Raw genomic sequence first — 56,495 nt, forward strand, 5'->3', positions numbered from 1 at the left:
GCTCGTCCCTTGGCGTCGGGGAGTCGAGGTTCGCGCTGGACGGGGCGGTTTGGGCGCTTCAGCCTCTCCGCCCCCCCCCCGCCCCCCCCGCCCCCCCCCCCCGGCCCCGCGGTTCTGTCGCGTCACGGCACGGACGAAAAGCGCGCACGATCGCCCGCCCGGGCCCGGGCCGGGCGAAACGGCCCGGGCCCGGTCCGGGATCAGGGGGTCAGTGGCGGCCGTGGGCCCTCGTCGGAGCGGGAGTCGGGCCGCGGCACGTCCTCGTGGTGGTGGATGACCTCACCCTGCACGATCTTTCCGTCCGGCCGGTGAATGCGGGCCTGCTGAAAGGCGTCGGAGAAACTGCCGGGCGATGCGGTACGCATCCGGCGTTCCAGCGAACGCTCGGCGTACCGCCCGAGCAACGAACGGACCTGCGGCACCAGCAGCAGCAGTCCCGCCACGTCGGAGAGCGGCCCCGGGACCATCAGCAGCAGCCCGCCGAGCATCAGGAAGCCGTTGCCCCCGCCGCCCGAAGGGGTCGTCCGCCCGGTGGTGTCGGCGCCGGGCTGCCCCGGCGTCCGCTGAAGGGTCTCGGTGAGGCTGCGGAAGGCCCGTCGGCCGGCCCGCTTCACCACCGCCGCGCCGAGGACGATCCCCGCCGCCAGGAGCAGCAGCACGGTGAGCCCGCCGGCCACGTCGGCCACGACGGTGAGCAGCCAGATCTCCAGCACCGCCCAGGCCGCGACGGCGAGCGGGACGAAGGTGCGGGCGCGTGAACGCTTCGGGGCGGTCGGGGACGGTGTGCCAGTGCCGGTCGTCATGGTCCCCAGTGTGCCCGTACGCGCGTCCGAGCGGTGTACGGGGGTGAGAACGCCGACCGGACGCGAGCGGCGCGGTCCGCCGGATCCGGGTCCCGGCCGCCCCGGATCAGGTGGTCCTGCGGCCGAGGACCCGGTTCGTACGGGTGGCGACACCCCAGGAGGTGACCCGCCACAGCGCCTCGACGACGATGTCGCGGCTCATCTTCGAGTCGCCGATCTCTCGGTCCACGAACGTGATCGGGACCTCGACGACGTGGAATCCGGCCTCGACGGCGCGACGGGCCAGGTCGACCTGGAAGCAGTAGCCCTGGGAGGCGACCCGCTCGAGGCCGATGCCCTTCAGGGTCTCGGCACGGAAGGCCCGGTAGCCGCCCGTGACGTCCCTGGTCCGCAGTCCGAGGACGATCCGGGAGTAGGTGCTGCCGCCGCGCGAGATCATCTCGCGGGACTTCGGCCAGTTGACCACCCGGCCGCCCGGCACCCAGCGGGAGCCGAGCACCAGGTCGGCGCCCTTGAGCGCGGTGAGCAGCCGGGGCAGTTCCTCGGGCTGGTGGGAACCGTCGGCGTCCATCTCCACGAGCACGCCGTACCCGCGTTCCAGGCCCCACTGGAAGCCGGCGCGATAGGCGGCCCCCAGCCCTTCCTTGCCCTCGCGGTGCAGGACCCGGACCTGTTCGTCCTCGGCGGCGATCTCGTCGGCGACCTTGCCGGTGCCGTCGGGGCTGTTGTCGTCGGCGACCAGGACGTCGGCCTCCGGCACGGCGGCGCGCACCCGGCTGACGATCGGCTTGATGTTCCCGGCCTCGTTGTAGGTCGGAATGATCACCAAGGTTCTGCCGAGCGGGCCGTATCGCCTCTGACCGCCGTCGTTCACTTACTGCCCCTTCAGTCCGTACGCAGATGCACACCATATCCAGCGTCCGGGGGCCGCACGCCGACGTGGTCGGGCACCCGCGAGCACCGCCGCGGACGGACGGAGGGAAGTACCGGACAGAAAAGTACGGACGGGACCAAAACATGGGCGGGACCGCGGACGGTGCCTACGGATGGGGGCCCGGCGCCCTTCGGGCCGACCTGGGACCCGCTGGCTGCGGGTCGACCGAGAGCCGTTGTCTACTGAACGTCCGGGCCCCACCCGGGTCGCACCCCCGCCCGGCGATGCCTTCCCTCGCCACCGAGGCGCGGGCGCTGAACCTGGCTGTCAGTGGTGGCGCGCCGGTACGGCACACCACCCCGTGACCCAGCGGCGTTCGACGACTGCATGGAGGTTCGACCGGTCGGGCGTCCTGTGGTGGACCCGGCCGAACCTACCGGCCGGTGGGCGCTTTCTGTCAATACCCCCCTGACCAGCGACGTTCATGGAACTTGCCTGGTCAGTCGCGGAGATCCGCAGGTCGTGAAGGAACGCCGGAACCCTCGGTCGACGGTGCGGAATGTCCGCACGTCACTCGTTCGGCCGTACGTAGACCGTTTGTCCGAAGACCACCGTCCGCAGGCAGACCGGGAGTTCGGCGCCCGGGGTGAGATCCGGCAGTCCGGGGGTGCCCGACCTCGGGTCGGTCGACCAGCGGGCGACCCGGTCGTCCGGCGCCTGGACCACGAGGCCGCCGGTGCGCCAGACCGCGTAGTCGGCCGGGGCGCCGGGCACGAGCGTTCCCGCGTCGTCGCGGCCGACGGCCCGCCAGCCGCCCCTGGTGTGGGCGGTGAAGCCCGCGCGCACGGAGATCCGGTGCTCGGGCGTGCGGTGGAAGGCAGCGGCCCGGACGGTCCCCCAGGGGTCCAGCGGGGTCACCGGGCTGTCCGAGCCGAACGCCAGCGGCACACCGGCCCGCAGGAGCGCCGCGTACGGGTTGAGGGTCCTGGCCCGCTCCGCGCCGAGCCGCCGCGCGTACATGCCGTCCTTCCCGCCCCAGGCGGCGTCGAAGGCGGGCTGCACCGAGGCGGTCAGGCCCAGTTCCGCGAAGGCGGCGACGGTCTCGGGGGTGAGCATCTCAGCATGCTCGACACGGTGCCGGGCGGCCCGGATCCGGGCGAGACCGAGCTTCTGGGCGGCGGCCCGGACGCCCTCCACCACGGCGGAGACCGCCGCGTCGCCGATGGCGTGGAAACCGGCCTGCAGTCCGGCCTCGGTGCAGGCGGTGACGTGGGCGGCGATCCGCGCCGCGTCGAGATGGGCGGTGCCCGTGTGCCCGGACGCGCCGTCGGCGTACGGCTCGTGCAGGCAGGCGGTGTGCGAGCCGAGCGAGCCGTCGACGAACAGGTCCCCGGCCGCGCCGACCGCGCCGAGTTCCCTGACGCGGCGGGCGTCCTTCTCGTCGGCGATCTCCTCGGCCCAGTAGCCGAAGACCCGCGGGCCGCTCTCCTCGGCGGCCAGTCTCAGCAGTCCGGCGAAGTCCTCCTCGTCGGAGATGTGGGGGCCGCCGCACTCGTGGACGGTGCCGATGCCGAGGGAGGCGGCGCGGCGCAGGGCGGCCCGCTGGGCGTCGGCGCGCTGGCGCGGGGAGACGGCTCCGTGGGCCGCGGCGCGCACCGCGTGGTGGGCTGCGTCCGTCAGCGGGGCGTCGGGGTGGTGGCCGGGCAACGAGGTGATGCCGGGGACCAGATCCAGCAGGGCGGTGGTGACGACCGCGGAGTGCACGTCGACACGGGGCAGATAGACCGGCCGCCCGCCCGCGGCGGCGTCGAGTTCGGCGCGCGACGGCGGGCGCTGCTCCGGCCAGCGCGTGGCGTCCCAGCCGTGACCGAGGACCACCCGGTCGGCGGGGTGCGCGGCCACGTACGCGCGCAGCAGGCCGAGCGCCTCGTCGAGGGTCCGGGCGGCGGAGAGGTCGAGCCCGGTGAGCGCCAGGCCGGTCGCCGTGGTGTGCACATGGGCGTCGGTGAACGCGGGCGTGACCAGGGCGCCGTCGAGGTCGATCACCTCGTCGACGCCGCTCGCGAAGGCGTCGGCGGCCCCTTCCGAGCCCACCCAGGCGACATGGCCGCGTTCGACGACCATGGCGGTGGCGAAGGGGTCGGCGGGGCTGTGGACGTCTCCACCGCGCAGCAGCACGGTGCGGTGTTCGCTCTGGGGGGCGGTGCTCTCGGTCATGGGACCAGTCTCGCGCCTGGCCGGAGCCGCTCCGCCCGCGACCCCCTCGGAGCCTGGCGGGAGACCTTCGACCGGGCGGCCACTCCCTGGCACGCACGCCTCCGGCGTTGCCGAAAACGCCCCGAACGCTCAACTCCGTTCGAGCAGGGGAAACCCATCCGAGGACATCCCGGCGCCTTGGAATCGCACGCGCCATGCCGCGTCCGCTTGCCGGTGGAAGGCCACCCGGCGGTCCCTCAGATCTTCGGGGGCCGGGCCTCGTACGGCGTGGACAGGACGACGGTGGTCCGGGTGGAGACGCCGGCCAGCGAGCGGATCCGGGTGAGCAGGTGCTCCAGCTCCAGGGGGGCCGCGACCCGCACCTTGAGGATGTAGTTCTCGTCCCCCGCGACGCTGTGGCACGCCTCCAGCTCGGGGACGTCGGCGAGCCGCTCGGCGATGTCGTCCGGAGCGCTCGGGTCGAAGGGTTTCACCGAGATGAACGCGGTGAGCGGCAGGCCCACCGCCTCGGGGTCGACGACCGCGGCGTAGCCCCGGATCACTCCGCGCTGCTCCAGCCTGCGGACGCGCTGATGAACGGCCGAAGTGGACAGGCCCGTGGCCTTGCCCAGGTCGGTGTAGCTCATCCGCCCGTCCTTGACGAGCAACTCAACGATCTGTCGGTCCAGCTCCTCCATGCGGTCAACCTATTGCCCGGGCGTCTCCAGGAACAGCGGTGAGGGCCCCGGAGCGGCACCTGCGGCAGGCATGTGACGAACGCCACAGGATTACGGCTGGGTAGCGCGCCACCTCGCGGTTACGGCCGACGCGCGACGGGAAGTGCTTGCTGTGGTCCAGGCCATGGCGCCTGAACGGGCCCACCCGAGGGGGGAAAATTCCCATGCAGAGCCTGAAGCTCACTGAACGTTTTGAACCGGATTCCGTCGGTCCGGACGAGGACGCGGCAGCCGACCCGTACGACATGTTCGAGATGTACCGGGTGATCTGCCCGGACTGCGCGCAGCCGATCGCGCTGCTGGCGGACGAGGACGTGCTGCCGGAGCACGCGCTGTGCCCGACTCCGTGGAACCCGTTCGTCCTGAAGGTCTGCTCGGGGACGGGCCGCGCGGTGTCCCGGACGCGGCCCGCGGACGAGTCGTCCGATCTCCAGGAGCAGGAGACCGGAGTGCTGTTGACGCTCCCTCAGGGACTCGACTGGAGGATGCAGCCGTTCTCGCACGCCGGTGGTCCCGGCTCGCGCCCGATGCGGGCGCCGCGGATGCAGCGCGAGGCCGCCTGAGACGGCCCCCGCCCCTCGCGGTACGGCCCGGCGGGCGTCCGGGCCCGCCCGCCAGGGGTCACGCGTCCGGACCGCAGGCCGGGGACCCCGCCGCGGCACGGTCCGGCGCCGCCCGGGCGCCGCCCGGGCGCCGCCCGGCGAAGGAGCCGCCCGCGGGGAGAACCACACGGGGAAGGAGCCCGCCCTCCGGGGGAGAGCCACCCGTGGAAGGGGCGAACGGGCTCTCGAATCGGTCGGACAGTGACCCGGGCCCGCTCCTCGACGTTGGCCGGGTATGCCCCGCCGCACACGACGGCCGGTACCGGTCGTCGTCTCGCCGCTCCTCACCGAAGAATCGGTTCCGCAGCCCGGTGCGCGGACGCCGCCGCACTCCGCCGACCCGCCCGTCTTCCGGGCGCTGCTGCGTCATCGGGAGCGCACCGGGCGGACCCTGCCGGGTCGGCGGGACCAGGAGTGGAACCGGATCACGGCGACGCCCGTGTGGTCGCAGCGCCCGCTGCCGTTCAGCGGGTCTCGGGGCCCGCGAGATGGCGGGCGATGACCATCCGCTGGATCTGGTTGGTGCCCTCGACGATCTGCAGCACCTTGGCCTCGCGCATCAGCCGCTCCACGGGGAAGTCGGCGGTGTAGCCGTAGCCGCCGAGGACCTGGACGGCGTCGGTGGTGACCTGCATCGCCGCGTCCGTGCAGAACAGCTTGGCCATGGCCGCCTGGCGCGAGAACGGCTTGCACTCGTCGCGCAGCCGGGCCGCCTCCAGGTACAGCGCCCGGCCCGCCTCGATACGGGTGGCCATGTCGGCGAGCATGAACCGCAGGCCCTGGAAGTCGGCGATGGGGCGGCCGAACTGCTGTCGCCCGGTGGCGTAGGCGACGGCCTCGCTCAGGGCCGCCTGGGCGACGCCGATCGCGCAGGCGGCGATGCCCAGGCGTCCGGAGTCCAGCGCGGACAGGGCGATCGTGAAGCCCTGGCCCTCGTCGCCGATGCGCCGCGCGTCGGGGACCCGCACGCCGTCGAAGTTCAACTGGGCGGTGGGCGAGCCCTTCATGCCCATCTTCTTCTCGGGGGCGGCCGCGTTCAGCCCTTCGGCGTCGCCGGGAACGAGGAAGGCGGTGATGCCGCGGGCCCCCTCGCCGCCGGTGCGCGCGAGGACCGTGTAGAAGTCGGCGATCCCGCCGTGGGTGATCCACGCCTTGGTGCCGGTGACGACCCAGTCGTCGCCGTCCCGGACGGCCTTGGTGCGCAGCGAGGCGGCATCGGACCCGGAGGCGGGCTCGGAGAGGCAGTAGGCGCCCAGCAGGCCCCCTCCCAGCATCGCCGGGAGGTGCGCGTCCCGCTGCTCCTCGGTGCCGTATCCGGCGAGCGCGTGACAGGCGAGGGAGTGGACGCTGACGCCGAGGCCGACAGTGAGCCGGGCGGCCGCGAGCTCCTCGAGAACCTGGAGGTAGACCTCGTACGGCTGGTCGCCCCCGCCGTGGCCGGAGTCGTAGGGAAGTCCGAGCAGTCCGGACTCGGAGAGGAGCGTGAAGACCTCCCGCGGGAACCGGCCCGCTTCCTCCTCCTCGGCCGCCCGCGGCGCGATCTCCCGCTGGGCGATGTCACGGACGAGGGCGAGCAGTTGCCCGGCCTCCTCGGTCGGCAGACGGCGTTCCACCGGGTGCGGGGCACGGTCGGACATGGTGCGCTCTCCTCCCTGTCGGGCATTGCGACGGTCGCGCGCGAGGGGTGTGGGCCGCGCCGCCGGGGGCTTTCGGACAGCGCCCGAGGGGGCACTGCCACCCAACCGATGCCGGTCCCCCGGATTACGAGAGCTGCTGGCCAGCGGCTGTGGCGGCTTGAGTATGCCCGATCGGACGATATCCGTCACGGGGTCGGCGGGCGACTCGGAGACGGGCGGAGCGACCACCGGATGTGGTCCGAACCATTCACCCAACTGGACTAGTCCACCTACGGTTTCACCCGGACCGGCATTTTCGCGTTCATGCCAAGCTCCCGGAAGGGTCGGACTCCCACCGCTTTCCCTCCCCCACGAGGAGACGAGCCCCGACAGGCTCCGGGAGACGTCCGCCACTCGGAGGGCCGGACACGAGCCGCGCGCCCGGGCCACCCCGTCCCCCGGCCGCGAGGTGCGCCCCGGCCGATTCGCCAGCACTGGACCACCGTGGCGGCCCACCTGCGCCAACGGGCATGATGGGCACGCCGGTTCCACACGCCCCGGCATGCCGGGCGTCCCCGTCCCACGGGCACCGGAGTCCGGGAGGTAAGGGCGTGTCACGCCAGGTGCTCACCGTTCGCAGCCGACGGGACGGGCGACTGCGTCGCCCTCGCACAGGCCCGTACCGGAGCGGTCGTCAGCATCGCACACGGGCCGTACGAGGAGAGTGTGACCGTGGCGGCCTCAGGGTCCGGAGCGCCGCGACGGCCCCGGGGAAGTGAGCGGTGGGACCGGTGAAGGGCGCCGTGGCCTCCCACAGTCGATCGCCCACCAGGCGACGGTAGTTGAGGTCACCCTTCAGGATGGTGAGCGTGGCGCTCGCGAACTCGCCACGAAGGCCCTCGGGCATCTCCCCGTACGGCAGCGGCGCAGAAGAACGGGTGGGTGCGGACCTCCAGGCTTCCCGCTGCCATGGCCTTCCACTGTCGGCCGCCGATCCGGCCGGCTTCGCCGGGCGCCTCGGCGAGGCGGCGGAGACAGTCGACGCCGACCACGGCGGCACGTCCACCGGCCGCGAACTGTGTCGGCCACACGGTGTTCGAGCCGCTGGCAGACCAGGAGAACACCCCATGCGCCGGATCTTCGTCGACTGCGGCGCCAACCTCGGAAACCGCAACTGGACCACCCTGACGAGCGGCGTGCCCATCCACGACGTGTCCCGCCGACTCGGACATCGCTCGATCAAGGTCAGGGTGGACCAGTACGGCCACCTCGCGCAGGACGGCCAGGAACGCTGCCGTCAGGCCGTCGAGACGGCCGTGGGGACGCACATGTTCACAGCAGGCCCAGCGACCGCAGCGCGCGGTGCTGGCTCGGTGCCGGCTCAGCGGGCCAGTAGATGTAGCAGACGCCGCCCGTACCGCTTCTGACCTTGCCGTTCGCGTCGTAGCGCTTGGTGCGCAGCCAGATGTTCTCCAAATGGGAGGGCGCCGCTTACCACGCGGCGCCCTCCCGCACAAACATGCAGGTCAGAGAAACGGACTACGTGAGGCAAATCGAGCGAAGACGCGCTGGTGCTGACCTGGTGCTGACTTCCGCTGGCGTCCGTTCCGGTCCGTTCGGGTGCGTCGTGCTGGATCGGTGCTGACTCCGGGGCCCTCGTCGCGACGCAGACGTCCACCCGCTTGGTGCGACCGCCTTTCCTCACTACCGTCCTCGCGAGCACCTGAAGCAAGCGTAGAGGAACTGTTTGTGAGTGAGCCGATGTGGGACGTCAAGGCGCTTGCCGTCTATCTCGGGAAGCCGGCTTCTTGGGTGTACGACAACCATCTCAAGGAAGAAGTGCCAAGCTTCCGCGTAGGCCAGCAGCTCCGATTCTCTCCGGCGGAGATTCGTCAATGGCTGGAAGAGCGATGCCGAATGATTGCATGAACGTCATCGCATAAGGAGACGGCTCGCGGCGAACACCCTCGAGCGCTGACGCCATAGGTCCTGAACAGCGCGACGCAAGACCGGCATCGCCCGACACCTGAAGCGGCCCTCCGCGCGCAGCGCATGCAGCACAATGACGTTCAGCCGGGAAGGCGCGAAAGCACATCCGCGGCAAGTAGGTAGGCACGACGGAGCGGGGCGGGTACGGCATGCGGATAGTACGAGTCGTCGGTGTGCACGGAATCGGGCAGTCGAAGACTTCCCGGCGACAGCTGATCCTTGACTGGAGCCGGGCGATCCGGCGCGGCATCGACTCGCTGCCCGACGCAGACGCCTGCGCGACGTCCCTTGAAGTGCCGCACTGGACGGCGCTCCTGGCGAAGGGGACGGACCACCTGGGTCCTGAGGACAACCTCCTCGGTGAGTCCGCGCCGATAGAGCCGGCGGAAGAGGAGTTCCTCGCCGAGGTCTTCGCCGATCTTGTGCGGCCCGAGGACGTAGCCTTTGCCGAGAGCCAGCCCGTGGCCACCCTGGGACCGCCCAAGATGTGGTCGCCGCGCCTGACCCGGCTGGCGATGGCCTACGATCGCCGTTTCCCGGGCGGTGGCGCTCAGTTCCTCGTCGAGCGCATGCGGGAGGTGCGCTACTACCTCACGAAGCCGGACCTGGCCGCCAAGGTCCGGGCGTTCGTCCGTGACGAGTTCAACCTGGACACCACCGTGGTCATAGGTCACTCACTCGGCAGCGTCATTGCCTACGACCTGCTCCTCCACCGGGAGGTCAGTGCCACGGGCACGCCCGGCCCCGCCGTACACACACTGGTGACCTGCGGTTCGCCTCTGGGCATCCCCGCCGTGCGGCGGCTCATGGGAATCACCGACGGCACGCCGCTGCAGCTCGACTCGCACATCAGGTGGGTCAATGTCTTCGACCCCGACGACTTCATCACCGGGGGCGCGGGACTGTCCGCCGTTGCGTCGGGACTCACCGAAGCCCAGGTGGACAACGGCATTGGCGACCCACACGCCGCCCTGCGCTATCTCCGCACTACGCCGGTGGCCCGCGCCGTGGTGGGCGGCCGACAGTGACCCGCGCGCCAGCCCAAGACACCTCCGCCCGCCGCCTCGTCGTCATCGCGGTCTCGGAGTACGACGACGGCACCGCGGCCGATCAGGAGACGTTCGGCAAGGCGATCACCGCACAGGTGACGGCGGTGAAGGACTGGTGGGCACACCCCGGTCTCGACGACGCCCGCCGTTTTGAGCCCTCCGAAGCCAAGCAGCTACACGATCTGCGTGACCTGCGCACCTTCCTCCTGGACGAGGACCTCGGAAGCGCGGAGGACGACGCCCTCGTCGTCTACATCACGGGGCACGGCTTGGCCCCAGAGAACTCCCCCCAGCACTTCCTGCAACTGCCTGATACGTACGAGAGCAGGCCGTACGCCACTGCGTTCCCGACTGCCGAGATCATCACCACGTTGCTGGACTCCCATGCCTCGCACGTCCTGGTGATGGTGGATTCCTGCTTCTCAGGCCGACTGGAGGCCGAACTCAAGACCACGCTGAAAGGCCTGCGGCAGGAGCGCCGCGCCCTCGCCTCGCTGGTCGTACTTGTCGCCGGGAACGACCAGAGCAGGCCTCGCCTGAACGCCTTCGCCAACGTTCTGCGGGCTGTGCGCGCACACTGCCAGGACCAGAGCAACGGCTTCGCCGAGCCGCATCTCAGCTGGCAGGACTGGAAGAGCATCGTCAGCGAGGTGTTCGACCAGAGCACCATGGCCGACTAGAGTACATTCCACCGCCCCGCGCCCGATCTGTCGCATTCGCTCCAATCGTGGGATCCTCCTCCAGGAGCACGTCCCCCGCAGAGCCGCTCTCGATGCTGCTGCCAATCGCAGTCAGCGCCGCTACTCCCAGCAGGGATTCGCTGCTCTCAGTGCCCTCGCGGCTACCCAATGCGGCGAAGCGCTTGACGTGCATGCTCTCAGGCAAGCAACCTGAATCGCTGATGAGGTGTGGCCCCCCCGTTACCGTCTTCGCGGCTCCGCAATGGGGCCTCCGGCCTTCGGGCCCGGCATGACTTACGTTCGGCTCTGTTCCGTAGTCGGTGGTGACGGCAGGTAACTGGCGTCGTTGACGTTGTATGCGAGATGCCAACTCCCTTGTGGCAACTGTGTTTTCAGGGCTATCAGCACTGGTCATCGATGATGTGGCGGACGACGGCGAGGTGATCCGGGTCTTGGCCCGGACCAGGGATGTTCCCTTTCCCTGCCCTATGTGCGGGGTGCCGACGGGGAAGGTGCACGGATACCACGTCCGGACGGTTGCGGATGTGCCAGTCGATGGCCGCCAGGTCGTGGTCAACGTCCGGGTACGACGTCTGGTCTGCCCGGTCCTGGGCTGCCGACGGCAGACCTTCCGCGAGCAGGTCCCTGGGCTGATCGAGCGCCTTCAGCGCCGCACCACGCTTCTGACCAGCCAGGTCTCGGGGGTGGTCAAGGAGTTGTGCGGCCGGGCTGCCGCCCGGCTCACCCGGACACTGGCCGTGCCCGTCTCGTTCGCCACTGCCCTGCGGGTGCTGCGGGGAATCCCCCCGCCGGCGGTTCGGATCCCGCGGTGATCGGGGTCGATGACTTCGCCCTGCGCCGCCGTCACCGCTACGCCACGATCATCATCGACGCCGAAACAGGCAAGCGCATCGATGTCCTGCCCGACCGCGAAGCCGCCACATTGGAGGCATGGCTGCGAGGGAAGAAAGGGATCGAAGTCGTGTGCCGGGACGGCTCGGCCACCTACGCCGAGGCGATCCGCCGAGCCCTGCCTGACGCGGTGCAGGTCAGCAACCGCTGGCATCTGTGGCGGAACCCGTGCGACAAAGCCCTGGCCGAGGTCCGCGCCCACGCTCCCAGCTGGGCCGCCGTCAACCCGCCCCGGCCCGGCGGCGTCCGCGAGCAGACCACCCGCGAGCGCCGACACAAAGTCCACGCCCTCCTCGACTCCGGCGTCGGCCTGCTCGACTGCTCCCGCAGACTGAACCTCACCCTGAACACCGACAAGCGCTACGCCCGCATCCCCGAACCGCCCGCGCTACCGGCCCACCCTGGTCGCCCCCTAGCGCGACCACCTGCGCCGACGCCGGTCCGACAACCCGGCTGTTCCCGTCACGCACCTCCTGCACGAGATCAGGGAACTGGGCTGTACCGGCAGCGCCAACCTGCTGGTCCGCTACCTCAATCAGGGTCGCGCCGAAGGCGACCGCCCTGTGACGACCCCCCGCCGCCTCGCCCAGCTCCTACTCACCCACCCCGAACACCGGTGGACTAGAGACACCGACTTGCTCGGCCTCCTCACCGCAGCGTGCCCGGAGATGACTGCACTCGCCCGGCTCACCAGCGAGTTCGCCGCGCTCCTGGCCCCGGCCCAGGCCAACGACGACAAGCTCACCCAGTGGATCGCCACGGTCCGCACCGCAGGCCTGCCCCACCTGCACAGCTTCTGCAACGGCCTCGAACTCGACCGCGCCGCCGTGAACGCCGGCCTCACCCTGCCCCACCACAACGGCCGGACAGAAGGCGTCAATACCCGAACCAAGAAGATCACGCGGCAGATGCACGGCCGAGCAGGATTCGACCTCCTCCGTCACCGCATCCTCCTGCAATAAGGAGAACGCACCGTCACCACCGACTACGGAACAGAGCCGCTCGTTTGACAGACCCGCCCTCCGCGCTCCCGCCGAAACCGGAAACCGGCCCGACGACGGCAACGAACCGCCGCTCTGCGCAACCCCCGTCCGCTGACGTTGCCGTCAACTACTGCCGTCACGCCGCACTGAAGCCCTGCCAGGCAGTGCCTGGCAGGGCTTCAGATTTGCGTGCGCACGTGAGCTACTGGCTCCCGATGGACTCGCGGAACCGCCGCACCTGAGAGATGGTCGTCGACCACTCAGAAATTTGGTTCCCGTCCTCGTCAACCAAACTCCGAGCCTCCACATGTCGCCAAGGCTCTTGCGGATTGAACTGTTCTTCGAGGCCATCCAGGAAGATGATCGAGTTTTGCACGTAGACATCTTCCCCTTCTCGGTAAATAGGCCAGCAGAAGACGAAGTTAGCGGTCTCCGGGTCCGCGATTGAAGAGATGAGGCACGAGGTCGAATCCTTGCTCGCCTCAAGCTCCCTCAGGGCTCTCTCCCAACTTCGAGAGTAGTCACCCACCGTCCAGAAGCTCAGGTCCATCGGGAATGATTCCGAGAAATCCCCGACTGTGACCCGGCCAGTGGCCTCGGAAGGCGACGAGACGCCATCTTCCAAGAAGGGATCGCCGATCACTTCGATCGCGAATCGATTATTCCTTGAGATAGTTGAGGTCTGGGTCATAAGTACCGATCCGTTGCCCCTTGCGGTTGAACATCTTCCAGCCGTCCGACACATTATGCCCGTCAACGTCGGGCGTGATGTAGTTCTTCCCGTTCGAGAAGACCACCTGACCATGTGAATCGAATGGAGCCTTTTGCGCAGGAATTCTCGTTCTGTACCCAAGGGCTCCCGCCCTGTCCCTTAGAAGTCATCTCATTTGGGCGACTCGGTATTCTGTGAGTCATGGTGGGGATCGTTGAGCGGCTGGTGCCGGACGAGTTGTGGGAGTTGTTCCAGCAGGTGGTGCCGGAGGCGCCGTCGCGGCCGCAGGGCGGTGGTCGGCGTCGGCACGGTGACCGGGAGGTGCTGGCCGCGATCGTGTTCGTGGCCACGTCGGGTTGTACCTGGCAGCAGCTGTCTTCGGCGTCGTTCGGCCCGTCCGGAGCGACCGCCCACCGGCGGTTCTCGGAGTGGTCGAAGGCCAGGGTGTGGGCCAGGCTCCACCGCCTGGTCCTCGACGAACTCGGTGCCCGCGGCGAGCTGGACTGGTCGAGGTGCGCGATCGACTCGGTGAACATGCGGGCCTTGAAAAGGGGGACCTGACAGGTCCGAATCCTGTCGACCGGGGCAAGTACGGGTCGAAGATCCACCTGATCACCGAGCGGACCGGTCTGCCCATATCCGTCGCAATCTCCGGTGCCAACCTCCACGACAGCCAGGCCCTGGCCCCTCTCGTGAAGGGCATACCGCCCATTCGCTCCCGCCGAGGCCCCCGCCGACGCAGGCCCGGCAAGCTCCACGCCGACAAGGGCTACGACTACCGCCACCTGCGACAATGGCTGTCACGACGCGGAATTCGGCACCGCATCGCCCGCAAGGGCATCGAGTCCTCGCAGCGGCTCGGACGGCACCGCTGGACCATCGAGCGCACCATGTCCTGGCTCGCCGGCTGCCGCCGACTCCATCGCCGCTACGAACGCAAGGCCGACCACTTTCTGGCCTTCACCAGCATCGCCTGCACCCTCATCTGCTATCGCAGACTCGCCAAATGAGATGACTTCTAAAAGTATTCGTTGCCCTCCAGGCCGACGACCCGGTCTCCCTGGCCGGGATCACCGACCTGCTGCGTCGGCGGAACGAAGTCAGCGTTCTCTTCGATGCCTACCCGGGTGAGGCGGACGGGCCGGTCGTTCCCGATGTGATGGTCGTCGTGGCCGATGCCATCGACGAGAAGACGCTGATTCGTCTGCGCCACATCCAGCGCACCAGCACCTCACGCACCGTCCTGGTCACCACGGACATCGACGAACAGAAGCTGGTGAGCGCCGCCGAGTGCGGTGTCGCCGGTGTGGTCAGGCGCCCCGAAGCAACCCCGGAGCATCTGGTGCAGGTCATCGGGACGGTGGCGCGGGGCGAGGGCCATCTCCCGTCCGACCTGCTGGGACGACTGCTGGAGGAGGTGGGCCGCCTCCAGGGGCAGGTGCTCGGCCCGCGCGGCCTGCACTTCACCGGTCTCGCGGCACGCGAGGTGGATGTGCTGAGGCTGGTCGCGGAGGGGTACGACACCGCGGACATCGCGACGAAGCTGGCCTACTCCGAGCGCACCATAAAGAACGTGCTCCACTCGGTGATGACCAGGCTCCAGCTGCGGAACCGGTCGCACGCGGTGGCGTACGCGATGCGCCAGGGGCTGATCTGAGCCCACCCGCGCGGGGGGCGTCAGCCGCCAGCCACCCGCACCAGGCTGGCGGCTGGAATGCACAGCTACCGGCGGCAATCTCTCGGCGCGATAGCCACACAAAGCGCCCGCCGACAATCCTCTTTCTCTTAACCATTTGGCGCGGCCGGAATCATCGACTACAACACCACCTACGGCAAACAGTCTAACCATCAGGAATGACGTAGAGGCAGGTGAACGAGTTGGCTCAGATAATCGACCAGGGCCCTGGCGCGTCACGCAAGCGGTGGACCGTCCGATACAGGGAGCCGGGCGGGCGCACAGCGCGGCAGCGGGAGAAGTCGTTCGATCGGAAGAAGGACGCGGTCGACTTCGCCACCAAAGTAGAGAACGACAAGCGCGAGAACATATACGTCGACCCCAGTGCCGGCAAGGTCTCGTTGCGCTCGTATGCCTCGGATTGGCTTGCGAAGAAGACCGCTTCTGCTGGAACCCTCGAGTCCTACGAGCGCATCCTCCGCCTCCATATCGTCCCTCACCTGGGGCGCAAGATGATCTCCCAAGTCACTGCAGGGGACATCGAGGGCCTGTACGCGCGTTGGCACCGGGAGGGGGCAGCTCTCAATACCATCGAGTCCCGCCACATAGTCCTCTCGGCCCTCTTCTCGCACGCTGCACGCCACAGGCAGATCAGCGGCAACCCGGTGAAGCAGGCCGAGAAGTTGGAGAATCCTGTCATCCCTGTCGATGACAGGAGTCTTCCCAGCTTCGACGAGATAGCAGCCCTGGCTTACGAGATCGACCCTCGCCTGTCTCCGGCTATATGGCTCATGGCCTGTTGCGGACTCCACATAGGAGAATCCCTTGGCGTCTTCCCCGAAGATGTTCGCGGCGGCACTCTGCGAATAAGGAGGCAGGTGATTCGCTACAAGGACGCGGACGGAAAGTACACACCCCGATACGCCCCTTTGAAACACCGAAAAGAAGGCGAGTGGCGCGATACACCCGTACCTACTTCCCTTCAGCCTTTCATCGGCGGACTTCCGGTCCATAACGCAAGCGGCGGCCTGCCGTACCCCGACCTCCTCCGCAAGTCGTGGGACCGGGCCATCAAGCGACTCGGGCTGCCCGAATACAATCCGCACGATTTGCGACACAAGTGGGCCACCGTGACCTTGACGAGCGGCGTATCCATTCACGAAGTGTCACGCTGGCTCGGTCATCGCTCGATCAAGGTCACGGTGGACAAGTACGGCCACCTCACTCAGGACGGCCGGGAACGCAGCCGCCAGGCGGTCGAGGCGGCCGTCGCACCGCACATGCTCACAACAAGCCGAACGACTTCAGAACCCGGTGCTGGCTCGGTGCTGGCTTAGCCGGCCAGTAGAGGTAGCAGACGCCGCCCGTACCGCTTCTGACCTTGCCGTTCGCGTCGTAGCGCTTGGTGCGCAGCCAGATGTTCTCCCATTCGCGGCGCCGGTAGACCCGGCGGACCGCCTCGTTGTCCGGTGAGGCCGGGTCGTTGGCGATCACGTCGCCGTCCGCGGTGAACCCGATCACGGTCATCAGGTGGCCGGACGTCCCGTACCCGGCGCCGGCCAGTTCCTCCTCGAGGAAGGACTGCGACGTGATGACCGGGATGCCCGCACGGATCAGGGTCTCCACGTCCGTGAGCGAGCCGAGCCGGGTCACCACCGCGCCCATGTCGTCGTACGTCGCGGCGTAGGCGGCGTTGAACGGCCAGTTGCCGCAGCCCTCGTACTGGTAGTCGTACGTGAAACGGGCGGCGTGGCAGACCTGCGGGTCGGCCAGACCGGGCTCGACCCAGGCGAGGTCCTCGGGGGTCGGACGGCGGCCCCAGTACTCGATGATCATCTGGGAGGACGTGGGACTGCACCACGCCTCGCCGCCGTTGTCGTACTCCGGGTACTGCCCCGCGTGGATGTTCTGCGAGTAGCGCGGCACGAGCAGTTCCCCGACGAGGCCGGGAGCGCTGGCGGGCACGGTGAAGCGGTCCGGGATGTCGGACGCCATGGCTCCGAGCCGCCACACGGTGGGCGTGCGACGGGTGCCCGGGGCGCGGTGGAGGGTGAGCCGCAGTCGGTAGGAGACCAGCCGCAGCCCGCTCGCCGCGTCGTCCACCGAGAAGGTGTCGGTCCAGACGGAGCTCCTGCCGTCGCCCTGGTCGTCGACGGAGGTCCGGCGGATGTCGCCGTCGCCCGAGGCCCAGCGGCCCATCACGTACCACGGGGTCCAGGTGGCGTCCGAGTAGCGGCCCTGGAGTTCGATCTGTATCCAGGTGCCCTCGGGGGTGTGCGCGTTCCAGGAGGCGATGACCTCGGTCGCCGGGACGGCCGACCGGTGCAGCGGCGAGGTCCAGGTCGCGTACTCCCAGGCGGAGGTCCGGCCGGTGTGCGGGTCGGTGTAGTCGGTGCGGCTCTCGGGGCGGCCGATCACCAGACCGGGGCGGCGGCCCGCGACGGCGCGGGTCCCGGCGCCGAAGCCGCAGCGCCAGTCGGTGTACGTGTGCCAGAAGTGGTTGTCCACGGGAGAAGCGGCTGCCGAGGGGGCGGCGGCGGACGGAGCGGTGGCGGCGTGCGCGACGGCGGACGGCACCGTACCGGCGGCGGCCGCCGCGAGGGCGGCCGTCAGCACGGTCCTGCGCGAGGTCGGTCTGTTCATGGGCGAGACCCCCGGTCGTGAGCTCGTGGACGGAATGCGGTGGCGGGTGCACGACAGTGCGCCAACTATCGCGGTTCGCGGCCGGATCCGGCCAGCGTTACGACACCCCTACGGCAACCAATATTGGTCTGGACCACTGGCGTGACCTGCGACGGTCCCGGACGCGCGCCACGGATGCCCCGGACAGGCTCGTAGGCTGGGCCCATGAACGACCTCTTGCCCCTCGCCGCCCGGCTGCGCGCCCTGGCACCGTCCTGCGGGCCGGTGCGGCTGGTCGCCGTGGACGGTCACGCGGGATCGGGGAAGAGCACCTTCTCGTCCCGCGTGGCCGCCGCGCTCGGCGACGCCCCCGTGCTGCGTCTTGACGACCTGGCCACCCACACATCCTTCTTCACCTGGACGGACAGGCTGCGGGAGCAGGTGATCGAGCCGCTGTCGCGCGGCGAGCGCGCCCATTACACGCCATACGACTGGACCGCCCGGACGTTCGGGGCGCCGCGCACCCTGGACCCCGCGCCGGTGGTCCTGATCGAGGGCGTCGGGGCGGGGCGCCGCGCCCTGCGCCCGCACCTGGCGCGGCTGCTGTGGATGGAGCTGCCCGCCGCGGAGTCCTGGTCGCGCGGCCGCCGCCGGGACGGGCCCGCCCTGTCCGCCTTCTGGGACGGGTGGACGGCCGCCGAGGTGGAGCACTTCTCGACCGATCCCTCGCGCCCCCACGCAGACACCGTGGTACGGCAGTTGCCGATGGGCTACGCGTGCGCGCAGGGCCCGCGCCCGACAGCGGCGACCGACCGCTGAGTCACGGACGGTGACCGGGGCGCGCCGCCGTATCAAGTGCTGAGAAATGGGCCCGGATGGCCCCAACTCGGCTTGACCGGAGGGCGGTACAGGTCTTACGTTCTCAATGTGCGGCTTTTCGAAGCCCTCACAGACACGAAGCCCCCGGTTGTTCCCCCGTGATCGGGGGCTTCGTTCTGCTCGCGCGCCCTTCTCCCCCCACGGGCCCGACGCACTGCGCTCACCCTCGGTCACGGTCTCCCTTCCGCCTGCGGAGCCCTTGGACCGACCGGCACCTGGGGGGCGGCGTCGCGGGGTTGGCCACGCACATCTGCGGCATTGTCGTCAGTCAACAACTCCCCCGTAGCCGGAAAGGCATGGGAGGGGGCCCCTTCGCGTTGCCTCCCTCCTCCGCCTCGCAGCTGCACGCACCCGGCCCCGCTCCTTCTCCCCCGTGTGCCGGTCGGTCTTATTCGAGTACTCCCCGCGCAGGTACGATGCCTCTCGGTGCGGTCAATTCCCGTTCGCGGCCCAGCGTTTCGGCGGGCGGTCGTGCGGCGGGACATCCTGGGGGCACGGTTTGTGGGGGACCAGATGGACATGGGCACACAGGGCGCACGGACCCCCGCCGACCTCGCCTGGCTGCGCGGCGTGGACGCCTACACGATGGGCGCCTATCCCCAGGCCGAGGAGGAGTTCAGGGCGGCGGTGCGCAGCGACCCGGGCATGGCGGACGGCTGGCTGGGGCTCCACGCGCTGAGGATCGACACCACGACGGCGCTGTTGCGCATGTACCGGCACCGCGAACGCTTCGGCGAGCAGCGCACCCGCCATCGGCGCACCCTCAATTCCTGGTACTGGCTGGGCTGGTGGGTGCAGCCGGTGCTGGAGAGCCCGCGCGACCTGATCCTCGCGCACGCCTCGCACTGGCTGGACGGGCGGCACGTCGCCGACCTGGACCGCGCCCTGGCCGACCTGCCACCCGTGGACACGGACCCACAGGTGCGTTTCCTGCACGCCTGCCGCGCCTACCTGGTCAAGGACTGGGAACAGCTCGTGCGCCACACCGAGCAGCTGATCGACGATCCGGTGCTCGGCATCGAGGCGGGGCTGTTCGGCGGGATGGCGCGGGTGCGGCTGGAGATGTACGGGCAGGCCGAGCCGCTGCTCGCCACGGCGCTGATGCGCTGTCGCAGCGAACAGCCGCAGCGCAAGGAGCTGCGCTACTGGCTGGCCCGTGCGCACGAGGGGACGGGCCGCAGCGCCGCCGCCCTGCCTCTGTACCGGGCGGTGCACCGGATCGACCCGGCGTTCATGGACACCTCGGCCAGGCTCGCCGCCATCGCGGACTACGACGGTCTGGACGGTCCCGACGACGTGGCCGGCATCACCGCGGTGTCCCTGGCCGGGCCGGGCACGGACGCCGCTGCCGACCCCCAGCCGGACGCGGACGCGATCCCCGGCAGCGGTCTGGTGGACGCCCGGGAGCCGCGGCCGGGCGACGACGTCCCGGGGCTCGGCGGCCTCGGGGTACCCGCGCCGTCCGACGGGGCACGTCACAGGGCCCCGGTGTCCGGGACGCCGCCTTCCCCCTTCCCGGCCGGCCCCAGCGACCCGGTGCTGCTCGCCCAGGCGCTGGCCCAGCTGGAGCGGATGGTCGGTCTGGACCCCGTCAAACGCCAGGTGAAGGCGTTGTCCGCGCAGTTGAACATGGCCCGGCTGCGGGCGGGTCAGGGGCTGCCGGTGCAGCCGCCGAAGCGCCATTTCGTCTTCTCGGGCCCGTCCGGCACCGGCAAGACCACCGTGGCCCGCATCCTGGGCCGGGTCTTCTACGCGCTCGGCCTGCTCGGCGGCGACCATCTGGTCGAGGCCCAACGGGCCGACCTGGTGGGCGAGTTCCTCGGACAGACCGCTGTCAAGGCGAACGAGCTGATCGACTCGGCGCTCGGCGGGGTGCTCTTCGTCGACGAGGCGTACAGCCTCTCCAACACCGGCTACAGCAAGGGGGACGCGTACGGCGACGAGGCCCTTCAGGTCCTCCTGAAGCGGGCCGAGGACAACCGGGACCATCTCGTCGTCATCCTCGCGGGCTATCCGGAGGGCATGGACCGTCTCCTGACCGCCAATCCGGGGCTCTCCTCGCGCTTCACCACCCGGGTGGACTTCCCCAGCTACCGGCCCGCCGAGCTCACCTCGATCGGTGAGGTGCTGGCCGAGGAGAACGGCGACGTGTGGGACGAGGAGGCCCTGGAGGAGCTGCGCTCGATCAGCACGCACGTGGTCGGTCAAGGGTGGATCGACGAACTGGGCAACGGGCGGTTCCTGCGCACCCTGTACGAGAAGAGCTGCGCCTACCGCGATCTGCGGCTCTCCGCGTACCCGACGGTGCCGGGCCGGGACGATCTGGCGACGCTGCGGCTGCCCGATCTGATGCAGGCGTACGGCGAGGTGCTGTCCGGCCGGGGCCCGGTGGACCGGGGGGCGCAGGAGCCGCCGACGCCGTGAGGACGCCCGGCGGACGGACCGGATGCCGGGCACCGCAGGACGTGCGCAGCAAGGGCCGGTCGCCGCCGGCCGGAGGACCGGGACGACCGGCCCTCCGGCGTCCACGGGCAAAGCCCGGTCAGCGGACCGAGGCGGTGAGTTCGCCGTAGCCGGTCGTGGTCTCCGCTGCCCGGCGCGGCACCGAGACCCGGTGGGCCGGGTCACGCACCTCACCGACCAGCGTCTCCAGCACGTCCTCCATGGCGACGAGGCCGAGGACCCGGCCGGAGGCGTCGGCGACCTGCGCCAGATGCGTCGCGGCGCGCCGCATCACGGTCAGGGCGTCGTCGAGGGGCAGTTCGGCCCGCACGGTCGCCATCGGCCGCCACACGTGCTGGGGGACGGCCCGATCGCCGTCCTCCAGGTCCAGCACGTCCTTGACGTGCAGATAGCCCATGAACGGGCCCCCGCCCCCGGCGCACACGGGGAAGCGCGAGAACCCGGTCCGCACGGTCAGCTCCTCGATCCGGCGCGGGGTGACGGACGGATCCACGGTGACCAGGGACGCCCGCTTCAGCAGTACGTCGGTGACGGGCCTGCTGCCGAGCTCCAGGGCGTCCCCCAGCCGCTCCCGCGCCTCCGGCTCCAGGAGACCGGCCTGACCGGAGTCCTCGACGAGCCGGTTGAGCTGCTCGCTGGTGAAGACCGCCTCCACCTCGTCCTTCGGTTCGACGCCGAAGATCCGCAGCACCAGCCGGGAGCAGGCACCCAGCGCCGAGGTGACCGGGCGGCAGAGGCGGGCGAAGCCCACGAGGCCGGGACTGAACCACAGCGCGGTCTTCTCCGGCGCCGCCATGGCGAGGTTCTTCGGGACCATCTCGCCGATCACGAGGTGGAGGAAGACCACGGAGACGAGGGCGAGGACGTAGCCGAGCGGATGGATGAGCCCCTCGGGCAGGCGGATCGCCTCGAAGACCGGCTCCAGCAGACGGGCGACGGTCGGTTCGGCGACGGCGCCGAGGGTCAGGGAGCAGATGGTGATGCCGAACTGGGCGGCGGCCATCATCTGCGGCAGGTTCTCCAGGCCGTGGAGCACCTGGCGGGCGCGGCCCGAACCGGCGGCGGCAACGGGTTCGATCTGGCTGCGTCGTACGGAGACCAGGGCGAACTCGGCGCCGACGAAGAAGCCGTTCGCCAGCACGAGGAGACCGGCGAACAACAGGTGGACCAGGTTCATCGCGCGGCCTCCAGGACCGGGTGGGTCGCCGGGGCGCCGCCGGGACCGGTGGTGCCCGCCATACGGACGAAGCGCACCTTCTCGGCCCGGTAGTGACCGACCTGGCGGACGGAGATCCGCCAGCCGGGCAGTTCGGCGCGGTCGCCGGGGGCCGGGATGCGTCCCAGCAGGTCGGCGACGAGCCCGGCGACGGTCTCGTACGGGCCGTCGGGCACGTCGAGACCTATCCGGCGCAGGGTCAAAACCCGGCAGCTGCCCTCGGCTTCCCAGGCGGGGCGGCCGTCCTCGGGGGCGGCGGGGGACAGCTCGGGCCGGTCGGCGCCCTCGGCGTCGTGCTCGTCCCTGACCTCACCGACGAGCTCCTCGATGATGTCCTCCAGGGTGACGACGCCGGCGGTGCCCCCGTACTCGTCGACCACGACGGCTATCGGCTGCTCCTTGCGGAGCCGTTGGAGCAGTTGCTCGACGGGCAGGGTCTCGGGGACCAGCAGCGGCGGGACGGCGATCCGGCCCGCCGGGGTGCGCAGCCGCTCCTGTGCGGGCACGGCGAGCGCGTCCTTGAGGTGGATCATGCCGACGACCTCGTCGATGCGCTCCCGGTAGACCGGGAAGCGGGACAGACCGGTGGCGCGGGTCAGGTTGAGGACGTCCTGGGCGGTCGCCGACGTCTGGAGGGCGCTGACCCTGACCCGCGGGGTCATGACGTGCTGTGCGGTGAGTCCGGCGAGCGACAGGGTCCGTACGAAGAGGTCGGCGGTGTCCTGTTCGAGGGCGCCGGCCTCGGCGGAGTGCCGGGCCAGGGAGACGAGTTCGCCGGGGGTGCGGGCGGAGGCCAGTTCGTCGGTGGGTTCGACGCCCAGCAGGCGTACCAGCCGGTTGGCGACCGTGTTCAGCAGACTGATCACCGGCCGGAACACGGCGGAGAAGCGGTGCTGGGGACCGGCGACGAACCGGGCGACCTGGAGCGGCCGGGAGACCGCCCAGTTCTTGGGCACCAGTTCGCCGACCACCATCTGGACGGCGGAGGCGATCAGCATCCCGGTCACCACACCGATGCCGGACACGGCCCCCGCGGGCAGGCCGATCGCGGTGAGGGGGCCGTCCAGCAACTGGGCGAGGGCCGGTTCGGCGAGCATGCCCACCACCAGTGAGGTGATGGTGATGCCGAGCTGGGTGCCGGAGAGCTGGAAGGAGAGTTCGCGCAGGGCCCGGACGACGGTACGGGCCCGTCGGTCGCCCTCGGCGGCGGCGCGTTCGGCGTCCGGCCGCTCCACCGTGACGAGCCCGAATTCGGCCGCCACGAAGAATCCGTTGGCGAGGATGAGAAGGAATGCCGCGCTCAGAAGCAGCAGGGGGATGGTCATGCCGCCGCCTCCGGGGAGGGGGCGGCGCAGGTACTACCGGACGATCCGTCCATTGCTGGAAGGAGTCACTCCTCGGGTCGCAGGAAAGCCCCGCCGGTCTCGGCGACCGTTCGTGCGGGGCGGGGCGCATCGGGGCGCCGCCGTTCTCCAGAGTAACGACCTGGGGGCCGACAGGGAGCCCGCTCCCTGTCGGCCCCCAGGCCGCCCGGCAGGAGCGGCCCCTGCCGGGCGGAGGGGTCAGCCGTTGTCCGTGCCCGTGCCGGTGCCGTGGTGCTCGGCGAGGGCGCGGAGCGCGCGGGCGTCCCGGATGGCCTGCTGCCTGCCGATGCCCGGCTGGATGCCGAGTGCGGGCATGCTGGTTCCGTCGCTCAGGTCCAGGAAGACCCAGGGGTCGCCGGGGCGGAGGTTGACGCGGAGGATCTCCGGCCAGGACAGCCGCCGCGTCCGGGTGAGGTTGACCACGGTCACGCCGCTCTCGTTCGCCACGACCTTCGGGCGGCTGAGGAGCGCGAGCACACCCAAGAACAGCAGCGCGGTGAAGATGAAGCTGGAACGCTCCCCCGGGCTCAGCTGTTCGAGGGTCAGGGCGATGACAGTGATGGCGACGAACATCACCGCCCCCACGGTCAGCAGGACCACCCGGGTGCGGGTCGGCCGGAAGGTGACCGGGAGTGCGGGAAGTTCGGACTCGGGGGCGGGCATGGTGTTCTGCGTCTCCGGGTGGTGGCCCGGCCGTCAGAGGCGGCAGGCGTGGATGGCGGTGGTGAGGATGGCGCGGGCGCCGAGGTCGTACAGGTCGTCCATGATCCGCTGGGCCTCGCGGGCGGCGACCATGGAGCGGACGGCGACCCAGCCCTCGTGGTGGAGCGGGGAGATGGTCGGCGACTCCAGGCCCGGGGTGAGGGCGACCGCGCGCTCCAGGTGCTCGACGCGGCAGTCGTAGTCCATCATCACGTAGCTGCGGGCGACCAGGACGCCCTGGAGGCGGCGGAGGAACTGCTGGACCTTGGGATCGTCGGCCGGGGCTCCTGTGCGGCGGATGACGACGGCCTCCGACGTCATGATCGGCTCGCCGATCACTTCGAGTCCGGCGTTGCGCAGGCTGGTGCCGGTCTCCACGACGTCGGCGACGACCTGGGCGACTCCGAGTTCGATGGCGGTCTCGACCGCGCCGTCGAGGTGGACGACGGAGGCGTTGACGCCGATGTCGGCGAGGTGCTTGGCGACGATGCCCTCGTAGGAGGTGGCGACCGTCTTGCCGTCGAAGTCCTGCGGGCCCTCGGCGACGCCGGGCTTGGTGGCGTAGCGGAAGGTGGAACGGGCGAAGCCGAGCTGGAGGATCTCCTCGGCGTCGGCGCCCGAGTCCAGCAGCAGGTCACGGCCGGTGATGCCGATGTCGAGGCGGCCGGAGCTGACGTAGATCGCGATGTCGCGGGGCCGCAGGTAGAAGAACTCGACCTGGTTCTCGGGATCGACGAGGACGAGTTCCTTGGACTCCTTGCGCTGCTGGTAGCCGGCCTCATGGAGCATCGCCATCGCAGGCCCGGAGAGTGATCCCTTGTTGGGGACGGCGATGCGCAGCATGAGGTCTGGTTCCTTTGCGAGGAGGGGTCTTGTCCGGAGTATGCGAATGTGCGGGATGCGGGGGTGCGGGGCGGTGCCCCGCTCGTGCTCAGAGGTGGGCGTAGACGTCGTCGAGGGAGATCCCGCGGGCGACCATCATCACCTGCACGTGGTACAGGAGCTGGGAGATCTCCTCGGCGGCGGCGTCCTTGCTCTCGTGCTCGGCGGCCATCCAGACCTCGGCGGCCTCCTCCACGACCTTCTTGCCGATGGCATGGACGCCCTTGTCCACCAGCTCGGCGGTGCGGGAGGTGGAGGGGTCGCCGTTGGCGGCCTTGAGCTGGAGCTCGGCGAAGAGCTCTTCAAAGGTTTTGTTCGCCATGATGGTCCTTAGCCTACGGGGTCCGACCCCCCCGATCAGCGCCAGGGCTCGCTGATGGTACGCAGTGTGGTGGCGGTGGCGACGGCCGCGGTGACCGCTTCGTGCCCCTTGTCCTCGTCGGAGCCCTCCAGTCCGGCCCGGTCGAGCGCCTGTTCCTCGGTGTCGCAGGTGAGCACGCCGAAGCCGACCGGGACGCCGGTGTCGACGGCCACCTGGGTGAGGCCGTTGGTGACGCCCTGGGACACGTATGCGAAGTGAGGGGTTCCGCCGCGGATGATCACGCCCAGGGCGACGATCGCGTCGTAGCCGCGTCCGGCGAGGACCTTGGCGACCACAGGGAGCTCGAAGCTGCCCGGGACCCGGAGCAGGGTCGGTTCGTCGATGCCCAGCTCGTGCAGGGCGCGCAGGGCGCCGTCGACGAGTCCGTCCATGACCTTCTCGTGCCACTGCGCGGCGACGACCGCCACGCGCAGGTCCCCGCAGTTGCGTACGGTCAGTTCGGGTGCGCCCTTGCCGCTCATGTTCTCTCCTGCCGGTCGTTCGGTGTGCTGGTCGTCCTGGTCGTTCGGGTCACTGGTTGGCGCAGGTCGACGCCGCGGCGGCGTCGAGCCAGGGCAGGTCGTGCCCCATGCGGTCGCGCTTGGTGCGCAGATAGCGCAGGTTGTGTTCACCGGCCTTGACGGGCATCGACTCGCGGCCGGTGACGGTCAGGCCGTGCCGCAGGATCGCGGCCGTCTTGTCGGGGTTGTTGGTCATCAGCCGCAGGCTGCGCACGCCGAGGTCCTTGAGGATCTGGGCACCGGCGGCGTAGTCGCGGGCGTCGGCGGGCAGGCCGAGCTCCAGGTTGGCGTCGAGGGTGTCGACGCCGCGTTCCTGGAGTTCGTAGGCGCGCAGCTTGGACAGCAGGCCGATGCCCCGGCCCTCGTGGCCGCGCAGGTAGACGACGACGCCGCGACCCTCCTCGGTGATGCGGCGCATGGAGGCGTGCAGCTGGGGTCCGCAGTCGCAGCGCTGCGACTGGAAGATGTCGCCGGTCAGGCATTCGGAGTGGACCCGGACGAGGATGTCCTCGCCGTCCCCCAGGTCGCCGTGGACGAGGGCGACGTGCTCGACGGCGTCGGCCGTGGAGCGGTAGCCGTACGCGGTGAACGGGCCGAAGCCGGTCGGCAGCCGTACCTCGGCCTCGCGGCGCACGGTCGGCTCCGAGGTGCGGCGGTAGGCGATCAGGTCCTCGATGGAGATGATCGTCAGGCCGTGCTTGCGGGCGAACGGGACCAGTTGCGGCAGGCGCAGCATCGTGCCGTCCTCGGCGGCGATCTCGACGATGGCCCCGGCGGGGCGCAGTCCGGCGAGCCGGGCGAGGTCGACGGCGGCCTCGGTGTGGCCGTTGCGGACCAGGACGCCGCCGGAGCGGGCGCGGAGCGGGAAGACGTGTCCGGGCCGCACGAAGTCTCCGGGGCCCGCCTCGCCGGAGGCGAGCATGCGGAGCGTGGTGGCCCGGTCGGCTGCGCAGATGCCGGTGGTCACGCCGTGGGCGGCCGACGCGTCGACGGAGACGGTGAACGCGGTGCGCATCGACTCGGTGTTGTGATCGACCATCTGCGGCAGTTCGAGCCGGTCCAGCTCGTCGTTCTCCATGGGCGCGCAGATCAGGCCGCGGCACTCGCTCATCATGAACGCGACGATCTCGGGGGTGGCCTTCTCGGCGGCGATGACGAGGTCGCCCTCGTTCTCGCGGTCCTCGTCGTCGACGACCACGACGGGCCGTCCCGCCGCGATGTCGCGGATGGCCTGCTCGACGGGGTCGAGCGCGAGGTCCTCGGCCCCGTTCTCGTCCTCCAGGTGCAGCCAGGCGGTCCGGGCGGTCATGCCGTCGCTCCTTCCAGGGCGGGGGTACGGGAACGCAGCCACCAGTCGCGCATGCCCCACAGGACCAGGGCGCCGTACACGACGTAGACGAGGCCGGAGAAGGCGAGGCCACTGTGGAAGTTCAGCGGGACGCCGACCAGGTCGACGAGGAGCCAGGCGAACCAGAACTCGACCATGCCGCGGGCCTGGGCGACCATCGCGGCGAGCGTGCCGGCGAAGATGTACGCGTCCGCCCACGGGCTCCAGGACAGCGAGGGGAAGGCGGTGAACAGGCCGCCGACCACGAGCGTGCCGAGTGCCGCCCCGCCCAGCAGCAGTCCGCGCTCGCGCCAGGTGGCGAACCGGACGGCGATGGAGCCGTCCTGCGCCTGCCGTCTGCCGCCGTTCCACTGCTGCCAGCCCCAGACCGCCACGGCGATGACGACGAGCTGCTTGCCGACGCTGCCGGCCTGGTGCACGGAGGCGTTGGCCGCGACCAGCACGACACCGGACAGGAGCTGGGCGGGCCAGGTCCAGACGGACCGGAGCCAGCCCAGGGCCAGCGCCAGCAGCCCGATCGTGTTGCCGATCATGTCGGACCAGATGATGTGCTGTCCGAAGGCGGTGAACGCCTCCGAGTTCAGCCAGTTCAGCGCGGTCACTTCGCCGGCTCCTCGGGCTCGGACACGGTGGCGGCGAGCAGTCGCTCGACGTACTTCGCGATGACGTCCACCTCCAGATTGACCGGGTCGCCGGGCCCCTTGATGCCGAGCGTGGTCAGGGCGAGGGTGGTGGGGATGAGGCTGATGGTGAAGTAGTCGGGTCCGGCGTCCACGACGGTCAGGCTCACGCCGTCGACGGTGATCGAGCCCTTCTCCACCACGTAGCGGGTCAGGTGGGCGGGCAGGGAGACCTTCACGATCTCCCAGTGCTCGGACGCCTTGCGCTCGACGATGCGGCCGGTGCCGTCGACGTGACCCTGCACGAGGTGGCCGCCGAGCCTGCCGCCGACCGCCGTCGGGCGTTCCAGGTTGACCCGGGAGCCCGCTTCCAGGGCGCCGAGGCTCGACCGGTTCAGCGTCTCGGCCATCACGTCGGCGGTGAACTCCCCGTCACCGAGGTCGACGACGGTGAGGCAGACGCCGTTGACGGCGATGGAGTCGCCGTGCTTGGCGCCGTCGGTGACCAGGGGGCCGCGCAGACGGAAGCGGGAGGCGTCGCCGAGCTTCTCGACGGCGGTGACCTCACCCAGTTCTTCGACGATTCCGGTGAACATTCAGTTTTCCTTCCGGGCGGGTCCGGGGACGGCGGTGACGCGCAGATCGGGACCGATGCGGGCGGTCTCGGTCACTCCGAGGCGCAACGCCTCGGAGAGGGTGGGGATTCCGGCGTCGGCGAGGGCCATGGGGCCGGCACCGAGGAGCACGGGGGCGAGATAGCCGACGACCTTGTCGATGGTGCCCGCGGCGACGAAGGCCCCGGCCAGGGTCGGGCCGCCTTCGAGGAGTACGGAGCGGACGCCGCGCGCGTACAGGGCGTCGAGCAGGGCGGGTACGGCGAGGCCGGGACCGGCGGCGGCGCGTGGCAGCCGCAGCACTGCCTCCTCGGGGAGGTGACGGGCGTCGGCGTCCTCGGCGACGGCGACGAGGGTGGCCGCGGCGTCGTCGAGGACACGGGCGCCGGGGCGCACGGCGGTGGCGCCGGTGTCCACGACCACCCGCAGGGGCTGTACCGCTCCGTCGACGCCCCGCACCGCGAGATGCGGGTCGTCGGTGCGGGCGGTACCGGAGCCGACCACCACGGCGTCGGCCTCGGCGCGCAGCCGGTGGACGTCGGCGCGGGACTCGGGCGAGGTGATCCAGCGGCTGGTGCCGTCGGCGGCTGCGATCCGGCCGTCGAGGGTCGCCGCGTACTTCCACAGGACGTACGGGCGGCCGAGGCGCACCGAGGCCAGCCAGGCCGCGTTGCCCGCCTCGGCCTCGTCCGCGAGCACCCCCTGCCCGACCGTGACCCCGGCCGCGCGCAGGGTGTCGGCGCCACCGGTGGCCTGTGGGGTCGGGTCGGCGACCGCGTAGACGACGCGGCTTATCCCGGCCTCGACGAGCGCCTGGGCGCAGGGGCCGGTGCGGCCGGTGTGGTTGCAGGGTTCGAGGGTGACGTAGGCGGTGCCGCCCCGGGCCCGATCGCCCGCGGCGCGCAGGGCGTGGATCTCGGCGTGCGGTCCGCCGGCGCGCCGGTGGTGTCCCTCACCGGCCGGGCGGCCCTCGGCGTCGAGGACGACGCAGCCGACCACGGGGTTGGGGCTGGTGGAGCCGAGACCGCGGGCCGCGAGCGCGATCGCGCGGCGCATGGCGGTGACGTCGACTGCGGTGTCCACCGGGTCCTCCTGCCTCTTCGGGCACGGACTCCGGGGCCTGTCGACGACGACAGAAGAAGCGGGAACGCGACAACGGGACGCCGAATGCCGAGAACGGACGGCTCGGTTGCCCGAGAACCGTCCGCCGATGGCGGCGTACCCGTGATACGGCCCGCCGCGCACTGCCTCCCATCCGGACTTTAACCGTCGGTCCAGGAATTTCACCTGGTCAACCGGCCGCTGGCTGCGGACGGGTCGCGGACTATAACCGCCGGTTCGGAATTGCACCGACCCCGGAGTGCGCTGCTACTGGTACACGGTCAGTGTGCCACGCCGGGCCATCGGCCATGCGGGTGAGCGCTGTGCAGTGCCTCACAGGCCCCGGGGTCGCACCCCGTCCGAGCACGGGCGCGGTCCGGTCCCGTCCTTCCGGCCGGTCTTCCGGTCCGGCCGCGCCGTCCCTGCGCTCCGGCCCCGGTTCCCCCGGTTCAGCCCGCGGGGGCGAAGAGGTCGTCCTGCGCCGCGTCCCGGGCGGCGAGCAGCGCCCCGCGCAGCACCGCGGCGCCGCCCAGCCGTCCGGCTCTGACCTCGGTGCGCAGCGGGGACAGGGCGGCCAGCCGCTCCTCGACCCGCGCCGCCAGTGCCTCACCGCCCGCGTGACCGACCTCGCCGGCGAGCACCACGCACCCCGGGTCGAGCACCGAGGCGACCGAGGCGGCGCCGAGCGCGATCCGTTCGGCGAGGGTGTCCAGGAACGCCTCGCTCCCGCCCTCCCCCGCCAGTGCCGCCCGGACCGCGAACGCGGCTCCCGGTTCCTTGTCGCCCTCGGCGGTGTCCGGGGGCACGACGATGCCGTGGGCGGCGGCCAGTGCGCAGACCGGGGCGGACCCCACCAGCGAGTGGAAGCCGCCGTCACAGCTGACGGCCGACGGGACACCGGCCGTGCCGGGCACCGGCAGGAAACCGATCTCGCCCGCCCCGCCGGAGGCCCCGCGCCGGAGCCTCCCGTCCAGCATGACGGCGGCGCCCACGCCGTGCCCGAGCCAGAACAGGACGAAGGTGTCGCGCTCCCGGGCGGCGCCGTCGCGGTGTTCGGCGACGGCGGCGAGATTGGTCTCGTTCTCCACCAGCACGGTCGCGGGCAGCCGCTGCTGGAGCACTCGGACCAGCCGCCGGTGCCAGGCGGGCAGCCCGCTCGTGCCGCGCAGTTCGCCGGTGACCGGGTCGATCAGGCCGGGCGCGCCGACGCCGACGCTGTGCAGCGGGGCGGCGCCCGCCTTGCGCATCGTGCGTTCCAGCAGTGCGGCGGCCTGCTCGGCGGCGGCATCGGTGCCCGTGTCGCCGTCGATGGGCAGCGCCGCCTCGGAGAGCGTGGTGCCGACGAGGTCGGCGACGACCACGGCGACGCTGCCGGTGCGTACGTCGAGCGCGGCAAGGTGGGCCCGGTCGGCGGCGATCCCGTACAGCCGGGCGTTGGGCCCGCGGCGCTCGGCCCCCGCCTCACCGACGACCCGGATCAGCCCGGCGCCCTGCAGCCGCTCGACGAGGTCGGCGACAGTGGGGCGGGAGAGCCCGGTCAGGTTCTTCAACTGCGCGGCCGTCAGCGGGCCGTCCTGCTGGAGCAGCCGCAGGGCGAGCCGGTCGTTGATGGCCCGCGCGGTGCTCGGTGATGCGGCCATGCCGGGATCCTTCCAGAACACCACCCCACGGGGACGCACGGGGGCTATTTATCAGGCAGGGTGCCTGATAGTTTACGGCCCGCGCCGCAAAGGCGGTCACCGGCGGCAAAGCGGCCGAGGGAGGCACGGCAGGAACGGCAGGCATGGCGACGGATTCCACGGCGGCGGCCGAGGGAGGGCACGAGGTATGACGATGGATTCCACAGCGGCGGTCTTCGGCACGGAGCGGGTGAAGCGCGCCAGGATCGCCGTCGCCGCCGTCTTCGCGGTCCACGGCGCGGTAACCGGCAGCTTCGCCACCCGGGTCCCGTGGATCCAGGAGCACGCCGGGGTGAGCGCCGGGCAACTCGGTCTCGCTCTCGCCTTCCCCGCGATCGGCGCCTCGCTCGCGATGCCGCTGGCGAGCTCGATCAGCCATCGTTTCGGCGCCCGTACGGCGCTGCGCGGACTGCTGGCCCTGTGGACGCTCGCCCTGGTCCTGCCCTCTCTGGCGCCCGACCTGCTGACGCTGTGCGCGGCGCTCCTGGTGTACGGGGCGTCGGCCGGCATGTCGGACGTGGCGATGAACGCCCTCGGTGTCGAGGTGGAGAACCGTCTGGGCACATCGATCATGTCCGGTCTGCACGGTCTGTGGAGCGTCGGGGCCCTGGCCGGTTCGGCGGCGGGCACGGTGGCCGCGCATCTGGGCACCGACGCCCGGCTGCACCACGTGGTCGCCGCGCTCGTCCTCACCGCGCTCGGCCTGTTCGCCTGCCAGGGCGTGCTGGACCTGCGCAGCGAGCCCGACGAGGAGCCGCCGCCTCGCTTCACGCTGCCGCCGAAGTCCGCGCTGATCATCGGGGCTGTGGGGTTCTGCGCGGTGTTCGCGGAGGGGGCCGCCCTGGACTGGTCGGCGGTGTACCTGCGGGACGTCATGGACACCTCCGCCGGGCTCGCGGCCGCGTCCACCACGGCGTTCGCGCTCACCATGGCGGTGGCCCGGATCGCCGGTGACAAGGTCGTCGACCGTTTCGGGGCGGTGCGGACCGTCCGGGTGAGCGGCGCCCTCGCGACGGTCGGCGGGGTGCTCGTGGTCGCGTCGCCGAGCGCGGTGGCGGCCATGTGCGGCTTCGGGCTGCTCGGCCTCGGTGTCGCCGTGGTGGTCCCGCTGGCCTTCGCGGCGGCCGGGCGCAGCGGGCCGAACCCGAGCCGGGCGATCGCGGGCGTGGCCACCATCACGTACGCCTCCGGGCTGATCGCGCCGTCCGCGATCGGCTCGCTGGCCGGGGCGACCTCGCTGGTCGTGTCGTTCGGCCTGGTCACGGTGCTGGCGTTCGGTCTGGTGCTGGGCGCCGGGGTGCTGCGGGCGGGCGACCGCGGGAGCGTGCGGACCGGGGGCGCGGGCGCGCCGGACACGGCGGCGGCCGAGCCTCGTCCGTGAGCCGTCCATCACGCGGTGGACGGCGCCGGGCCCGGCCCGCGGGCGGATCCGCCCGCGTCCGTCGTGCGCCGAGGCCCAGGTCATAGCGGTACGCCCCGGAAACGGGCCACCCGTGACCCGGCATTACCATGACGCTGTTTCGATTCTGCGGATGTGCGCCATGCCGGGCGAGGTACTGGGCTCCGCACCTACACACAGGGAGCGACCATGAGCCTCGGCGTGCGCTGGACCTTGCACGGCGACGGGAGGACACCCGCGCCGGGGGCCGTGGTCCGGCCGGACGAACGGCTCTCCTGGCCCCGTACGTTCGGGCTCGGCGCCCAGCACGTGGTCGCGATGTTCGGCGCGTCCTTCGTCGCCCCGGTGCTCATGGGTCTCGACCCGAACCTGGCGATCATGATGTCGGGGGTCGCGACCGCCATCTTCCTGCTGGCCACGCGCGGCCGGGTGCCCAGCTACCTCGGCTGTTCGCTCTCCTTCGTCGGAGTCGCGGCGACGATCCGGGCGAGCGGCGGCAGCAGCGCCGTGGTCACCGGCGCGGTCTTCGTGGTCGGCGTGGCCCTCTTTCTCGTGGGCCTCGCGGTGCAGCGGTTCGGCGCGCGGATCATCCACGCCGCCATGCCGCCGGTGGTCACCGGCGCCGTGGTCATGCTCATCGGCTTCAACCTGGCGCCGGTGACCGCGTCGACGTACTGGCCCCAGGACCAGTGGACGGCGCTGCTGGTGATGCTCTTCACCGGGCTCGCCGTGGTGTGCCTGCGCGGGTTCCTGTCCCGGATCGCGATCTTCCTGGGCCTGGTCTTCGGATACGCGCTGTCCTGGGGCCTCGACCGGGTCTTCGGCAAGATCCACTCCCCGGTGGGCGGCGCCGAGGCCGTCGACCACTGGCGGCTCGACCTGTCGGGTGTCGCCAAGGCCGACTGGATCGGCCTCCCGTCCATCCACGCGCCGAGCTTCGAGTGGTCGGCGATCCTGGTCGCCCTGCCGGTCGTCATCGCGCTCATCGCCGAGAACGCCGGGCACGTGAAGGCCGTCGGCGAGATGACGGGGTCCTCGCTGGACGACAAGCTGGGCACCGCGATCGCCGCCGACGGCGCCGCGTCGATGCTGTCGACGGCGGTGGGCGGCCCGCCGAACACCACGTACTCGGAGAACATCGGCGTCATGGCGGCGACCCGGGTCTACTCCACCGCCGCGTACTGGGCGGCCGCCTGCTTCGCCCTGCTCTTCGGCCTCTGCCCCAAGTTCGGCGCGGTCGTCGCCGCCATCCCCGGCGGTGTGCTCGGCGGGATCACCGTCATCCTCTACGGCATGATCGGCCTCCTCGGCGCCCAGATCTGGCTGCACGCCAAGGTCGACCTGCGCAATCCGCTGAACCTGGTCCCGGCCGCGGCGGGCATCATCATCGGCGTCGGCGGGGTCAGCCTGAAGATCACCGACAACTTCGAGCTGAGCGGCATCGCCCTGGGCACGATCGTGGTCATCACCGGCTACCACGTACTGCGGGCCTTCGCCCCGGCCCACCTCAAGACGCAGGAACCCCTCCTGGACTCGGGCACGTCGGCGTACGACGAACCGGCCGCGAAGGAGAAGACCTGACGGGGAGGAAGTGCTCGGGTCCGCGTCCGGAGCGGCGACGCGGGCATCGGCGGCCGACGAGGTGGGACACCGTGCGTCCGACGACCCAGCGGTGGCGGCCGAGTCGGCCGGAGGGGTCGATGCCCTTGCGGGGGTTCGGTGGCGGACACCTCTGCTCACGGAGCACCGCCTTCCGGACAACCTCCCTCGACGGCCGCCCCTGGTCCGGCCACACGGGCCGGACCAGGGGCGGTTCTCACGCGGTGGACCGAATGCGGCTCAGGACCTCGGTGAGGGCGCCGTGCGAGGAGCCGGAGGCGCGCCGGGCGACATGCCCGTCGGGGCGTACGAGGACGGCTTCGTCCGGCCCCGCGGACCCGAGGATCTCCGCCCACCCGCCGGGGACGGCCTCTCGCCGCGCGCCGTCGCACGGCGCACGGGCCTCGACCGGGATCCCCGTCCCGCGCGCTGTGGCGGCCTGTCGGCGCCATTCCGGGCTGTCCTCGCCGCGAGGAGCGTGAAGCCGAGGCCGAACGAGGTCGAGGGTGGAGGGGGTGTCCGGGGACCCGCCGACGAGGCGCCCGTGCGGCAGGCGCCTTCCGGGATGCAGTCGGTGTGGTGGCCCGTGGCGTCCAGCGCGGTGCGGTCGCCCGCGCCGTGCCGGTGGCCGGAGCGATCGCGGTGGAGCAGTGGTCGGCGGTCAGAAGCAGCTCGTCGTCGATGCGGTATCCGCGTGCGCGTCGCCGCACACCGCGACCGGCGCGACCGGCGCGACTGTGCGACATCCCGCGAGTTCCCCTGAGCCCCGCTGAGTACCCGGCCCCGTGGCCAGGGAGTTCTTCCTCGTGGGTGTGCTGTGTGGCCTTGTGACGTAACTTCGGGATTCTTGAAGCGTTCTCACCGTGTCCGACCGATCCGTGATCGGCATGAAGGTGAGGTGCCTCGGGTTGTCTCTGGCGGTGGTACGGGACCTGCGCGAGGTCCGAGCGCCGGTCTCGGCGGAGGAACTGGAGCAGTTCGAGACCGACGTGCTGGCCGGGTTCGTCCTTGCGCGGGCTTCGGCTGGCTGACGGCACGATCCGCGGGGACGTCGGGCATCTGGAGCAGATCCGGGCCTCGTTCGGCCGGCCGCTGTGGGAGATGGAACCGTCCGACGCCGACGCGTACTTCGGGAAGGTGCTGCGGGGCTCGCCCAGCGGCACCCGGCTGGCCCGCTCGCAGGCGTTGAGCACGTACTTCCTCTTCCTGGAGCTGCGGCACAAGGTCGAGATCCACCGCATGACCGGGCGCGTGGTCGAGTGCCCGATCGATGAGATGAACCGGCCGCGCGGCTCCAAGGACGCCCAGCTGCGGATCCCGCCGACCGAGCCGGAGGCCCGGCAGCTGTCCACCGGCTGGGCGGGGAAGCTGGCCACCTGCCAGCAGTTCGCCCCGACCGCGCGGAACTACACGGCCTCCAAGCTGATGTCCGAGGTCGGGCTGCGGGTGAGCGAGGCCCGCAAGCTCGACCTGGCGGACATCAAGTGGAACCTGGGCCGGTTCGGCAAGCTCCATGTCCGCCACGGCAAGGGCGCCCGCGGCTCCGGGCCGCGCGAGCGCATGGTCCCGCTGATCAACGGCGCGGACCGCACCCTGCGGTGGTTCATCGAGGATGTGTGGGGCCAGTTCGGCGACGACCACACCCGTCCCGGCGCCCCGCTATTCCCCTCGGAGCGCAAGAACGCCGACGGCACCGCCCGCCGGGTGGGCGACGATGCCCTGCGAGACGGGCTCTCGGCCGCGGTCGAGGGGCATCTGCCGGGCTGGAAGGACCTGCTGACACCGCATGTCCTGCGGCATTTCTGCGCGTCCCAGCTCTATGAGAACGGCCTCGACCTCATCTCAATCCAGGAGGTTTTGGGACATTCCTGGATCGCCACGACGATGCGATACGTCCATGTCCACCGCACCCGGGTCGAGGACGCCTGGGTCGCCGGGACCGAGCGGGCCGCGAAGCGGCTGGAAGGGCTGATCCGATGAGGTGGAACCTGCGGCTGACGGCCACGAACAAGGGTATCTGGAAGGCGTCCGAACTCCAACGGAGCCTGGCCGAACACGGGTTGGTGATCTCGGCGGGGAAGATGTCCGGGCTATGGTCCGGCCAGCCCGTCTCCCTCGAGCTCGACGACCTGGACTTCATCTGCGTCGTGCTCGGCTGCGAGATCGGCGACCTGCTGATCCCCGAGCCGGACAGGGTCCGCCGGCCCGGCGAGGAGACCGGCCAGCAGGCTGCCGTCGCGTCCGGCCCGGCTCCGACGGTGGTACCACGCCGGCGGGACGGCCGGTCGCTGCCGCCGATGTGACCGGCCAGGACGAGAGGACGACTCGCTGGTGCTGGAGCCTGACAGCTGCTCGCACTGCCTGGCCTAGGGTCTGCTGTTCATGCGGTGGTGCGGGGGCTGCAATTCTTTCGCCCGTCCCGGTCCGCACAGTCCATGCGCGGGCTGCCGCCGGAACGGTCCGCTTCGGAAGGGGTACTGCCGTCTGTGCTGGTGCCAGGCCCGTACGCAGGCAGCGACAACCGGCGCGAGGGCGGAGTCGCTGCTGCTGACGCTGCGGCATCGCCAGCTGTTCTTCGCGCACATGGCTCCGCTGCGGGAACGCGTCGCGCGGCCGCGGCTGCCGAAGTACGAGCGGCGAGGGTGCCCCCGCAAACCCGATCCCCCTCCGGCGTCGCCGCCCGGCGGCTGGCTCCAGCCTGCCCTGTTCGAGGTCTGCCGCGACTTCACCCGCATCGACCCCGAACAGCACACGGGCCCGGACAACCCCTGGCTGGCCTGGGCACGGCATACCGCCCACCGCCGCGGCGAGGCCCGCGGCTGGCCCCGCAAGATCCGCCTCGCCGTCGACCGAGCTCTGATCATCCTGATGTCCCGGCATGTCGGTGGCGACGTCGTGCGCTATTCCGAGCTCTACCCGGCCCTCAACCCCGTCGGCTGAACATGGAGCTGACCATCGAGGTCCTCGACCACATCGGCGTCTTCCTCGACGACCGGACACCGTCGTTCGAGCAGTGGCTGGAGCGCAAGCTCGACGGCATCGCCCCCGGGATCCGCCGCGATGTCGAGCACTGGGTCCGGCTCCTGCACGACGGCGGTCCCCGGTCCCAGCCCCGCGACGAGAACACAGCCTGGAACTACCTCAACCGGGTCCGTCCCGTCCTGCTGGAGTGGTCCACTCGCTACGACCATCTGCGCGAGGTGACCCGCGATGACGTCCTCGCCCAGCTCGATGCCCTCCACGGGGGCGGTCAGCGGCAGCACACCCTCATCGTGCTGCGGTCGCTGTTCCGCCAGGCGAAGAAGAACGGCACCATCTTCAAGAACCCGACCAGCCGCATCCGTGTCGGCCAGCGCGAGTACGGCATCCTCCAGCCCTTGGAGCCTGAGCACATCAACACCTCGATCGCCGCGGTCACCAAGCCGGCGGACCGCCTGGTCCTCGCCCTCGCCGCGGTGCACGCTGCACGGTCAGGCGCGATCCGCCGCCTCCAGCTCGATGACCTCGACATCGGCAACCGCAAGCTCACGATCGGCGGCCGCGTCCGGCCACTGGACGACCTCACATTGCACGTCGCCCTGGAGTGGCTGGAGTTCCGGCGCCGCCGCTGGCCCGACACCGCCAACCCACACCTCCTGATCAACAAAATCACCGCACTGGGCACCGGCCCGGTCAGCGAGGTCGCCCTCTCCAAACCCCTTCGCGGCCAGGCCGCCACCCTGGAACAGCTCCGCATCGACAGACAGCTCGAAGAGGCCCTCGCCCACGGACCCGACCCCCTACACCTCGCCGAGGTCTTCGACCTGGACGAGAAGACCGCGATCCGCTACGCGAACTCCGCACGAGCCCTGCTAGAACAGGCCGCTGAACAGCAGCTTCGATGAAACCCGCTCGACCGGGACGCGCCGTGAAGGGAATCATGAGCGAGTGACGTCGACCGAAGCAGCAGCAATCGCTCTACAGGACCATGCCGCCCTCTGGAGCATGGGAGAAATCCGCGCGAGCGACGTCGTCAATGCAGCCTGTGATGCGCTCGTCACCGGACTCGACACCCCCGGCCTTCGGGTCCTCGCCGCCTGCACACGTGCCGAGGCGGACTACGACATCCACGACTTGCTTCCCGAAGCACTCAACGAACTCGGCCTCACCTTCTATCCGGTCGCCAGCGAGGCCGGCCAAGGGGCCGCCGCCCGAGCTCTCGCACGCCGCATGCTCGCCGGTGAGCTGACACCTCGGGAGTTCACATTCCGTATTCACCAGCGCTACGGACATGAGCTGCCCCTGACTGAGCGGCTCGCCGTATTCGATGACGAGTACGACGTCCTCGAATACGGCGGCAGAACTGTGGACCAGGTCGATGCCGAGGTCACGGCCGAAGCCCGCCGCCTCGCAGCCCACCCCCACGTTCCCACCGAACCCACGGACACGCCCAACTGATGCACACGGGCGACCCGCGAGTTGCCGCTGAACAAGCTTCAGTTTCCCTGAACCCACGGGGCTCCAGGGGGTCGAGGAACATCGGAACGAAAACCGGCGCTAAGCCCTCATCGTTCCTGGTGGCGCCTGACGGTAAGTCGGTCTCGCGACGAGTCTGAAGTTGTTCCACGGATAACGCCCTATTATCTGCGGGAGCTTGATTCGTCACCTGCGGTGACGTCCGCCGGGCCGTACATGAAGCGGCCCCGTTATCCGTGGCAAGGGGGAAGCGGTGCCCAACGTCGTGCAACTGCCGGCCGGGAAGGCGTTGACCGTCCGCACGGCGGCCGACGCCTTCCTCGACTCGCTCCGCAACCCGAACACCGTCCGCAGCTACTGAGTCGGCGTCGGCAAGACCGCCGACCGGATCGGGGAGGCCCGCCCGCTCGGGTCGGTCGCGGACGACGAAATCGGCGAGGCCCTGGAACTGCTGTGGGGCCGCGCGGCGGTCAATACCTGGAACGCCCGCCGGGCGGCGGTGCTGTCGTGGCTGGGGCGGTGCGCGGAGTACGGCTACGACGGCCCGGCGGTCCCGGCCTGGACGAAGCGGCTGTCGGTGCCGGACTCCGAGACCCCGGCCCGCTCGAAGCTGGCGGTGGACCGACTCATCGCCCGGCGCGAGGTCCACCTGCGGGAGAAGACGCTGTGGCGGATGCTCCACGAGACCGCCGGTCGCTCGGAGGAGATCCTCGGAGTGAACATCGAGGACCTGGACCTCGCCGCCCGCCGCTGCCTGGTCAAGGCCAAGGGTGCCCGCAGCAAGGTCCGCCGCCGCGGGCAGGTGCGCGAGGACTTCGTACTGGAGACCGTCTACTGGGACGCCGGCACCGCCCGGGCTCCTGCCCCGCCTGCTGCGCGGCCGCACCCGCGGCCCGGTGTTCGTCACCCACCGCCGCCCCGGCCCGGGGAAGGTCGTCAGCCCGCGCGACGTGTGCCCGGACACCGGCCTGGCTCGCCTCTCCTACGGTCAGGCCCGCGTCCTGTTGGACGAGCAGACCGCAGTGCGTGGGCCGGGGACCGGCTGGGACCTGCACGAGTACCGCCATTCCGCCCCCACCTCGGGGAGCAGGGTGCCTCCCTGCTGATGCTGATGGCGAAGTCCCGGCATAAGAAGCCGGAGAACGTCCGCCGCTACTTCAAGCCGTCCCCCGAGGCGATCTCTGATCTGACCAGCCTGCTTGCACCCGGCAACACGCGCCGCTGACCAACAGCACAGCCCCGGGAGGACCCGAAAGAGCCCACGCACCGACGACTGGGCCAAGAAGTACCGGTCTGTCGGCTGATCATGGCCAACACGCTTCGGAAATCACTTGCAGCGCCTCCTTAGAGTGCGGACATGCCAATTTCGCTGCACCTGCAAGAGATCACTCCTGACAACTTCGAGAGCGCTATCGACCTGAGAGTCCGCCCCGACCAAGAACACCTGGTGGCACCCGTGGTGAAGTCACTCGCCGAGGCATACGTCCACCCCGGCATCGCATGGCCCCGGCTCATCTGCGACGACGACGAAGTCGTCGGGTTCCTCATGGCCTTCTTCGACATCGACTGGACCGGCAAGGGAACCGACTTCCGCTCCGGACTCTGGCGTCTCAACATCGCTGATGGAAAGCAGGGCCGAGGCTACGGACGCTTCGCAGTACAGTCCGTTGCCAACGAGATCCGGCGCCGAGGAGGCACGCGGCTGACGACCACCTGGCATCCCGGAGCGGATGGCCCAGCGGGTTTCTATCTGGCACTCGGCTTCCGCCCAACCGGAGAGACCAGCGGAGACCAAACGGTGGGCGTGCTGGAACTGAGCTGAACCCGCGTTTCTGCCGCACCGGCACATCACGCACGACGGTCTCCCTGCCGCTGGAACTCCCGCTGATGGCTCACCAGCAACACTGTAAGCAGGGGGAATAGCCCCGGCCGCGGCCTCCCGGGTGCCGTCCGCCGGCGCGAAGGGCCCGGGCAGCCGGACCGCGCAGAGCGGTCTCGCCGCCCGCGCCCGCTTCGCCGCGGCGATTTGCTGCGCAGCATCCGGTGCAGGTGCTCCAGCACGCAGAACGTGTACGCCTTCCAGTCCACCGTGCCCGGCTCCAGGTGCGGTGCCGCCAGGACCAGGCGTCGCCAGGAGCCGGTGAGCAAGCCAGCGTCGATCTCGGCCGGGCCGACCTTCTTGCGGCCCATCAGCTCCGGCAGTGACAGCAACGCGCCCCGTACGGCCTCGCCCTCCGAGGTGGCGTCGAAGTCCACCACGGTGATCAGCAGCTTCAAGAACGGGCGGACGGTGCCGAACCGGTTGATCAGCATGGCCCGCCATGCCTCGTCGGCATCCGAGTCCAGCGGCGGGGTCAGCTCGAACGGCGCGGCGATCGCCGCGGCCAGCTCGTGCCGGGGCACCACCTGCTCGATGGCCGCCCACATCCCTTCCAGGCTCTCCACCTTCGGCGGGGCGATCTCCCCGGTGTCGGTGTCGACCTGCTCACTCGTGGTGTCGAACACGACCTGGAACGCGGTCGCCAGCTTCGCCGACGCCCGCTCCACGCGCGGCAGGGTCTTCAGCTTCTCCTTCGCGCTCTCGCGCTCCGCCCTGGCCAGCAGCTTCGTCGCGATCAGCAGGTCCAGCGCGTCGTCCACCGCCCGCGACGTGAGGTACACGGTGGTGGCCAGCAGCGTCGCCAGGCGGCGAGCGTCGGAGTGCCGGCGCAGCAGCGACGCCTTCCCGTCCACCCCGTACCGCGACAGCTCCGCCAGCCGCCGCGGAGGTATCCGCGATACATCAACGGCGCCCATCCCGAACGCGGCGATCTCCTCCGCCCGCTCCAGCGCCCGCTTCATCTGCGGACCCGACACCCGCACCGGCCCGCGCCGCAGCCGGTCCAGCTCCGAGACCCGCTCGCCGGGCGGCACCGTCAGCAAAGAGTCCAGCACCGCCCGCTGCCCGGTGCTCAGCATCCCGTACAGGCTGTCCCACAGCCGCTGGTTCGCTGCCTCCCGCACCGAGGCCACCAGCCTCGTCAGCGTCGTCACCCCCGGCAGCAGCGCCCGCCGCTCCCGCAGCCACCCGGCCGCCGCGTCGAACAACGCCTTCGGCCCCTCGCCCGTCGTCCAGGCCCGCGCGTTCACCCAGGGCAACGCGACGGCCCAGGGCAACGCGACGGCCGAGGGCGCCGCGACGCGGCGGCGCCCCGTACGCGAGCGGTACTCAGAAGCAGTCGCCGAACCAGTGGACCGCACCCGGCGCGGTGACGGTGGCCCGGACCGATTCCTCGGTGGCGTGCAGCGGGCGCGCCATGCCCACGTGCTGCGTCACCGTCCGGGCGTCCGCCAGCAGGGCCGGCAGGGCGGCCCGGACCACGGGCCCGTCGGGGAGCCGGACCCGGGCCCGGTCCAGCCCGGCCGCCCGGCCCCGTTCGCCGACGGCGGCGAGCAGCGCGCCCAGGCACCCGGATGCGCCCGCGTATTCGTGGACCTCTACGCACTCCCCGTCGTACCGGGCCACGATCCAGCCGACGACGTGCCCCGATCCGGGGTCCTCCGCCACGAGCGAGTCCTCGAGCGGGCCGTACCAGGCGGGCGCCCGCACCGCCCAGTCCTCCGGCGTCCGCACCGCGCTGAGCGGCCGGTCCGCGTTGTACGTGTCGTGCAGGGCGGCCACCGCAGCGGCGTCACGCCCCGTGGCCGCGCGGATCCGGAAGGCCGCGGCCTCCGGCGCGGGCGCGAGCGTCCCCTCGGTGTACGTACTGGCGAACTCCCGCCACCCCGAGCTGCGGTAGACGCCCGGCGTCCCGGTGAACAGCAGGGACCAGTCGCACCCCTCGGCCGTCATGACGCGTTCCGTCGCCACCAGCAGCCGCCGCACCAGGCCCTGCCCGCGGGCCTCGGGACGGGTGGCGACACTGCCGATGCCGCCCACCCGTCGTGGGACGCCGTGCGCGTCGCGAATCCACCTCGGTACGTAGACCACGACGGCGTCGATCCCGCCGTCCGGGTCGTTCTGCGCCACGAACGTGTGCCGGTGGCGGTCGGGGTCGAGGGCGTGCAGGCGGGGAAGGTGCGGGGCGTCGAAGCAGCGCTCCCACAGGGCGGCCAGCGCCGGTTCGTCGGCCGGGGCCGTGGTGCGGACGAGGGCGGTCACAGGATCACGTTTCCTTCCGTGCGCACCGTGGCGCCGTCGGCGGGCATGGCGGTGCGTTCCGTGCCGTCCTCCACACAGGCGGTGTGCAGGACGGAGGCCAGGGCTTCGGGGGCGAGGTGGAGGGAGCCGCCGGCGAAACGGCCGCCGGTCGCCGCGTAGTGGTTGGTGCCGTCGGCGATGCGCACATGGGCGGTACCCGGGCCGGGGGCCGCGCTGCTGAACGCGATGAGGTCCCAGGTCACCCTGCCCGGTCCGGCCGCCCGGCCGAGCAGCACCCCGGCCTTGTTGGTGCCGGTGAGCCGGGCGCCGCCGGTGACGGTGATCCGCTGGTCGCGCACGGCGCTGAGCTCGATGCCGGTGTTCTCGTACCGGCCGCCGTCGATGTGCAGTTCGGCGGAGCCGACGGAGAGCGGGGCGGCGTCGCCGGCGCCGGTGACGGTGCAGTCGGTGAAGTGGACGGCACCGGCCCCGCGCAGGATCGCGCCGTCGACGCCCTTGAAGACGCAGCGCACGAAGTGGACGGGGGCGGTGACCGGGGTCTGGACGAGGACGGCGCCCGCGGGCGGCTCGAAGGAGCAGTCGCTGACGGTGGTGGGCCGGGTGGACCGGGCCGAGCGCTGGGCGACGGCGAAGGTCCTGGCGGTGCAGCCGCGGACCTGGGCGCCGTCGGCGTTGACGGTCAGGGTGCCCGCCTGGTCGAAGGTGGGCCGGGCGATCACGGTGACGTCCTCGAGGGTCAGGTCGGTGATCTTGGTGTTGGCGGTGAACCAGGAGCAGACGTGCCGTCGCACGGTGATGCGCTTGGCGGAGATCCCCCACTGCGCCCCGGAGTTGGCGATGTCCATCAGGCCGGAGTTGCCGTCGAAGAGCAGGTCGTGCTCGTACTGGCCATGGGTGGTGAAGGGGTTGCCGCCCGCGTCGTCGCCGTCGCCATGGCAGTTGACGACCGTGCAGTAGGCGGACGCGGTGAGGTCGTTGAGGTGGCGGACGTTGCTGGTCGTGCAGTCGGCGATGCGTCCGTACAGGCAGTAGATCTGCTGGGTGAGGTAGCCCGCGCCGCCGTACTCGACGGTGGGCGGGTTCTTCAGCGAGCAGTTCTCGGTGCGGAAGCGGGTGCACCAGCGCCGCATGATCACCGGCCAGAAGGTGCCGGTGGCGTGGATCCCGGAGACGTCGCAGCCGACGGCGTACTCGAAGCTGACGGGGTGGGACCCGGTGTACTCGTCGGGGCCCGCGCCCTCGAAGACCATGTTGCGCACATGCGCGTTGCGGACGGGCTCGATCCGGGTCCAGGTGAGTTCGCGGCCCTTCGCCAGCTCCCAGCCGTTGAGGTAGCCGATCCGGACGTGCGTCGCGTCGACGATCTCGGTGATCTCCACGAGCTTCTGCAGCTCGCGCTCGTCCCGCCCGCCGCCCGCGACCGGGGCGACCCGGACCGCCCACCACTGGCCGACCTCGAACGCCTTGGCGTCGGGGACCGGGAAGGTGTCGGTGAGTTCGACGACCGTGCCGGAGAGCGCGTGCCGGACGGTGGTGTCGGTGACGGTGCCGCGGAAGGAGAGGACGGCGCCGAAGGGGTTGTCGTGGGTGTTCTTCTCGATGCCTTCGGTGCGTATGCGGTGGCCGCCGAAGTCGAGTTCGATGTTCGAGCGGTCGAAGAGGTGGCGTCGGGTGAACAGGAGGTCGGTGTGGGCCTCGATGCGGTGGACGCTGTCGTCGGCGATCATGGCGTCGAGGGCGGCGTCGGCGGGGTTCTTCGCGTCGAAGTGGCCGAAGGTGCGGAAGTCGAGGGTGCCGGTGTGGAGCTGGTGCCAGCGGCCGGGTCCGGGGTGCTCGGTGTCGGGGGCGATGACGGTGCCGCCGTTGTGGGCGGTGGTGGACTTCTTGTGCCAGCGCACGGCCATGCCGCCGCCGTCGCCGGGGGCGTGGTGGCCGGCGACCAGGACCTGGGTGCCGTCGGGATACGGTTTCGTGTTCAGCGCGCGCAGCGCGGCGACCGTGTCGACCCGCAGGACGTCGCCCGCGCGGGCCGGCGCGGCCTGCGCGCTGCCGGACGCCACGGCCGTGGACGCCACGACCAGACCGGCCAGACCCGAAGCCCGCAGCACAGCACGACGGGACGACGGGGACGACGGTGCCGGGGGCCCGGCGGAGGACGGTGCGGGGACGGACATGACGAAGGTGCTCCTCGCGGTGTCGGTGGGTGCTCGTGCCCCTCGCGGCAATGCCTGCCGGTCACGGCACTCGGTGGGGTATCAGATGGTGTTCCGGTACGGCGGCATGAAGCGCGTCCGCGGCATCTGGTCGGCCAGCACTCCCCCGTCGACGACGATCCGTGCCCCGGTGAGATAGGCCCCCGCGTCCGAGGCGAGCAGCAGCAGCGCACCCACGCACTCGTCGGGCCGCGCGTACCGGCCGAGCGGGATGCGTTCGCGGTACGCGTCCTCGAACGCCTCACGGTCGAAGGGGAATTCACCGTCGATGGAGGTCTCGACCATGCCGGGGGCGAGGGTGTTGGCGGTGATGCCGTGCGGGGCCAGTTCCACCGCCAGGGTCTCGGTCAGCAGTTGGGCGGCGGCCTTGGAGGCGTTGTAGTGCGCCAGGCCCGCCTCCGCCACCAGGGCGTTCTTCGAGGTGACGGTGACGATGCGGCCCGCGACGCCGTCCGCCGTCATGTGTTCGGCGACGCGCTGGCTGAGGAAGAAGACGGCGTCGACGTTGACCCGCATGATGTGCGACCAGCTCGCGGGCGTGATCTCGTTGAAGCGCTCCAGGGCCGCCGTGCCGGCGTTGTTGACGAGGATGTGCAGCGGTCCGGCCTCGGCGCGCACGGCGTCGGCGAAGCCGGGCAGCGCGTCGATGTCCGCGAGGTCCTGTCCGTACACCCGGGCACGGCGGCCGAGAGCCTCGATGTCCGCCGCCGTCGCGTCGATCCCCTCCGCGCCGGGCAGGTCGACCAGGACCAGGTCGGCGCCCGCCTCGGCGAGCCCGACGGCGAAGGACCGGCCCAGGCCCCGGGCGGCACCGGTGACGACCGCGGTGCGTCCGGTCAGGTCGAAGCGGTCGTGGGGGCGGTGCGGGGCGGCTGCGGTCATGGCGGGGTTCCTCCAGGCGGAGACGTACAGGGGAGCGGGGACGTACGGAGAGCGGGGCGTACGCGAAGGGGGGCCGCCGCGCGGGACACAGGGGGTGGGTGCGCGGCGGCCCGGCTGCCGGTGCGGCGGACGCGGACGGGGGGCGTCCGGCCGCCGCACCGGCAGGTCCACGGGAACGGCCGGGTCGGAGGCTGTCGGGTGACCTCGTATCGCGGGTTCGCCCGGCGGCCTCTCAGCCGTTCAGGCCCAGCAGGTCCAGCGACGGCCGGCGGATGATCTCCTCCACCGCGTCCACGTCGAGCGGCGGCAGCCCCGGAATGCCGGGGACGCGGGCGATCTCCCGCAGCCCCCTCACCGAGTCGTCGACCGTCGTGAACGGGTAGTCGCTGCCGAACATCAGCTTGTGGAAGACCCCGTAGTCCTGGACCAGCCGGAGGCTGTGCCAGAGCTGGAAGGGCCGGTAGTGCAGGGCGCTGATGTCCGCGTACACGTGCGGGTGCTTGCGGATGACCGCGATGCACTCGCCCTCGAAGGGGTGGCCGAGATGGGCGAGGACCATCCGCAGCTCGGGGTGGCGGATGGCGACGGCGTCAAGGTGGCGGGGCATCGCCCACTCCAGGGGCGCCGCCGACACGAAGGTCGTGCCGGTGTGCACCAGGAGCGGGAGCCCGTGCCGTTCGGCGTAGCCGTACAGCTCGTCGTACTCCTCGGCGGCGGGGTCGAAGCCCGCGTACATCGGCATGAGCTTGATGCCGCGCAGGCCCAGTTCCTGGTGCCCGTAACGGAGTTCGCCCTGCCAGCCGGGCTGGGTGGGGTCGAGGGAGAGATATCCGATGAGCCGGTCCGGGTGCTCTCCCGCGTACGCCGCCACGGCCGCGTCGTCGACCCACAGTCCGCTGCGCCGCGCCTTGCCGCCGACGACGATCGTGCGGGTGCCCTCGGGGGCGGTGGCCGCGTACTCCTCCCACGTCACCGTCAGGTCGACCTCGCCCGCGTGGGCGCGGGCGGAGTCGGACCTGAACGGGTCGGTGAAGTCGTGGCTGTGCCGGAAGAGGTGCGAGTGGACATCGACGATCATGTCCGGTTCCGCTTCTCCCAGCCGTCCGCGAACATGTTCCAGAACCGGTGGCTGGGCGGGTGCTCCTCGAAGACCTCGTCGACGAGCTCGACACCGAGCCCGGGGGCGGTCGGCAGGCCGATGTGGCCGTCGGTGATCGGGAGGGTGCCCTTGAGCGCGTCGAAGACGTAGTCCTCCAGGAGTCCGTCGAAGGTCTCCAGGATCTTGAAGTTGGGGATGCCGAGCGTCGCGTGCACCGAGACGGTGGTGCAGAGCGGCGAGTTGGAGTTGTGCGGGGCCACCAGCATGCCGTGGGTGTCGGCGATCGCGGCCAGCTTCCTGACCTCGGTGAGGCCACCGGCCATCGAGAGGTCGGGCTGAATGATGTCGACCGCGTTGGTGGCGAACAGCTGCTTGTACTCGTAGCGGTTGTGGAAGTGCTCGCCGCCGGAGATCGGGAACGCGGCGCGCTGCCGCAGCTCCGCGTAGCGCTCGATGTGGGTCCAGGGCATCGGCTCCTCGAACCAGCCGATGTCGAACGGTTCCAGCTCGCGCACCAGGCGGGCGGCGGTCGGCATGGCGAACCGGGCGTGGCCCTCGACGAACAGGTCGACGTCCGGTCCGATGGCCTCGCGGACCGCGGCCACCAGGTCGACGGAGCGGCGCAGTTCGGCGCGCTCCAGTTCGTGCAGGCCGGGACCGAACGGGTCGAACTTGAGGGCGGTGAAGCCCTTGGCCACGGTCTCCTTCGCCTTGGCGGCGAAGGTCTCGGGTTCGCGTTCACCGGTGTACCAGCCGTTGGCGTACACACGGACGCGGTCGCGGCAGGCGCCGCCGGTGAGGCGGTAGGCGGGCACCCCGAGCGCCTTGCCCATCAGGTCGTACATGGCCTGGTCGAGACCGGACAGGGCGATGCCGCCCATGTCGCCGCCGCGCAGGAAGTCGCCCTGGTAGACGCGGAGCCACAGCTCCTCGACGTCGAAGGGGTCGGCGCCGACGAGATGCCGCTGGGCGATCGACTCGGTGAGGGCGCAGACCTCGCGGACCCGGTAGGGGTGGGTGATCTCGCCGATGCCGGACAGGCCCTCGTCGGTGTGCACCCGGACGTAGCCGAAGTCGCGCCAGGCGGTGCCGAGCATCAGGGTCTCGACGCGGCTGATGCGTCCGGCGGGGCCGGCCGGGCGGCTGCTGTTGACGGTGAGCATCAGCGGGTCGCCCCGCCCATGGTGGAGGTGTTCTCCAGGTCGCGGGCGCCTCCGTCGGCGAGGACGGCCTCGACCGCGGCCTCGGTGCCCTCGATGAGTCGGTCCACGTCGGCGTCGGTGTGGGCGTAGCTGATGTGGCTGCGCTTGAGGTTGAGCGGCAGCTCGAACAGGCCGTGCTCCAGGAGCCTGCGGCGGTAGCCGACGAACAGGGAGGCGTCGTTGTTCAGCAGGTCCGCATAGGTGCGGGGGGACTGGCCGGGCATGAAGTAGCTGACGAAGACGGAGCCGTAGCCGGTGACGACGGCGGGGACGCCGAGGCGCTCGTACAGCCCGGTCAGTTCGGTGCGGACCCGCTCGCCGAGCCGGAAGACGTGCTCGTGCACGGGCTCCTCGCGAAGCTTGCGCAGCGTGGCGAGGGCGGCGGCGACGACGGACGGGTGCCCGTTGTACGTGCCGGCGAAGAAGGCGGGGGCGCCGGGGATGGTGGAGAAGAGGTCCATGAGGTCGGCGCGGCCGCCGATCGCGCCGACGGGGGCGCCGTTGGCGATGGCCTTGCCGAGGGTGGTGAGGTCGGGGGTGACGCCGCAGATCTTCTGCCAGCCGCCGATGTCGTGGCGGAAGCCGGTGATGACCTCGTCGAAGATCAGGACGCTGCCGGCCTTGCGGGTCTCCTCGCGCAGCGTGGTGAGGAATTCCTGGTACGGCAGGAGCGTGCCGACGTTGTGCGGGACGGGTTCGACGATGACGGCGGCGATGTCGGAGCCGTGCTCGGCGAAGGCGCGGCGGACGGCCTCGCTGTCGTTGAACGGCAGGACGAGGGTGGCTTCGAGGACCTCGGGCAGGATGCCGGTGGAGATCGGGTCGTGGCCGCCGACCTTGTCCGGGGCGGAGATGACGTTGAGGCTGACGGAGTCGTGCCAGCCGTGGTAGCAGCCCTGGAACTTGACGACGAGGCGGCGGCCGGTGGCGGCGCGGGAGACGCGCAGCGCGTGGAACGTGGCCTCGCTGCCGGTGCTGGTGAGCAGCACCCTCTCGATCGACGGGATCAGCTCGGCGAGCTGTTCGGCGAGGAGGACCTCGCCCTCGGTGACGCCGACGCCCATGTGGCCGAGGGTGGCACCGGCCTCGGCGGTGGCACGGGCCACGTCGGGGTCGTTGTGACCGAGCAGCGGCGGGCCGAACGCCGAGTGGAAGTCGATGTACTCGCGTCCGTCGGCGGTACGGAAACGCCCGCCGTCGGTGCCGGTGACGACGAGGTCGGTCAGTCCGGGAACGCTTCGCTGACCGCTGTTCACGCCGCCGGGTACGACCCGGCGGGCGCGCTCGGCGAGTCGGGCTCCGGATTCGTTGCCGGCCGGGCCTGAACTCATATCGCTTGCTCCTTGCGTCGAGAGTCGTCGGTTGTCGCGGGCCCTGCCCGGCCCGTGAGTCCCTGGCGCCATCCGCCCGGCAGTCGCCGCAGGAAGAGAGTGCTCCGTGGTGCGTGGGTGGTTCGTTTTTCCAAACGCTGTTCTGTAGAGCAGAACAGCGTTTGGATAGTACGACCGCCCCTGGGGACGGTCAACCCCCTTTCGGACAGCAGGCCGTCTGTTCTCGGCCTTTCTGCAGGTAGAGGCCCTCGTCGACCCCCTGCTCAGGCACTAAACTGTTCGGACATGAGGAACAGCTCTGCTGCAGAAGAACCGAAGTACTGGGTCAAGAGCGTGGCCAGGGCAGCGGACATCCTCGAAGCGCTCGCCGCCCCCACGCAGGGGAACGGCCTGAGCGTCACGGAGGTCGCACATTCCTGCTCGATCTCCAAGAGCGCCGCCTTCGGCATGCTCCAGACCCTCCGCGCCTACGGTCTGGTCTCGGACGACGGCGAGGGCATGAACCGCCGCTACCGGCTCGGCATGAGCCTGGCCCGGCTCGGAGACCGGGCCCGCTCGCAGGTCTCCCTGCGCAGGGTGGCCCGCCCCGTCCTGAGCGAACTCACCCGGACCACCGGCATGGAGTCCCGGCTCGCGATCCCCGAGGACGGTTACGCGGTCGTCGTGGACCAGGTCGAACTCGAGCAGCGGGTCCGCCTCGATCTGCGGATGGGCCACCGCGAGCTGCCGCACTGCACGGGCCTGGGCAAGGCGCTGCTGTCCGCCATGCCGCAGAGCGAGGCCGCCGCCGTCGTCGACCGGTCCGGACTGCCCGGGCGCACCTCCCGCACGATCACCGACCGGGACACGCTCCTGGCGCACCTGCGGGACATCGCCCGGCTCGGCTACGCCCTGGACGACGAGGAGGACGCGGAGGGCGTCATCTGCATCGGCGCCCCCATCCTCGACGACCGCTCGGTGTGCGCCGGAGCCGTCTCCATCACGGGCCTCAAGCTCGGTCTGCCGGCCTGGCGCTACCAGGAACTGGGCGGCCAGGTACGGGACGCGGCCCGGCGGATCAGCCGCTCCCTCGGCTGGATCGACGACGCGGGGGACGCCTCGTCCGCCTCGTAGGAACGGGTCGACGTGTGCCCCGTCGCGCCGCCCGGCAGAGCAACTGACGAGGCGTTCCGGCAGATTCGGGTCTTGACCGATCGGCACAACCCGCCGTAGGTTCCCTGCCAACCGCGAGGACATCTTCCCGTCATTCGCGCTTCACACTCCTTTCCGGTCTGCTTCCGACGCCTGCCCACCGCGTCCGGAACCTCCGACGACCGGACCTCTTCAGCCATCCGCCTCTCGGCAGTCCATCGCAGGAACGCTCCCCCATCCCCGGCGCTTCTCGGAAGGCGAAGTCCGCATGAGCGTTCCGCATCACCCCACCGCCCCGTCGTCCCGTCGTGCTGTGCTGCGGGCTTCGGGTCTGGCCGGTCTGGTCGTGGCGTCCACGGCCGTGGCGTCCGGCAGCGCGCAGGCCGCGCCGGCCCGCGCGGGCGACGTCCTGCGGGTCGACACGGTCGCCGCGCTGCGCGCGCTGAACACGAAACCGTATCCCGACGGCACCCAGGTCCTGGTCGCCGGCCACCACACCCCCGGCGACGGCGGCGGCATGGCCGTGCGCTGGCACAAGAAGTCCACCACCGCCCACAACGGCGGCACCGTCATCGCCCCCGACACCGAGCACCCCGGACCCGGCCGCTGGCACCAGCTCCACACCGGCACCCTCGACTTCCGCACCTTCGGCCACTTCGACGCGAAGAACCCCGCCGACGCCGCCCTCGACGCCATGATCGCCGACGACAGCGTCCACCGCATCGAGGCCCACACCGATCTCCTGTTCACCCGACGCCACCTCTTCGACCGCTCGAACATCGAACTCGACTTCGGCGGCCACCGCATACGCACCGAAGGCATCGAGAAGAACACCCACGACAACCCCTTCGGCGCCGTCCTCTCCTTCCGCGGCACCGTCACCGACACCACCGTCGAGCACACCCTGAGCGCGGCGATGCCGGACCTCTCGGACCTCTTCGAGGTCGGCGACTCCTCGAAGTTCGCGGTGGGCCAGTGGTGGGCCGTCGAGGTCAACGCCCTGGCCGGCAAGTACGAGAAGGAGATCCAGCGTCTCGTCCAGGTCACCCAGGTCGTCGACGGCACGCACATCCGGGTCAACTACCAGATCGGCTGGGACCTGGCCGCGGGCCGACGGCTCACCTGGACCCGGATCGAGCCCGTACGCAACGCGCACGTGCGCAACATGGTCTTCGAGGGCTGGGGCGACGACGAGATGTCCGGCTCGCACCCGGTCGCGTACGAGTACGCCGTCCGCTGCGACGTCTCCGGGATCGAGGCGATCGGCACCTTCTGGCCGGTGGTGATGCGCCGCTGGTGCACGTACTACCGCACCGAGCAGTGCTCGCTGACCAACCCGAAGTCCGTCACGTACGGCGGCGCCGGCTACCTCACCCAGCAGATCTACTGCCTGTACGGGCACGTCGAGGACTGCCACACCTCCAACGCCCGCCACCTGAACGACTTCACCGCCTCCGCGTACTGCTACGTGACCAACTGCCACGGCGACGGGGACGACGAGGGACCGTTCGTGACGCACGGTCAGTTCGAGCACGACCTCGTCTACACCGGCAACTCGGGTCTGATGACCTTCGCCAACTCCGGTGCGGCGTGGGGCGGCAGGGCCAAGCGGATCACGGTGCGCCGGCACGCCTGCTCCTGGTTCGTGGCCCGCGTCAAGATCACCGATCTGACCCTGGAAGACGTCCTGGTCATCGGGAAGAAGTCGCTGTCCGGCTCCGGAATGCTCTGGGTCAACGCCGACGGCGTACAGATGCGCGGCTGCACCGCCACCGGCCCGCTGATCGTGTCCCGGGCCTCGGACCTGTCCGCCCGCCCCAACGTGATCGCCGACTCCTCGTTCTCCTTCGCCGCGGGCGCGGAGATCACCCAGGCGAACGCGGCCGCCCCGATCACCCTCCAGCGCACCACGCTGAAGGGCGTCGACGGCGCGGTGTTCAACGGCACCGGGCCGCTCGTCCTGGACCAGTGCGTCCTGACCGGCTCCAAGGACGCCGCCCCGGTCTCGCTCAAGCACGCCGACATCACCGTCCTCGGCGGCGAACTCCGCGACACCGGGTTGAAGCTGGCCTCCGACAAGGACCAGCGGCTGCGGATCGACGGCACACGCCTGAACGGCACCAACAAGGACGGCGCCCTGCTGACCCGCACCGGCGCCGGACGGACCGTCGACTGGCAGCTCACCGGCCTCGACTCGACCGCGCCCAAGGGCACCGCCCACGTCCTGGTCACCGAGGGCCCCAACCGCTACCGGGCCACCGGCTCCACCTTCACCGGCGGCCGGCTCGAACTGCGGCCCGCGGCGTTCACCGGTGCCGGCAGCCATCTGCTGCACACCGGCTGCGTCGAGGACGGCACCGAGCGCACCGCGCTGCCGGACGAGGGCGACCGCATCTCCCACACCGCGGCCACGCTGCGCTTCTGACCACGTGAGGGCCTCTCGCCCGGATCATGCCGGGCTCGCGGGGGCTGGCACGCACGCGCGCACCAGACCCCGCTGCCTGACCCGGCCTGATCCACACGACAGGCCCTCCCCCACCGAGCACCAGGGATTCCCCGTGTCCACGCATACCCCGATCACCGGCCGGCCCGTCCGCGTCGCGCTCGTCGGCGCCGGCAACCGCGGTCTGACGTACGCCGAGTGGATCAAGGCGCACCCCGAGCGCGCCGAACTCGTCGCCGTCGCCGATCCCCGCCCCTCCGCGCGGGCCGCCGCCGGCGCCCCCGTCGAATTCGACGACTGGCGCCCGCTCGTCGAGAACCGGATCGCCGACGCCGTCGTCGTCGCCACCCAGGACCGCTTCCACGTGGAGCCGGTGCTGGCCCTGGCCGAGGCCGGCTACGCGATCCTCGCCGAGAAGCCGCTCGCCCCGACCGAGGAGGAGACCCGTCGGATCGTCGAGGGCGTGGAGCGGGCGGGCGTGCTGTTCGCGGTGTGCCACGTCATGCGGTACACCCCCTACACCGACCTGGTGAAGAAGGTCGTGGACTCCGGTGTACTCGGGCAGCTGGTCTCCATCGACCACCTGGAACCGGTCGGCTGGTGGCACTACGCCCACAGCTATGTGCGCGGCCCGTGGCGCAGCGAGAAGGACTCCTCCCCGATGCTGCTCGCCAAGTCCTGCCACGACCTGGACTGGATCACGTACGTCATGGGCGGCCGGATCGAGCAGGTCACCAGCTTCGGCGGGCTCAAGCACTTCCGGCCGGAGAACGCCCCGGCCGGGTCCGCCGAGCGGTGTCTCGACTGCGCGGTCGAGCCCGGGTGCCCGTACAGCGCGCCGAAGCTGTACCTTCCGACGCTGCGCGAGAAGGGCGCGGTCTGGCCGGTCACCCACGTCACCGAGGCGACCGACGAGGCCGGGCTGCTGCGGGCGCTGCGCGAGGGGCCGTACGGCGTCTGCGCGTACCGCGGCGACAACGACGTGGTCGACCACCAGGTCCTGGCCATGCGGCTGACGGGCGGGGTGACCGCCACCTTCCAGATGGTTGCCTTCACCGAGCAGACGCACCGGCAGACCCGGATCTTCGGCTCGCACGGCTGGCTGATCGGTGACGGCGAGCGGGTCACCGTGCAGGACTTCCGTACCGGCGAGTCCACCGTCCACGAACTGGGCGCGTCCGGGTCGAACGCGGCCGACGGGCACGGCGGCGGGGACGCCGCGCTCGTCGAGGCGTTCGTCACCGCCGTCGCCGACGGCGACGCCGGGGCCGTCCGCTCCGGTCCCGCCACCTCGCTCGGCAGTCATCTGGCGGCGTTCGCCGCCGAGCGCGCCCGGCACACCGGCACCGTCCAGACGGTGCCCGCCCGGTGACGTCCCACCGGACGTCGTCCCCTCTTCCCTCTTCCACCCTCACGTCCTCGGAGGACCCCCTCATGTCCCGTCTTCTCACCCGTCGTTCCAGAGTCCGCGCCGTCGCCGCCCCGGTCGTGGCCACCGCGCTCGCCGTCGGTGTGCTGGCCGGCTGTTCCAGCGGCGGCGACGACAACACCGTCACCATGTGGACCTACCCGGTCATCTTCGACGAGGCCAAGAACAAGGCGTACTGGGACGGCCTGATCAAGGCGTTCGAGAAGGAGCACGCGGGCGTCAAGGTCAAGGTGGAGACCTTCCCGTGGGCCAACCGCGACACCGCCCTGGCCACCGCGATCGCCTCCGGCAAGGGCCCGGACGCGGTCTACCTGGTCCCGGACCAGCTGCCGAAGTACGCCAAGAACATCGTCCCGGCCGATGAGTACATGCCGTCCGACGCCAAGTCCGACTACACCGACTTCGCGCTGTCGTCCGTCACGATCGACGGCAAGGCGCTCGCCACCCCGATCCTGACCAGCGCCAACCCGCTGATCTGCGACAAGCGGGTGTTCGACGCGATCGGCGAGAAGAAATACCCGACCACCTGGGCGGACCTGGAGGCGCTGGCCCCGAAGCTGAAGGCGAAGGGCTACTACGCCACCAGCCACAGCGGTGACACCCAGCAGACGCTGAACATGACCTTCTACCCGCTGCTGTGGCAGGCCGGCGGCGACATCTTCTCCAAGGACGGCAAGACCGTCACCTTCAACGACGCGGCCGGCGTCAAGGCGCTGACGTATCTGAAGAAGCTCGTCGACGGCGGCTACACCGACAAGGACATGATCACGACCACGCCCAAGCTGGAGCAGACCCCGATCGCCAAGGGCAAGGTCGCCTGCACCTGGCAGAACGTCCCGGCGGACGTCGAGCCGTTCTGGGGCAAGGAGAACATCGTCGTCCAGCCGCCGCTGAAGGACGTCAAGTCGGTCGGCTACGGCACGATCGGCGCCCTGTCGATGCTGAAGGGCGCCGACAAGAAGAACACCGGCGACTGGCTGAACTTCGTCGCCGAGTCGAAGAACGCGGCCGGTCTGCAGAAGGAGGCGGGCTACTTCCCGGCCCGGAAGTCCGGCGGCGACCTGTACCCGGGCGACGCGCTGCAGACGGCGGTCGGTGCCACGCTGCCGAGCATGACCGTGGGCCCGCTCCAGGACAAGTCCCGTGAGGTCCAGGGCGTGCTCGCGCCGGAGATCCAGGCCGCGCTGCTGGGCAAGAAGAGCCCGCAGGAGGCGCTGGACGCCGCGCAGAAGGCCGCGCAGGCGCTGCTCGGCCGCTGATACCGGGTGCGGGGCCGCATCCGGCCGCACCCGGATCCCGGCCCCGCATCCCACCGGGGCGGTCCCGTCCGCCCCCGCCCTTTCCCCCGCACCGCAAGGAGATCCCCGTGGCAGTCGTCGCGGAACCCACCCGCCGGGGCCGTCGCAGCGGGCCGCATGCACGCCGCGAGGCCAGGATCGGCCTGCTGTTCGTCCTCCCGTGCTTCCTGCTCTTCGTCGCCTTCCGGTTCGGTCCGGGCATCGCCGGTGTGCTGATGAGCTTCACCGACTACACCCTGACCGGCGGCGGCAGCTTCATCGGCCTGGAGAACTTCACCCGCCTGTGGGACGACCCGCTGTTCTGGCAGGCGCTGAAGGTCACCGTCCTGTACACCGTGCTCGCCGTGCCGGGCACGCTCATCGTGTCGGTGTCGCTGGCACTGATCACCCGTCGCGCGTTCCGCGGCTCGAAGTTCTTCCGGTCGGTGTTCTTCCTGCCGGTCGTCACCTCGCTGGTGCTGGCCGCCACCGTCTTCGTCTGGATCTTCTCGACCGGCGGCCCGTGGTCGACGCTGATGGGCCTGTTCGGGATGTCCGAGGGCTCCTGGCTCTCCGACGACGTGCTGGTGCTGCCCGCGCTCGCGATCGTCGGCATCTGGTCCCGCTTCGGGTACGGGATGCTGATCCTGCTGGCCCGGATGCAGGACATACCCCGGGAGCTGGAGGAGGCGGC

General features: G+C 70.9%; 49 protein-coding genes, 5 pseudogenes and 1 riboswitch (1 of these 55 only partly in view). Of the genes and pseudogenes, 25 read left to right on the top strand and 29 right to left on the bottom strand.

The features are described from left to right. Nucleotides 1-200 precede the first annotated feature (200 nt). From fxsA to ACGF2V_RS27485, 4 genes are all read right to left on the bottom strand, one after another. On the bottom strand, nt 201-803 hold the full coding sequence (fxsA, locus tag ACGF2V_RS27470) for an FxsA family membrane protein (protein WP_362710913.1): 603 nt from the start codon (nt 801-803) through the stop codon (nt 201-203). 106 nt (nt 804-909) lie between these two features. Then, on the bottom strand, nt 910-1,677 hold the full coding sequence (locus tag ACGF2V_RS27475) for a polyprenol monophosphomannose synthase (protein ID WP_362710916.1): 768 nt from the start codon (nt 1,675-1,677) through the stop codon (nt 910-912). Between the two features lie 570 nt (nt 1,678-2,247). Then, nucleotides 2,248-3,894 (bottom strand): amidohydrolase, encoded by a 1,647-nt coding sequence (locus tag ACGF2V_RS27480; RefSeq protein ID WP_362710919.1) that lies wholly within the window; start codon nt 3,892-3,894, stop codon nt 2,248-2,250. Nucleotides 3,895-4,130: 236 nt separating this feature from the next. After that, complete coding sequence (locus ACGF2V_RS27485) at nt 4,131-4,571, bottom strand: Lrp/AsnC family transcriptional regulator (RefSeq protein WP_073790285.1); 441 nt, start codon at nt 4,569-4,571, stop codon at nt 4,131-4,133. Nucleotides 4,572-4,774: 203 nt separating this feature from the next. Here ACGF2V_RS27485 and ACGF2V_RS27490 point away from each other — a divergent pair, with 203 nt between their 5' ends. Then, entirely contained in the window at nt 4,775-5,173 is a 399-nt protein-coding gene (locus ACGF2V_RS27490; protein ID WP_362625496.1) for a hypothetical protein, read from the top strand. A gap of 503 nt (nt 5,174-5,676) precedes the next feature. On the opposite strand, the gene ACGF2V_RS27495 is transcribed toward ACGF2V_RS27490, so the two are convergent. The 3 genes and pseudogenes from ACGF2V_RS27495 to ACGF2V_RS27505 form a co-directional block, all read right to left on the bottom strand. Further along, nucleotides 5,677-6,849: an acyl-CoA dehydrogenase family protein gene (locus ACGF2V_RS27495; RefSeq protein ID WP_362710922.1), complete on the bottom strand. Its 1,173-nt coding sequence runs from the start codon at nt 6,847-6,849 to the stop codon at nt 5,677-5,679. A 718-nt stretch (nt 6,850-7,567) separates the two neighbouring features. After that, nucleotides 7,568-7,871 (bottom strand): annotated as a pseudogene (locus tag ACGF2V_RS27500) (ARMT1-like domain-containing protein); the annotation flags it as partial. A gap of 289 nt (nt 7,872-8,160) precedes the next feature. After that, a pseudogene (locus ACGF2V_RS27505) lies at nt 8,161-8,301 on the bottom strand (peptidase C39 family protein); the annotation flags it as partial. A 276-nt stretch (nt 8,302-8,577) separates the two neighbouring features. Here ACGF2V_RS27505 and ACGF2V_RS27510 point away from each other — a divergent pair. The 4 genes and pseudogenes from ACGF2V_RS27510 to ACGF2V_RS27525 all read left to right on the top strand — a co-directional run bounded on the left by ACGF2V_RS27510 (nt 8,578) and on the right by ACGF2V_RS27525 (nt 12,420). Next, on the top strand, nt 8,578-8,757 hold the full coding sequence (locus tag ACGF2V_RS27510) for a helix-turn-helix domain-containing protein (RefSeq protein WP_362710925.1): 180 nt from the start codon (nt 8,578-8,580) through the stop codon (nt 8,755-8,757). A gap of 209 nt (nt 8,758-8,966) precedes the next feature. Beyond that, a complete protein-coding gene (locus ACGF2V_RS27515) occupies nt 8,967-9,845 on the top strand; it encodes a hypothetical protein (RefSeq protein WP_362710928.1) in 879 nt (292 codons plus the stop codon). Further along, nucleotides 9,842-10,546 (top strand): hypothetical protein, encoded by a 705-nt coding sequence (locus ACGF2V_RS27520; RefSeq protein WP_362710931.1) that lies wholly within the window; start codon nt 9,842-9,844, stop codon nt 10,544-10,546. The genes ACGF2V_RS27515 and ACGF2V_RS27520 overlap by 4 nt, the downstream gene beginning before the upstream one ends. Before the next feature lie 386 nt (nt 10,547-10,932). Further along, nucleotides 10,933-12,420 (top strand): annotated as a pseudogene (locus ACGF2V_RS27525) (ISL3 family transposase). A 223-nt stretch (nt 12,421-12,643) separates the two neighbouring features. On the opposite strand, the gene ACGF2V_RS27530 reads toward ACGF2V_RS27525, so the two are convergent. Both ACGF2V_RS27530 and ACGF2V_RS27535 read right to left on the bottom strand, forming a co-directional pair. After that, nucleotides 12,644-13,132: a hypothetical protein gene (locus ACGF2V_RS27530; RefSeq protein WP_362710933.1), complete on the bottom strand. Its 489-nt coding sequence runs from the start codon at nt 13,130-13,132 to the stop codon at nt 12,644-12,646. Beyond that, nucleotides 13,101-13,277: a toxin C-terminal domain-containing protein gene (locus tag ACGF2V_RS27535; RefSeq protein ID WP_362710943.1), complete on the bottom strand. Its 177-nt coding sequence runs from the start codon at nt 13,275-13,277 to the stop codon at nt 13,101-13,103. The genes ACGF2V_RS27530 and ACGF2V_RS27535 overlap by 32 nt, the downstream gene beginning before the upstream one ends. Nucleotides 13,278-13,354: 77 nt before the next feature. Between ACGF2V_RS27535 and ACGF2V_RS27540 the strand changes: the two genes are divergently transcribed. The 3 genes from ACGF2V_RS27540 (at nt 13,355) to ACGF2V_RS27550 (ending at nt 16,165) form a co-directional block, all read left to right on the top strand. Then, nucleotides 13,355-14,163 (top strand): IS5 family transposase gene (locus ACGF2V_RS27540; RefSeq protein WP_392913441.1). Its coding sequence is split into 2 segments (ribosomal slippage): nt 13,355-13,703 and nt 13,703-14,163, totalling 810 coding nucleotides; the frame shifts between segments, so codons are not numbered across the junction. Nucleotides 14,164-14,312: 149 nt separating this feature from the next. Beyond that, the gene (locus ACGF2V_RS27545; RefSeq protein ID WP_362710945.1) at nt 14,313-14,810 is read left to right on the top strand and encodes a response regulator transcription factor; all 498 of its coding nucleotides are present in this window, start codon (nt 14,313-14,315) and stop codon (nt 14,808-14,810) included. A 212-nt stretch (nt 14,811-15,022) separates the two neighbouring features. Further along, a complete protein-coding gene (locus ACGF2V_RS27550; RefSeq protein ID WP_362710937.1) occupies nt 15,023-16,165 on the top strand; it encodes a tyrosine-type recombinase/integrase in 1,143 nt (380 codons plus the stop codon). Here the strand turns inward: ACGF2V_RS27550 and ACGF2V_RS27555 are convergent. Further along, a complete protein-coding gene (locus ACGF2V_RS27555) occupies nt 16,113-17,471 on the bottom strand; it encodes a peptidase C39 family protein (RefSeq protein ID WP_362710939.1) in 1,359 nt (452 codons plus the stop codon). The two genes, ACGF2V_RS27550 and ACGF2V_RS27555, sit on opposite strands and share 53 nt — an antisense overlap. Before the next feature lie 204 nt (nt 17,472-17,675). Between ACGF2V_RS27555 and ACGF2V_RS27560 the strand changes: the two genes are divergently transcribed. Continuing rightward, nucleotides 17,676-18,269, top strand: a complete 594-nt coding sequence (locus ACGF2V_RS27560; protein WP_362625465.1) for a hypothetical protein — start codon at nt 17,676-17,678, stop codon at nt 18,267-18,269. 573 nt (nt 18,270-18,842) lie between these two features. Continuing rightward, complete coding sequence (locus ACGF2V_RS27565; RefSeq protein ID WP_362710941.1) at nt 18,843-20,753, top strand: AAA family ATPase; 1,911 nt, start codon at nt 18,843-18,845, stop codon at nt 20,751-20,753. A gap of 118 nt (nt 20,754-20,871) precedes the next feature. Here ACGF2V_RS27565 and ACGF2V_RS27570 read toward each other — a convergent pair whose 3' ends face one another. From ACGF2V_RS27570 to ACGF2V_RS27620, 11 genes are all read right to left on the bottom strand, one after another. Continuing rightward, on the bottom strand, nt 20,872-21,969 hold the full coding sequence (locus ACGF2V_RS27570) for a hemolysin family protein (protein ID WP_362625461.1): 1,098 nt from the start codon (nt 21,967-21,969) through the stop codon (nt 20,872-20,874). Then, nucleotides 21,966-23,333 carry a hemolysin family protein gene (locus ACGF2V_RS27575; RefSeq protein ID WP_362625460.1) on the bottom strand — a complete coding sequence of 456 codons (1,368 nt, stop codon included), beginning with the start codon at nt 23,331-23,333 and terminating at the stop codon, nt 21,966-21,968. Before ACGF2V_RS27575 ends, ACGF2V_RS27570 begins: the two co-directional genes overlap by 4 nt. Nucleotides 23,334-23,570: 237 nt before the next feature. Beyond that, complete coding sequence (locus ACGF2V_RS27580) at nt 23,571-24,035, bottom strand: PH domain-containing protein (protein ID WP_362630403.1); 465 nt, start codon at nt 24,033-24,035, stop codon at nt 23,571-23,573. 33 nt (nt 24,036-24,068) lie between these two features. Continuing rightward, nucleotides 24,069-24,917, bottom strand: a complete 849-nt coding sequence (gene hisG, locus ACGF2V_RS27585; protein WP_362630400.1) for an ATP phosphoribosyltransferase — start codon at nt 24,915-24,917, stop codon at nt 24,069-24,071. A gap of 88 nt (nt 24,918-25,005) precedes the next feature. Next, nucleotides 25,006-25,278 carry a phosphoribosyl-ATP diphosphatase gene (locus ACGF2V_RS27590; RefSeq protein ID WP_018524273.1) on the bottom strand — a complete coding sequence of 91 codons (273 nt, stop codon included), beginning with the start codon at nt 25,276-25,278 and terminating at the stop codon, nt 25,006-25,008. A 35-nt stretch (nt 25,279-25,313) separates the two neighbouring features. Continuing rightward, nucleotides 25,314-25,799 carry a 6,7-dimethyl-8-ribityllumazine synthase gene (ribH, locus tag ACGF2V_RS27595; protein ID WP_362630397.1) on the bottom strand — a complete coding sequence of 162 codons (486 nt, stop codon included), beginning with the start codon at nt 25,797-25,799 and terminating at the stop codon, nt 25,314-25,316. A gap of 49 nt (nt 25,800-25,848) precedes the next feature. Next, nucleotides 25,849-27,147: a bifunctional 3,4-dihydroxy-2-butanone-4-phosphate synthase/GTP cyclohydrolase II gene (locus tag ACGF2V_RS27600; protein ID WP_362630395.1), complete on the bottom strand. Its 1,299-nt coding sequence runs from the start codon at nt 27,145-27,147 to the stop codon at nt 25,849-25,851. Next, a complete protein-coding gene (locus ACGF2V_RS27605) occupies nt 27,144-27,788 on the bottom strand; it encodes a nicotinamide mononucleotide transporter family protein (RefSeq protein ID WP_362630392.1) in 645 nt (214 codons plus the stop codon). The genes ACGF2V_RS27600 and ACGF2V_RS27605 overlap by 4 nt, the downstream gene beginning before the upstream one ends. Then, a complete protein-coding gene (locus ACGF2V_RS27610; RefSeq protein WP_362710969.1) occupies nt 27,785-28,402 on the bottom strand; it encodes a riboflavin synthase in 618 nt (205 codons plus the stop codon). Before ACGF2V_RS27610 ends, ACGF2V_RS27605 begins: the two co-directional genes overlap by 4 nt. Further along, a complete protein-coding gene (gene ribD / locus ACGF2V_RS27615) occupies nt 28,403-29,503 on the bottom strand; it encodes a bifunctional diaminohydroxyphosphoribosylaminopyrimidine deaminase/5-amino-6-(5-phosphoribosylamino)uracil reductase RibD (protein WP_362630386.1) in 1,101 nt (366 codons plus the stop codon). Nucleotides 29,504-29,657: 154 nt separating this feature from the next. Further along, a riboswitch (FMN riboswitch) is annotated at nt 29,658-29,788 on the bottom strand. A gap of 182 nt (nt 29,789-29,970) precedes the next feature. Next, the gene (locus tag ACGF2V_RS27620) at nt 29,971-31,161 is read right to left on the bottom strand and encodes an ROK family transcriptional regulator (protein WP_362630383.1); all 1,191 of its coding nucleotides are present in this window, start codon (nt 31,159-31,161) and stop codon (nt 29,971-29,973) included. A gap of 187 nt (nt 31,162-31,348) precedes the next feature. Between ACGF2V_RS27620 and ACGF2V_RS27625 the strand changes: the two genes are divergently transcribed. Both ACGF2V_RS27625 and ACGF2V_RS27630 read left to right on the top strand, forming a co-directional pair. After that, complete coding sequence (locus tag ACGF2V_RS27625) at nt 31,349-32,581, top strand: MFS transporter (RefSeq protein ID WP_362710971.1); 1,233 nt, start codon at nt 31,349-31,351, stop codon at nt 32,579-32,581. Nucleotides 32,582-32,788: 207 nt separating this feature from the next. Next, nucleotides 32,789-34,180: a solute carrier family 23 protein gene (locus ACGF2V_RS27630; protein WP_362630377.1), complete on the top strand. Its 1,392-nt coding sequence runs from the start codon at nt 32,789-32,791 to the stop codon at nt 34,178-34,180. 235 nt (nt 34,181-34,415) lie between these two features. On the opposite strand, the gene ACGF2V_RS27635 is transcribed toward ACGF2V_RS27630, so the two are convergent. Beyond that, complete coding sequence (locus tag ACGF2V_RS27635; protein WP_362710991.1) at nt 34,416-34,769, bottom strand: hypothetical protein; 354 nt, start codon at nt 34,767-34,769, stop codon at nt 34,416-34,418. Nucleotides 34,770-35,061: 292 nt separating this feature from the next. Here ACGF2V_RS27635 and ACGF2V_RS27640 point away from each other — a divergent pair, with 292 nt between their 5' ends. The 8 genes and pseudogenes from ACGF2V_RS27640 to ACGF2V_RS27675 all read left to right on the top strand — a co-directional run bounded on the left by ACGF2V_RS27640 (nt 35,062) and on the right by ACGF2V_RS27675 (nt 40,475). Then, nucleotides 35,062-35,229 (top strand): hypothetical protein, encoded by a 168-nt coding sequence (locus ACGF2V_RS27640; protein ID WP_362710973.1) that lies wholly within the window; start codon nt 35,062-35,064, stop codon nt 35,227-35,229. Then, entirely contained in the window at nt 35,207-36,178 is a 972-nt protein-coding gene (locus ACGF2V_RS27645; RefSeq protein ID WP_362710975.1) for a site-specific integrase, read from the top strand. Before ACGF2V_RS27640 ends, ACGF2V_RS27645 begins: the two co-directional genes overlap by 23 nt. Further along, on the top strand, nt 36,175-36,501 hold the full coding sequence (locus tag ACGF2V_RS27650; RefSeq protein ID WP_362710977.1) for a helix-turn-helix transcriptional regulator: 327 nt from the start codon (nt 36,175-36,177) through the stop codon (nt 36,499-36,501). Before ACGF2V_RS27645 ends, ACGF2V_RS27650 begins: the two co-directional genes overlap by 4 nt. A gap of 280 nt (nt 36,502-36,781) precedes the next feature. Further along, on the top strand, nt 36,782-37,138 hold the full coding sequence (locus tag ACGF2V_RS27655; protein ID WP_362710979.1) for a hypothetical protein: 357 nt from the start codon (nt 36,782-36,784) through the stop codon (nt 37,136-37,138). A gap of 2 nt (nt 37,139-37,140) precedes the next feature. Then, nucleotides 37,141-38,082: a hypothetical protein gene (locus ACGF2V_RS27660; protein WP_362710981.1), complete on the top strand. Its 942-nt coding sequence runs from the start codon at nt 37,141-37,143 to the stop codon at nt 38,080-38,082. 43 nt (nt 38,083-38,125) lie between these two features. Then, complete coding sequence (locus tag ACGF2V_RS27665) at nt 38,126-38,635, top strand: hypothetical protein (RefSeq protein WP_362710983.1); 510 nt, start codon at nt 38,126-38,128, stop codon at nt 38,633-38,635. Nucleotides 38,636-38,906: 271 nt separating this feature from the next. Continuing rightward, nucleotides 38,907-39,878: pseudogene (locus ACGF2V_RS27670) on the top strand (site-specific integrase). A gap of 132 nt (nt 39,879-40,010) precedes the next feature. After that, nucleotides 40,011-40,475, top strand: a complete 465-nt coding sequence (locus ACGF2V_RS27675) for a GNAT family N-acetyltransferase (protein ID WP_362710985.1) — start codon at nt 40,011-40,013, stop codon at nt 40,473-40,475. A 203-nt stretch (nt 40,476-40,678) separates the two neighbouring features. Here the strand turns inward: ACGF2V_RS27675 and ACGF2V_RS27680 are convergent. The 7 genes and pseudogenes from ACGF2V_RS27680 to ACGF2V_RS27710 all read right to left on the bottom strand — a co-directional run. Next, a pseudogene (locus ACGF2V_RS27680) lies at nt 40,679-41,809 on the bottom strand (DUF4158 domain-containing protein); the annotation flags it as partial. A gap of 52 nt (nt 41,810-41,861) precedes the next feature. After that, the gene (locus ACGF2V_RS27685) at nt 41,862-42,794 is read right to left on the bottom strand and encodes a GNAT family N-acetyltransferase (RefSeq protein WP_362710987.1); all 933 of its coding nucleotides are present in this window, start codon (nt 42,792-42,794) and stop codon (nt 41,862-41,864) included. Beyond that, nucleotides 42,791-44,968 carry a peptidase C14 gene (locus tag ACGF2V_RS27690; protein WP_389044857.1) on the bottom strand — a complete coding sequence of 726 codons (2,178 nt, stop codon included), beginning with the start codon at nt 44,966-44,968 and terminating at the stop codon, nt 42,791-42,793. Before ACGF2V_RS27690 ends, ACGF2V_RS27685 begins: the two co-directional genes overlap by 4 nt. 81 nt (nt 44,969-45,049) lie before the next feature. Beyond that, the gene (locus ACGF2V_RS27695; protein ID WP_362630772.1) at nt 45,050-45,889 is read right to left on the bottom strand and encodes an SDR family oxidoreductase; all 840 of its coding nucleotides are present in this window, start codon (nt 45,887-45,889) and stop codon (nt 45,050-45,052) included. A 232-nt stretch (nt 45,890-46,121) separates the two neighbouring features. Next, nucleotides 46,122-46,967, bottom strand: a complete 846-nt coding sequence (locus ACGF2V_RS27700; protein WP_362711202.1) for an amidohydrolase family protein — start codon at nt 46,965-46,967, stop codon at nt 46,122-46,124. Beyond that, on the bottom strand, nt 46,964-48,151 hold the full coding sequence (locus ACGF2V_RS27705) for a mandelate racemase/muconate lactonizing enzyme family protein (protein WP_362630766.1): 1,188 nt from the start codon (nt 48,149-48,151) through the stop codon (nt 46,964-46,966). The genes ACGF2V_RS27700 and ACGF2V_RS27705 overlap by 4 nt, the downstream gene beginning before the upstream one ends. Further along, nucleotides 48,151-49,521, bottom strand: a complete 1,371-nt coding sequence (locus ACGF2V_RS27710; protein WP_362630764.1) for an aspartate aminotransferase family protein — start codon at nt 49,519-49,521, stop codon at nt 48,151-48,153. The genes ACGF2V_RS27705 and ACGF2V_RS27710 overlap by 1 nt, the downstream gene beginning before the upstream one ends. A gap of 285 nt (nt 49,522-49,806) precedes the next feature. Between ACGF2V_RS27710 and ACGF2V_RS27715 the strand changes: the two genes are divergently transcribed. The 5 genes from ACGF2V_RS27715 to ACGF2V_RS27735 form a co-directional block, all read left to right on the top strand. Next, complete coding sequence (locus tag ACGF2V_RS27715) at nt 49,807-50,634, top strand: IclR family transcriptional regulator (protein WP_362630761.1); 828 nt, start codon at nt 49,807-49,809, stop codon at nt 50,632-50,634. A 286-nt stretch (nt 50,635-50,920) separates the two neighbouring features. After that, on the top strand, nt 50,921-53,077 hold the full coding sequence (locus ACGF2V_RS27720) for a peptidase C14 (protein ID WP_389044854.1): 2,157 nt from the start codon (nt 50,921-50,923) through the stop codon (nt 53,075-53,077). A 133-nt stretch (nt 53,078-53,210) separates the two neighbouring features. Further along, nucleotides 53,211-54,467, top strand: a complete 1,257-nt coding sequence (locus tag ACGF2V_RS27725; RefSeq protein WP_362627376.1) for a Gfo/Idh/MocA family oxidoreductase — start codon at nt 53,211-53,213, stop codon at nt 54,465-54,467. A 62-nt stretch (nt 54,468-54,529) separates the two neighbouring features. Next, entirely contained in the window at nt 54,530-55,783 is a 1,254-nt protein-coding gene (locus ACGF2V_RS27730) for an extracellular solute-binding protein (protein WP_362627373.1), read from the top strand. Between the two features lie 107 nt (nt 55,784-55,890). After that, nucleotides 55,891-56,495: the 5' portion of a sugar ABC transporter permease gene (locus ACGF2V_RS27735; protein ID WP_362627370.1), read on the top strand. It continues 301 nt past the right edge of the window; only the first 605 of its 906 coding nucleotides appear in the window; the start codon lies at nt 55,891-55,893; its stop codon lies off the right edge, out of view.

The sequence above is a fragment of the Streptomyces sp. NPDC047982 genome (assembly GCF_043204165.1).
In the GTDB taxonomy this organism is placed as follows: Bacteria; Actinomycetota; Actinomycetes; order Streptomycetales; family Streptomycetaceae; genus Streptomyces.

Excerpts from the sequence above, each read along its gene's own strand:
- ACGF2V_RS27700 (WP_362711202.1), bottom strand. The coding sequence starts at position 46,967 with ATGATCGTCGATGTCCACTCGCACCTCTTCCGGCACAGCCACGACTTC.
- ACGF2V_RS27570 (WP_362625461.1), bottom strand. The coding sequence starts at position 21,969 with ATGAACCTGGTCCACCTGTTGTTCGCCGGTCTCCTCGTGCTGGCGAAC.
- ACGF2V_RS27545 (WP_362710945.1), top strand. The coding sequence starts at position 14,313 with ATGGTCGTCGTGGCCGATGCCATCGACGAGAAGACGCTGATTCGTCTG.
- ACGF2V_RS27610 (WP_362710969.1), bottom strand. The coding sequence starts at position 28,402 with ATGTTCACCGGAATCGTCGAAGAACTGGGTGAGGTCACCGCCGTCGAG.
- ACGF2V_RS27565 (WP_362710941.1), top strand. The coding sequence starts at position 18,843 with ATGGACATGGGCACACAGGGCGCACGGACCCCCGCCGACCTCGCCTGG.
- ACGF2V_RS27695 (WP_362630772.1), bottom strand. The coding sequence starts at position 45,889 with ATGACCGCAGCCGCCCCGCACCGCCCCCACGACCGCTTCGACCTGACC.
- ACGF2V_RS27515 (WP_362710928.1), top strand. The coding sequence starts at position 8,967 with ATGCGGATAGTACGAGTCGTCGGTGTGCACGGAATCGGGCAGTCGAAG.
- ACGF2V_RS27530 (WP_362710933.1), bottom strand. The coding sequence starts at position 13,132 with ATGACCCAGACCTCAACTATCTCAAGGAATAATCGATTCGCGATCGAA.
- ACGF2V_RS27580 (WP_362630403.1), bottom strand. The coding sequence starts at position 24,035 with ATGCCCGCCCCCGAGTCCGAACTTCCCGCACTCCCGGTCACCTTCCGG.
- ACGF2V_RS27490 (WP_362625496.1), top strand. The coding sequence starts at position 4,775 with ATGCAGAGCCTGAAGCTCACTGAACGTTTTGAACCGGATTCCGTCGGT.
- ACGF2V_RS27715 (WP_362630761.1), top strand. The coding sequence starts at position 49,807 with ATGAGGAACAGCTCTGCTGCAGAAGAACCGAAGTACTGGGTCAAGAGC.
- ACGF2V_RS27485 (WP_073790285.1), bottom strand. The coding sequence starts at position 4,571 with ATGGAGGAGCTGGACCGACAGATCGTTGAGTTGCTCGTCAAGGACGGG.
- ACGF2V_RS27590 (WP_018524273.1), bottom strand. The coding sequence starts at position 25,278 with ATGGCGAACAAAACCTTTGAAGAGCTCTTCGCCGAGCTCCAGCTCAAG.
- ACGF2V_RS27575 (WP_362625460.1), bottom strand. The coding sequence starts at position 23,333 with ATGACCATCCCCCTGCTGCTTCTGAGCGCGGCATTCCTTCTCATCCTC.
- ACGF2V_RS27560 (WP_362625465.1), top strand. The coding sequence starts at position 17,676 with ATGAACGACCTCTTGCCCCTCGCCGCCCGGCTGCGCGCCCTGGCACCG.
- fxsA (WP_362710913.1), bottom strand. The coding sequence starts at position 803 with ATGACGACCGGCACTGGCACACCGTCCCCGACCGCCCCGAAGCGTTCA.
- ACGF2V_RS27495 (WP_362710922.1), bottom strand. The coding sequence starts at position 6,849 with ATGTCCGACCGTGCCCCGCACCCGGTGGAACGCCGTCTGCCGACCGAG.
- ACGF2V_RS27600 (WP_362630395.1), bottom strand. The coding sequence starts at position 27,147 with ATGACCGCCCGGACCGCCTGGCTGCACCTGGAGGACGAGAACGGGGCC.
- ACGF2V_RS27690 (WP_389044857.1), bottom strand. The coding sequence starts at position 44,968 with ATGTCCGTCCCCGCACCGTCCTCCGCCGGGCCCCCGGCACCGTCGTCC.
- ACGF2V_RS27655 (WP_362710979.1), top strand. The coding sequence starts at position 36,782 with ATGGCTCCGCTGCGGGAACGCGTCGCGCGGCCGCGGCTGCCGAAGTAC.
- ACGF2V_RS27660 (WP_362710981.1), top strand. The coding sequence starts at position 37,141 with ATGGAGCTGACCATCGAGGTCCTCGACCACATCGGCGTCTTCCTCGAC.
- ACGF2V_RS27480 (WP_362710919.1), bottom strand. The coding sequence starts at position 3,894 with ATGACCGAGAGCACCGCCCCCCAGAGCGAACACCGCACCGTGCTGCTG.
- ACGF2V_RS27720 (WP_389044854.1), top strand. The coding sequence starts at position 50,921 with ATGAGCGTTCCGCATCACCCCACCGCCCCGTCGTCCCGTCGTGCTGTG.
- ACGF2V_RS27630 (WP_362630377.1), top strand. The coding sequence starts at position 32,789 with ATGAGCCTCGGCGTGCGCTGGACCTTGCACGGCGACGGGAGGACACCC.
- ACGF2V_RS27710 (WP_362630764.1), bottom strand. The coding sequence starts at position 49,521 with ATGAGTTCAGGCCCGGCCGGCAACGAATCCGGAGCCCGACTCGCCGAG.
- ACGF2V_RS27650 (WP_362710977.1), top strand. The coding sequence starts at position 36,175 with ATGAGGTGGAACCTGCGGCTGACGGCCACGAACAAGGGTATCTGGAAG.
- ACGF2V_RS27555 (WP_362710939.1), bottom strand. The coding sequence starts at position 17,471 with ATGAACAGACCGACCTCGCGCAGGACCGTGCTGACGGCCGCCCTCGCG.
- ribH (WP_362630397.1), bottom strand. The coding sequence starts at position 25,799 with ATGAGCGGCAAGGGCGCACCCGAACTGACCGTACGCAACTGCGGGGAC.
- ACGF2V_RS27620 (WP_362630383.1), bottom strand. The coding sequence starts at position 31,161 with ATGGCCGCATCACCGAGCACCGCGCGGGCCATCAACGACCGGCTCGCC.
- ACGF2V_RS27730 (WP_362627373.1), top strand. The coding sequence starts at position 54,530 with ATGTCCCGTCTTCTCACCCGTCGTTCCAGAGTCCGCGCCGTCGCCGCC.
- hisG (WP_362630400.1), bottom strand. The coding sequence starts at position 24,917 with ATGCTGCGCATCGCCGTCCCCAACAAGGGATCACTCTCCGGGCCTGCG.
- ACGF2V_RS27675 (WP_362710985.1), top strand. The coding sequence starts at position 40,011 with ATGCCAATTTCGCTGCACCTGCAAGAGATCACTCCTGACAACTTCGAG.
- ACGF2V_RS27705 (WP_362630766.1), bottom strand. The coding sequence starts at position 48,151 with ATGCTCACCGTCAACAGCAGCCGCCCGGCCGGCCCCGCCGGACGCATC.
- ACGF2V_RS27625 (WP_362710971.1), top strand. The coding sequence starts at position 31,349 with ATGACGATGGATTCCACAGCGGCGGTCTTCGGCACGGAGCGGGTGAAG.